The sequence below is a fragment of the Daejeonella lutea genome, assembly GCF_900168015.1.
GTDB classification, from domain to species: domain Bacteria; phylum Bacteroidota; class Bacteroidia; order Sphingobacteriales; family Sphingobacteriaceae; genus Daejeonella; species Daejeonella lutea.
In genome coordinates this window covers 1-57671 of record NZ_FUYR01000004.1, presented here as the reverse complement: position 1 = coordinate 57671, position 57671 = coordinate 1, and the positions used below count along the sequence as shown (strand labels likewise).

46 protein-coding genes, 1 tRNA gene and 1 rRNA gene (1 of these 48 running past the window's edge) are annotated in these 57671 nt (G+C 43.7%); 19 read left to right on the top strand and 29 right to left on the bottom strand.

The features are described from left to right. From B5X60_RS15425 to B5X60_RS15370, 12 genes are all read right to left on the bottom strand, one after another. Positions 1-386 carry the 5' portion of a LysE family transporter gene (locus B5X60_RS15425; RefSeq protein ID WP_079703628.1) on the bottom strand. Its footprint begins 226 nt before the window's first position, so only the first 386 of its 612 coding nucleotides appear in the window; its start codon is at positions 384-386; its stop codon lies off the left edge, out of view. A 118-nt stretch (positions 387-504) separates the two neighbouring features. Next, positions 505-1044 carry a YceI family protein gene (locus B5X60_RS15420; protein ID WP_079703627.1) on the bottom strand — a complete coding sequence of 180 codons (540 nt, stop codon included), beginning with the start codon at positions 1042-1044 and terminating at the stop codon, positions 505-507. Positions 1045-1307: 263 nt separating this feature from the next. Then, entirely contained in the window at positions 1308-1727 is a 420-nt protein-coding gene (locus B5X60_RS15415) for an OsmC family protein (RefSeq protein WP_079703626.1), read from the bottom strand. A gap of 96 nt (positions 1728-1823) precedes the next feature. Next, positions 1824-3074, bottom strand: a complete 1251-nt coding sequence (locus B5X60_RS15410; protein WP_079703625.1) for a sulfate adenylyltransferase subunit 1 — start codon at positions 3072-3074, stop codon at positions 1824-1826. Beyond that, the gene (gene cysD / locus B5X60_RS15405; protein ID WP_079703624.1) at positions 3074-3979 is read right to left on the bottom strand and encodes a sulfate adenylyltransferase subunit CysD; all 906 of its coding nucleotides are present in this window, start codon (positions 3977-3979) and stop codon (positions 3074-3076) included. The genes B5X60_RS15410 and cysD overlap by 1 nt, the downstream gene beginning before the upstream one ends. A 98-nt stretch (positions 3980-4077) precedes the next feature. Continuing rightward, on the bottom strand, positions 4078-4776 hold the full coding sequence (locus B5X60_RS15400; RefSeq protein ID WP_079703623.1) for a phosphoadenylyl-sulfate reductase: 699 nt from the start codon (positions 4774-4776) through the stop codon (positions 4078-4080). An 8-nt stretch (positions 4777-4784) separates the two neighbouring features. After that, complete coding sequence (locus B5X60_RS15395; RefSeq protein WP_079703622.1) at positions 4785-5951, bottom strand: trans-sulfuration enzyme family protein; 1167 nt, start codon at positions 5949-5951, stop codon at positions 4785-4787. Between the two features lie 24 nt (positions 5952-5975). Next, positions 5976-6713 carry a precorrin-2 dehydrogenase/sirohydrochlorin ferrochelatase family protein gene (locus B5X60_RS15390; protein WP_079703621.1) on the bottom strand — a complete coding sequence of 246 codons (738 nt, stop codon included), beginning with the start codon at positions 6711-6713 and terminating at the stop codon, positions 5976-5978. Next, entirely contained in the window at positions 6697-7482 is a 786-nt protein-coding gene (cobA, locus tag B5X60_RS15385; RefSeq protein ID WP_079703620.1) for a uroporphyrinogen-III C-methyltransferase, read from the bottom strand. Before cobA ends, B5X60_RS15390 begins: the two co-directional genes overlap by 17 nt. Continuing rightward, a complete protein-coding gene (locus B5X60_RS15380) occupies positions 7479-9578 on the bottom strand; it encodes a HEPN domain-containing protein (protein WP_079703619.1) in 2100 nt (699 codons plus the stop codon). The genes cobA and B5X60_RS15380 overlap by 4 nt, the downstream gene beginning before the upstream one ends. A gap of 213 nt (positions 9579-9791) precedes the next feature. After that, positions 9792-10235: an RrF2 family transcriptional regulator gene (locus B5X60_RS15375; protein WP_079703618.1), complete on the bottom strand. Its 444-nt coding sequence runs from the start codon at positions 10233-10235 to the stop codon at positions 9792-9794. A gap of 283 nt (positions 10236-10518) precedes the next feature. Continuing rightward, positions 10519-11772, bottom strand: coding sequence for an MFS transporter (locus tag B5X60_RS15370; protein ID WP_079703617.1), 1254 nt, complete (start codon positions 11770-11772; stop codon positions 10519-10521). Between the two features lie 181 nt (positions 11773-11953). Here B5X60_RS15370 and B5X60_RS15365 point away from each other — a divergent pair, with 181 nt between their 5' ends. Beyond that, positions 11954-13051, top strand: coding sequence for an SGNH/GDSL hydrolase family protein (locus B5X60_RS15365; protein WP_079703616.1), 1098 nt, complete (start codon positions 11954-11956; stop codon positions 13049-13051). A 626-nt stretch (positions 13052-13677) separates the two neighbouring features. Here B5X60_RS15365 and uvrA read toward each other — a convergent pair. Next, positions 13678-16476 carry an excinuclease ABC subunit UvrA gene (gene uvrA, locus B5X60_RS15360; protein ID WP_079703615.1) on the bottom strand — a complete coding sequence of 933 codons (2799 nt, stop codon included), beginning with the start codon at positions 16474-16476 and terminating at the stop codon, positions 13678-13680. 243 nt (positions 16477-16719) lie between these two features. Between uvrA and B5X60_RS15355 the strand changes: the two genes are divergently transcribed. The 5 genes from B5X60_RS15355 (at position 16720) to B5X60_RS15335 (ending at position 21368) form a co-directional block, all read left to right on the top strand. Next, the gene (locus tag B5X60_RS15355) at positions 16720-17319 is read left to right on the top strand and encodes an RNA polymerase sigma factor (protein WP_170878475.1); all 600 of its coding nucleotides are present in this window, start codon (positions 16720-16722) and stop codon (positions 17317-17319) included. 198 nt (positions 17320-17517) lie between these two features. Next, positions 17518-17709 carry a hypothetical protein gene (locus B5X60_RS15350; protein WP_079703614.1) on the top strand — a complete coding sequence of 64 codons (192 nt, stop codon included), beginning with the start codon at positions 17518-17520 and terminating at the stop codon, positions 17707-17709. Between the two features lie 90 nt (positions 17710-17799). Continuing rightward, entirely contained in the window at positions 17800-18579 is a 780-nt protein-coding gene (nth, locus tag B5X60_RS15345; protein WP_079703613.1) for an endonuclease III, read from the top strand. A 70-nt stretch (positions 18580-18649) separates the two neighbouring features. Then, the gene (gene recA / locus B5X60_RS15340; RefSeq protein ID WP_079703612.1) at positions 18650-19657 is read left to right on the top strand and encodes a recombinase RecA; all 1008 of its coding nucleotides are present in this window, start codon (positions 18650-18652) and stop codon (positions 19655-19657) included. Positions 19658-20066: 409 nt separating this feature from the next. After that, positions 20067-21368: an acetylxylan esterase gene (locus B5X60_RS15335; protein WP_079703611.1), complete on the top strand. Its 1302-nt coding sequence runs from the start codon at positions 20067-20069 to the stop codon at positions 21366-21368. 451 nt (positions 21369-21819) lie between these two features. On the opposite strand, the gene B5X60_RS15330 is transcribed toward B5X60_RS15335, so the two are convergent. The 3 genes from B5X60_RS15330 to tsaD all read right to left on the bottom strand — a co-directional run bounded on the left by B5X60_RS15330 (position 21820) and on the right by tsaD (position 23488). Further along, positions 21820-22083 carry a hypothetical protein gene (locus tag B5X60_RS15330; protein ID WP_079703610.1) on the bottom strand — a complete coding sequence of 88 codons (264 nt, stop codon included), beginning with the start codon at positions 22081-22083 and terminating at the stop codon, positions 21820-21822. 193 nt (positions 22084-22276) lie between these two features. Continuing rightward, positions 22277-22450 (bottom strand): hypothetical protein, encoded by a 174-nt coding sequence (locus B5X60_RS18330; RefSeq protein WP_170878474.1) that lies wholly within the window; start codon positions 22448-22450, stop codon positions 22277-22279. Positions 22451-22489: 39 nt separating this feature from the next. Beyond that, on the bottom strand, positions 22490-23488 hold the full coding sequence (gene tsaD, locus B5X60_RS15325; protein ID WP_079703609.1) for a tRNA (adenosine(37)-N6)-threonylcarbamoyltransferase complex transferase subunit TsaD: 999 nt from the start codon (positions 23486-23488) through the stop codon (positions 22490-22492). Between the two features lie 98 nt (positions 23489-23586). Here tsaD and B5X60_RS15320 point away from each other — a divergent pair, with 98 nt between their 5' ends. Continuing rightward, positions 23587-28044 carry a translocation/assembly module TamB domain-containing protein gene (locus tag B5X60_RS15320; RefSeq protein ID WP_245803545.1) on the top strand — a complete coding sequence of 1486 codons (4458 nt, stop codon included), beginning with the start codon at positions 23587-23589 and terminating at the stop codon, positions 28042-28044. 221 nt (positions 28045-28265) lie between these two features. On the opposite strand, the gene B5X60_RS15315 is transcribed toward B5X60_RS15320, so the two are convergent. The 3 genes from B5X60_RS15315 to B5X60_RS15300 all read right to left on the bottom strand — a co-directional run bounded on the left by B5X60_RS15315 (position 28266) and on the right by B5X60_RS15300 (position 31894). Next, positions 28266-29471 (bottom strand): bifunctional 3,4-dihydroxy-2-butanone-4-phosphate synthase/GTP cyclohydrolase II, encoded by a 1206-nt coding sequence (locus tag B5X60_RS15315; protein WP_079703607.1) that lies wholly within the window; start codon positions 29469-29471, stop codon positions 28266-28268. A 513-nt stretch (positions 29472-29984) separates the two neighbouring features. Further along, on the bottom strand, positions 29985-31418 hold the full coding sequence (locus B5X60_RS15305) for an LptF/LptG family permease (protein ID WP_079703606.1): 1434 nt from the start codon (positions 31416-31418) through the stop codon (positions 29985-29987). Between the two features lie 95 nt (positions 31419-31513). Beyond that, the gene (locus B5X60_RS15300; RefSeq protein ID WP_079703605.1) at positions 31514-31894 is read right to left on the bottom strand and encodes an START-like domain-containing protein; all 381 of its coding nucleotides are present in this window, start codon (positions 31892-31894) and stop codon (positions 31514-31516) included. Positions 31895-32061: 167 nt separating this feature from the next. On the opposite strand from B5X60_RS15300, the gene B5X60_RS15295 reads away from it, so the two are divergent. Continuing rightward, a tRNA-Met gene (locus tag B5X60_RS15295) sits at positions 32062-32135 on the top strand. Positions 32136-32309: 174 nt separating this feature from the next. Further along, positions 32310-32696 (top strand): GIY-YIG nuclease family protein, encoded by a 387-nt coding sequence (locus B5X60_RS15290; protein WP_317043761.1) that lies wholly within the window; start codon positions 32310-32312, stop codon positions 32694-32696. On the opposite strand, the gene B5X60_RS15285 is transcribed toward B5X60_RS15290, so the two are convergent. Continuing rightward, positions 32630-33499, bottom strand: coding sequence for a hypothetical protein (locus B5X60_RS15285; RefSeq protein ID WP_079703604.1), 870 nt, complete (start codon positions 33497-33499; stop codon positions 32630-32632). The two genes, B5X60_RS15290 and B5X60_RS15285, sit on opposite strands and share 67 nt — an antisense overlap. A 250-nt stretch (positions 33500-33749) precedes the next feature. On the opposite strand from B5X60_RS15285, the gene B5X60_RS15280 reads away from it, so the two are divergent. The 3 genes from B5X60_RS15280 to B5X60_RS15270 all read left to right on the top strand — a co-directional run bounded on the left by B5X60_RS15280 (position 33750) and on the right by B5X60_RS15270 (position 37298). Beyond that, positions 33750-34298, top strand: a complete 549-nt coding sequence (locus tag B5X60_RS15280; RefSeq protein WP_221406268.1) for a hypothetical protein — start codon at positions 33750-33752, stop codon at positions 34296-34298. Between the two features lie 174 nt (positions 34299-34472). Next, entirely contained in the window at positions 34473-34955 is a 483-nt protein-coding gene (locus B5X60_RS15275) for a cupin domain-containing protein (RefSeq protein WP_245803544.1), read from the top strand. Positions 34956-36716: 1761 nt separating this feature from the next. Beyond that, entirely contained in the window at positions 36717-37298 is a 582-nt protein-coding gene (locus B5X60_RS15270; protein ID WP_079703603.1) for a PAS domain-containing protein, read from the top strand. Positions 37299-37402: 104 nt separating this feature from the next. Here B5X60_RS15270 and B5X60_RS15265 read toward each other — a convergent pair whose 3' ends face one another. From B5X60_RS15265 to B5X60_RS15250, 4 genes are all read right to left on the bottom strand, one after another. Next, on the bottom strand, positions 37403-39376 hold the full coding sequence (locus B5X60_RS15265) for a KUP/HAK/KT family potassium transporter (protein ID WP_079703602.1): 1974 nt from the start codon (positions 39374-39376) through the stop codon (positions 37403-37405). A gap of 264 nt (positions 39377-39640) precedes the next feature. Further along, positions 39641-40171 (bottom strand): histidine phosphatase family protein, encoded by a 531-nt coding sequence (locus tag B5X60_RS15260; protein WP_079703601.1) that lies wholly within the window; start codon positions 40169-40171, stop codon positions 39641-39643. 80 nt (positions 40172-40251) lie between these two features. Continuing rightward, positions 40252-41502 (bottom strand): alkaline phosphatase family protein, encoded by a 1251-nt coding sequence (locus B5X60_RS15255; RefSeq protein WP_245803543.1) that lies wholly within the window; start codon positions 41500-41502, stop codon positions 40252-40254. Next, positions 41499-42551, bottom strand: a complete 1053-nt coding sequence (locus B5X60_RS15250; RefSeq protein WP_245803542.1) for an LLM class flavin-dependent oxidoreductase — start codon at positions 42549-42551, stop codon at positions 41499-41501. The genes B5X60_RS15255 and B5X60_RS15250 overlap by 4 nt, the downstream gene beginning before the upstream one ends. Before the next feature lie 114 nt (positions 42552-42665). Between B5X60_RS15250 and B5X60_RS15245 the strand changes: the two genes are divergently transcribed. From B5X60_RS15245 to B5X60_RS15235, 3 genes are all read left to right on the top strand, one after another. Continuing rightward, the gene (locus B5X60_RS15245) at positions 42666-43172 is read left to right on the top strand and encodes a Crp/Fnr family transcriptional regulator (RefSeq protein WP_079703599.1); all 507 of its coding nucleotides are present in this window, start codon (positions 42666-42668) and stop codon (positions 43170-43172) included. 57 nt (positions 43173-43229) lie between these two features. After that, positions 43230-43784 (top strand): DinB family protein, encoded by a 555-nt coding sequence (locus B5X60_RS15240; protein WP_079703598.1) that lies wholly within the window; start codon positions 43230-43232, stop codon positions 43782-43784. A gap of 75 nt (positions 43785-43859) precedes the next feature. After that, the gene (locus tag B5X60_RS15235) at positions 43860-44315 is read left to right on the top strand and encodes a DUF2147 domain-containing protein (RefSeq protein WP_079703597.1); all 456 of its coding nucleotides are present in this window, start codon (positions 43860-43862) and stop codon (positions 44313-44315) included. Positions 44316-44340: 25 nt separating this feature from the next. On the opposite strand, the gene B5X60_RS15230 is transcribed toward B5X60_RS15235, so the two are convergent. Together B5X60_RS15230 and B5X60_RS15225 are read right to left on the bottom strand one after the other, a co-directional pair. Further along, the gene (locus tag B5X60_RS15230) at positions 44341-44703 is read right to left on the bottom strand and encodes a hypothetical protein (RefSeq protein ID WP_079703596.1); all 363 of its coding nucleotides are present in this window, start codon (positions 44701-44703) and stop codon (positions 44341-44343) included. A gap of 153 nt (positions 44704-44856) precedes the next feature. Then, entirely contained in the window at positions 44857-46164 is a 1308-nt protein-coding gene (locus B5X60_RS15225) for a hypothetical protein (protein ID WP_079703595.1), read from the bottom strand. Between the two features lie 235 nt (positions 46165-46399). On the opposite strand from B5X60_RS15225, the gene B5X60_RS15220 reads away from it, so the two are divergent. Both B5X60_RS15220 and B5X60_RS15215 read left to right on the top strand, forming a co-directional pair. Further along, positions 46400-48241 (top strand): outer membrane protein assembly factor BamB family protein, encoded by a 1842-nt coding sequence (locus B5X60_RS15220; RefSeq protein ID WP_079703594.1) that lies wholly within the window; start codon positions 46400-46402, stop codon positions 48239-48241. Between the two features lie 122 nt (positions 48242-48363). Further along, positions 48364-49029: a DUF2652 domain-containing protein gene (locus tag B5X60_RS15215; RefSeq protein ID WP_079703593.1), complete on the top strand. Its 666-nt coding sequence runs from the start codon at positions 48364-48366 to the stop codon at positions 49027-49029. Between the two features lie 193 nt (positions 49030-49222). Here B5X60_RS15215 and B5X60_RS15210 read toward each other — a convergent pair whose 3' ends face one another. Beyond that, a complete protein-coding gene (locus tag B5X60_RS15210; RefSeq protein WP_079703592.1) occupies positions 49223-50401 on the bottom strand; it encodes a Pycsar system effector family protein in 1179 nt (392 codons plus the stop codon). A 123-nt stretch (positions 50402-50524) separates the two neighbouring features. Here B5X60_RS15210 and B5X60_RS15205 point away from each other — a divergent pair, with 123 nt between their 5' ends. Then, positions 50525-51430 (top strand): SdiA-regulated domain-containing protein, encoded by a 906-nt coding sequence (locus B5X60_RS15205; RefSeq protein WP_079703591.1) that lies wholly within the window; start codon positions 50525-50527, stop codon positions 51428-51430. Continuing rightward, entirely contained in the window at positions 51420-55190 is a 3771-nt protein-coding gene (locus tag B5X60_RS15200; RefSeq protein ID WP_170878472.1) for a metallophosphoesterase, read from the top strand. The genes B5X60_RS15205 and B5X60_RS15200 overlap by 11 nt, the downstream gene beginning before the upstream one ends. A 69-nt stretch (positions 55191-55259) precedes the next feature. Here B5X60_RS15200 and B5X60_RS15195 read toward each other — a convergent pair whose 3' ends face one another. After that, a complete protein-coding gene (locus tag B5X60_RS15195; protein WP_079703589.1) occupies positions 55260-56897 on the bottom strand; it encodes a S8 family peptidase in 1638 nt (545 codons plus the stop codon). Positions 56898-57405: 508 nt separating this feature from the next. Further along, positions 57406-57517: ribosomal RNA gene (rrf, locus tag B5X60_RS15185) — 5S ribosomal RNA — on the bottom strand. Positions 57518-57671: the final 154 nt, after the last annotated feature.

Genomic DNA, 57671 nt, shown 5'->3' with positions numbered 1-57671 from the left:
GTTCCGCCTATCATCCAAAAAGGGATCTGCATTGGATTTACAACTCCAAGTATTAAGCCGTATCGGACACTGTCTTTCAGCGAGTAATTCACTTCTCTGGCTTTTTGATGGTTAAACCAGCTTAAAAATCCCAGAATCAAAAAAACAAATATCAGTATCCAGTCAAGCCAGTAAAGAAAGCGCTGCTGGGCGGCAAACCAGTCGGCGAAATACATGATGGTATAGGTGAAAAAGAATTCAACAACGGAAAAGCTAACAATAAAATACATGGCTGCTTTAGCTCCACGGTTGACCGTCAGTTGGACAACCGTCAGGTTCACATTCCCTAAGGGGACATAACCGATAAAATTGACGATTGCACCAATCAGAAAATTCAAAAAAAGCATGCGCAAAAGTAAAAAAAAAGGCCATCCGCCCATCACGAATAGCCTTATCGATTAACCCATGTCTTGAACAGTTTCAGCTATTAACTGAATAGGCTGTCAGACAATGGCATAAGCAAGTTTATTGTTCAGCTTGTTTTGCAAATTGAACGTTGATATTCATTTTGATTTCATCGCCAACTACAATTGCACCAGCTTCAGTTACTGCATCCCAGGTAAGACCAAATTCCTTACGGCTGATTTTTCCTGTAATTTCAAAACCGGCTTTCTCATTGCCATAAAAATCTGTCGCGGTTCCACCATACTCAACATTAAGTTTCACTGGTTTGGTAACATCCTTAATGCTCAAATCTCCTTGTAAAACATAGTCATCTCCATCCTTGGTAAATGCTGTAGATTTGAACGTGATCTTCGGATATTTCTCCGCATCGAAGAAATCTCCTGATTTTAGGTGATTATCACGTTGCTCCTGATTAGTATCAATACTATTGACATCCAGGGAAAAATTAATTTCTGCGTTCGTGAAATCTTCATTTTCTGTTGCGAAGCTACCGTCAAATGTTTTGAAAGTACCCGTAACCGTAGAGATCACCAGGTGTTTTACCTTGAAATGAACCTCTGAGTGAGTTGGGTCTAATGACCATTTAGTTTTTACTGACATATCGTTTTAGTTTGATTAAACAAAAATATTAAATTAGATGTTACAACATGTAAGCTGAATGTCAAGAATGAATAAGGATCAAGAGCCAAGTATCAAGTATCAAGATATTGGGACGGAAATGATAAATGGTTTGTTAAAAACTAAAAATCCCTTGACTGAAAAGGCCTCACTATCTCATAGTCGTCTTCATCCTGACAGGAATCCGAGATGCTTCTTGATACCTGATACTTGATACTTTTCCCTAAAGCGATCCCTGTACCGGATTACTCCCCAATAGTTATCGAATATGTAATCTCCACCCCACCCGCTTCAAGCATATCATGTACAGAGCAATATTTCTTGACTGCAAGCTCTGCAGCACGGTTTGCCTTGTCCCGATCAACGCTGCCCTTGAGGTTGAAGGTCATGTGGATTTTGGTGAATATCGTCGGGATCTGCTCGCGGCGTTGGCCTTCAACGGAAACAGAAAAATCCTGCAGGTCCTGTTTCTGTTTTTTAAGGATGCTCACGAAGTCAAGCGAACTACAGGAAGCCAGGGCCATAAGCACCAATTCCATAGGTCTAACACCCAGCCCCTGTCCACCAATATCAGGTGAGCCATCTATGTGAACCTTTACTGTCGATGAAGGCGCAGATCCTTCAAAATGTACCGCATCGTTAACTCTTTTTAATTCTACTTTCACTTTAGCTTACTTTAAGATACTATCACCCATTGAGCATGCGAATCAGCACATTGCTAATCGCCTAACTTACTCATTTGTTAGTTAATCCTTTGCAAATTATTCAACTGAAGCCCTGAACATCAAAGCTCCCACAGTCAAATTAGTGCGGCTGTCAATGAGTATGGCCCCCCCATTTTGCTTATTCTCATGATATAGGTCAAATGCAAGAGGATCAGCGGTTTTTATGACAATCCGGCCGATATCGTTTAGCTGGAAGCTATCAGCTGGGATTTTATCTAGCGTGTTAATATTTACTTTGTGGAGAATTTCACGGATCTTACATTTCGTTTGTTTGCTGTTATGCTGAATCAGGTACATCATCGAATCGTCCAGCGGTCGAGTGTCCATCCAGCATAAATCAGCTTCTATTAGCTGGGATACTATCGGCTCATGTGAAGAATTCACGAGGATATCGCCCCTGCTTATATCGATATTATCTTTAAGATGAAGCGTTACTGACATACCGCTATGAATCTCAGCCTGGTCCTGCCCAAACGTTTCAATCCTGCTGATCTCCGATCGTACCCCTGATGGCAAAACAGTAACCTTGTCATTCACATGGAAACTTCCACTAGACACTCGGCCAGCATATCCACGATAGTCGTGAAGCTCATCCGTCTGCGGTCTGATGACCCATTGCACCGGCATACGCGCCTGCGGGGATTTTTCATCTTCATTTACTTCGATAGTTTCGAGATGATCCAGCAAACTCTTACCCGTATACCACGGCATATTACCGGAAACATTAACAACATTATCCCCTTTCAGCGCACTAACCGGGATATAGGTAACTTCATTTAAATGTAGCTTGGTGGCGATCTCAGAATATGCTTTATGAATGTCATTAAAGGTCTGCTCACTATAATCGACCATGTCCATTTTGTTGATACAAACAACAACATGCTTCAGCTCCAGCAGCGACACTATAAATGAATGCCTGATTGTTTGTTCAACAACCCCATTCCTCGCATCTACCAAAATGATGGCAAGATTAGAGTTGGATGCACCTGTCACCATATTCCGGGTATACTGAATATGTCCCGGAGTATCAGCAATGATAAATTTGCGTTTATCGGTCTGGAAATATTTATATGCGACATCAATAGTAATTCCCTGCTCGCGCTCCGCTTTTAGTCCGTCCGTTAAAATTGCAAGGTCAATTGTCCCATCGTCATTTTTGCGGTTGGATTGCTGAAGTGCTTCCAGCTGATCTGCCAGTATAGATTCACTATCATAAAGAAGTCTGCCGATTAGGGTACTTTTACCATCATCGACACTTCCTGCTGTAAAAAATTTAAGTAAATCCATTAAAAATATCCTCCCTTTTTGCGGTCTTCCATTGCAGCTTCAGAAACTTTATCATCCATACGGGCTCCTCTTTCGCTGATCTTTGAGGACCTTATTTCTTCAATTATATCATCTATTAAAAATGCGTCTGACTCCACAGCCGCAGTACAGGTCATGTCCCCGACAGTGCGGAAACGAACATTCTTGTGCTCAATACGATCATGTTCATCGATATTAAGGAAATCTGCCGCTGCCATCAATTGACCATTCCTGGTGATCACATCACGCTGGTGGGCAAAATAGATGGTTGGAAGCTCAATTTTTTCCCTGCGTATATAGTTCCAGACATCAAGCTCAGTCCAGTTGCTTATTGGGAATACACGAACGTTTTCGCCTTTGTGGATCTTGCCATTGTACACGTTCCATAACTCAGGCCGCTGGCGTTTCGGATCCCACTGCCCAAACTCATCGCGAACAGAAAAGATTCGTTCTTTGGCACGGGCTTTTTCCTCATCCCTGCGGGCACCTCCTATACATGCATCAAACTTATTGGCAGCTATTGTGTCGAGCAACGTGACCGTCTGCAATGCATTTCTGCTGGCATTCTTACCAGTCTGCTCAATCACTTTACCCTGGTCGATTGAATCCTGCACATACCCTACAATTAGCTTCTCGCCCAGCCTCTCAATCATTTTATCCCTATAGCTTATCGTCTCTGGAAAATTATGCCCGGTATCGATGTGCACTAAAGGAAACGGGAATTTCCCCGGCCTGAATGCCTTTTCTGCAAGCCTGACAAGTGTTATCGAATCCTTCCCTCCGGAAAACAGCAAAGCTGGTTTTTCAAACTGGCCGGCAACCTCGCGCAATATGTGAATTGCTTCGGCTTCCAGCTGGTCTAAATACGTTGTGTCCTGTGTAGTCATATTTTGTTAAAATCACGTGGGCCTTAAACCCCTCAGTCCCGCATGCGCGGGACAGCTCCACTTTAAGGAAGGGGAGCACTTCCCGATGAATAATTATATTATGTAGTAGTGTGTAAGCCACACTCCTTTTTACTCTGATCTTCCCACCACCATCTTCCGGCACGAAAATCTTCGCCTTCCCGTACAGCGCGAGTACATGGGGCGCAGCCGATACTTGGAAAACCTTTGTCATGCAGCGGATTATAAGGGATATTATTTTCCCTGATAAATTGCTTTACCTGATCCAATGTCCAATCAAAAATTGGGTGATATTTTAAGATTTGATTGCCTTCGTCCCACTCCACGTTATCCATGTGCTCACGGTTCATTGACTGGTCAGCACGGATACCTGTTATCCATACCGAATTTCCTGCTAATGCCCGCTTTAAAGGCTCCACTTTTCGAATCCCGCAGCATTCTTTACGGTTCTCCACTGATTCGTAAAAACTGCTTGGTCCTTTCGTGCTGATCATGTTTTCGACAGCAAGTGTATTTGGATAATATGCGTGGATTTGCTTTCCGTACATCTCAAGAGTCCGGTTCCAAACGTAGTACGTTTCCGGAAACAATCTGCCTGTTTCCAGGGTGAACACCTTGATAGGCAAATCATTTTTAAATATGATATGTGATATCACCTGGTCTTCCCATCCAAAACTGGTAGAGAATACTACTTGCCCAGGATATTTATCAGCGATGTACTTCAGTGATTCTACGATCCCTAAACCCTTTATCTCCTGAAGTAAATTCTGAGTACTCATTATGTAATTTATTTTGAATTGTCTAAAGCCCGGGCCAGATCCGCAATAATATCCTCTGCATCCTCAAGTCCTACCGAAATACGAATTGTGCCGGGGAAAATGCCAATCTGGGCTCGTTCCTCGTCTGTAAGCTTGGAATGGGTGGTAGATACCGGGTGGGTTGCAATAGTTCGTGTATCACCAAGATTAGACGATAAGCTGATCATTTCCAGTGCATCGAGGAAACTCATCGCACGCTGCATTCCACCCTTAATTATAAAAGTCACTATCCCGCCGCCCTGCTTCATCTGACGTTTTGCAAGATCATGCTGCGGGTGCGATTGCAGAAAAGGATATCGGACGACTTCTACGTCGCTATGCTTTTCTAAAGCTTGGGCTACCTTCAGTGCATTACTGCAATGGCGGTCCATACGCACAGGCAGGGTTTCCAGGCTTTTCGAAAACACCCAGGCATTGAATGCTGACATTGCTGGCCCGGTATGTCTGATAAAGAACATCATTTCCTTGATCAGGTCTTTACGGCCAACTACAATGCCTCCTAAAACCCGTCCCTGACCGTCCATGTATTTTGTTGATGAATGGCTTACAAGATCAGCACCGTACTGAACAGGCTTTTGCAGATAAGGCGTGGCGAAACAATTATCTACATTAAGAATGAAATTATGTTTCTTTTTCAATGCACCAAGCCATTCCAGATCAACCAGTTCCAGCCCAGGATTCGAAGGAGTTTCTAAAAACACCATCTTAGTTTCCGGACGCAAAGCCTTTTCAAAATCTTCGGGCTTAGATGCATCCACATAGGTCGTAGTGATTCCCCATCTCGGTAATAACTGGGTAAACAACTGGTGTGTGGAGCCAAAAATAGAACGAAAGGCAACAATATGATCTCCGCTTTTCAACAATCCTGCAAAGGATGCAAAAACAGCAGCCATTCCGGATGAAAATGCGAGCCCGGCCTCTGCCCCCTCAGCGTCGCACACCTTCTGTATAAATTCTGAAGTATTTGGATTTGAATAACGTGAATAAATATTACCCTCAACCTCCTCCGTAAACATTGCCCTTCCATGCTCCGCATCATCAAACATAAAACTTGATGTAAGGTACAATGGCACAGAATGTTCCCTTTGAGATGATCTGGGGGTTTGGGTACGGATAAACTTGGATGATTCCTTCATATTATTGACATTTCGGCAAAAATACTATTTATATAAATTAACGAAGATGCTAAAAACAGAATAGAGCACCAGTGATAGGATAATGCCCAATGCAGTACCCCATAATATCCATTTCCTTTTTTCAGGAGCTGATATTTTAGTATCAGCACCCACCAGCGACGCGGTTACTTTATTCAGCTCGGTCACTTTATGAGCAAAATCGCCTTTGAGCGTATTTCTCAGCTGATTCATTTGCTGCAAACTAATATCCAGTTCATCGGGGAGATTCTCCTGAAAAACCTCCTTTAAACGTTTAGCTATCGTAGGCGATTTACCGTTCGTTGAAATACCAATTTTCAGGTCGCCTTTTTTTACGATCGACCCGAGATAGAAGTCGCATAGTTCAGGCTTGTCCGCCACGTTAATAAGCAGGTGCCGTTCACGTGCCAAACTCCTTATCTCTGCATTCAGAACATTATCGCCGGTAGCTATGACTATCAGATCCTGACCATCCAGATCGCTGGGTTGAAATTTCCTGTAGTTTGAATATATTCCAGGGAATTTACCGGCAAGATCGATAACCTCTGGTAAAAACCTTTCAGCAACAATGCTTATCTGTGTCTCCGGACTGTTCGCAAGCAGGGCATTAAGTTTTTCAAGACCAATATTTCCCGCTCCAACAAGCAGCACCTTCAGCTCATTCAGCTTAAGGAACACAGGAAACAACTGATTTCCAATTGTAACTGAGCTGAGATTGGTATGTTCTTTACTCAGAACACTCATAGAATGCACGGATTGGCTGATACAGCGCATGTAAACCAACAACTTCACCAAATACGATTAGAGCCGGTGCACCTATCTTTTGATCAGCGGCAGCTTCAGCAATCGTCGCAACAGTGCCAACAACAACCTTTTCGTTTGCCATTGACCCATTCTGAATAACAGCTACGGGTAATCGTCCTTTTCCTTCTGCTTCGAATATTGCCGCTATCTCTTTCAATTTCCTGACTCCCATCAATACCACCACGGTGGCATCGGTTTTAGCTGCCGCATATAGGTCTTTAGACACCTCTCCGCTGGTAGTTGTACCCGTAATTACCCAAAAGCTTTCGCTGGTACCGCGGTGGGTAACAGGAATCCCCTGCAGGGCAGGTACAGAAATACTTGATGATATACCAGGCACTACCTCCGCAGGAATGCTGTAAGATGCAGCCATCTCCAACTCTTCGAATCCGCGGCCGAAAACAAATGGATCGCCGCCTTTAAGACGAACCACATGCCCGTAGTTTAAAGCATAATCGATCATCAGCTTATTGACCGCTTCCTGTGAATAGGAATGATCACCAGACCGTTTACCCACATATACCTTCATGGCATGCTCAGGGGCGAAATCAAGCAGTTCATTATTAACAAGGGCATCATACAAAACCACATCAGCTGATTTAAGAATACGAACCCCTTTTAAACTTATAAGCTCCGCATCGCCAGGGCCAGCTCCAACCAAAGTAATCCTTGGTTCTTTTACTTCTTGTTTTGTTTTGGAAATTATCATAATTGAACTGCCTCCTTTGCTATCTTAATTCTGTTTACGAAGTCAACTGTTGATGCAAGATAATTCTGTGCAAATTCTGGCGTTGGCTCGTTTTTATTAATCTGTAATGCCAGTTCGGTGAAGCTGTCTATCCCTTCAAGAATCTGGCTATCTCTGTATTGTTCATCGAAATCACGCATGATCCCGGTTTGTGTACTGCTATTGATTCCTTTATCCAGCAAAAGGGCTTTTGCACCGCTTATTAATACGCTATAGGCATGGTAAATAGAATCAGCATATGCCTGGTTTTCGAACGAGGATATCGCCCATTGAAGTTTTTCTTCAGCTTCAAGAACCAGAGTTGAAACCAAGTCGATCACTACTCCCGCACACTCTCCCACACCAATTGCTGTAAAGAAGGTTTCTTCATGTCCCCAGTCTACGAATTCATCAGGAGTAAGTGTAGTGAGGTCGGCAAGCGGCTTTAAAAGCTGATAGAAATGATCTTTACCCAGCCTGTCATAAAAGTCGTTGAAAAGCTCATCGCCAGCTTTATTCTGGCTATAATCGTCAAGTACCAGGCGAACAACATCTTTTGTCCGCTTAGATGGCACCTTAATCACTTTTTCTGCAGCACGCCCCAGTCCATCTCCCAGAGTTCCTCCGCCCAAAAGAACCTGTGCAGCTGGAACTACTTTTCCGGCCGCCTTTAGTGAACTTCCGTGGAATCCTATTTGTGCGAGACCATGCTGCCCGCAGCTGTTCATACAACCACTTATCTTGATCTTTATATCCTGGTTGTCGGTAAGCTCTTCATATTCATCTTCAATTAGATCTTCAAGAACCCGAGCAAGCTCCGTGCTGTTTGATATTCCGAGGTTACAGGTGTCAGTTCCCGGGCATGTTGTAACATCCGCAACACTGTCAAATCCAGGTTTGGCAAAATCTAGCTCTTTTAATCGTTCAAACAGCAGCGGCAAAGCCTCCTTCCTGACAAATTTCAAAAGCAATCCCTGATTAATGGTGATCCTGATCTCGTCAGCAACAATGTCCTTAATTGCCTCTATAAATTTCCGGGCTTTAGCAGTAGGGATATCCCCGGTAGTGACTTTGATGTAAACGCCGTAAAATCCCTGCTGTTTCTGCTCAAAGACATTACTCCTTAACCAGTTGTCGTAATGCTGCTGATCTGATATGATCACCTCGGGATAAGAGGTCTGTTCAGGTATCTGCGGAAGCTGTATTGTCTCACGATCAATAACGAACTTACTCGACTTATTTGCCGTTTTTTCTTCTTCAATTAAACGCAGAACTTCTTCAAGGCCAAGTTTAGCAACCAGGAATTTCATCCTTGCCTTATTCCGATTGTTCCGCTCGCCATGTCTGTCAAACACACGCAGGGTACTTTCGATATAAGGTATAAGATCATCCTCATGCAGAAAGTCGTTGATTGCATGAGCAATGGCAGGCTGAGCTCCGAGACCTCCGCCAAATAACACTTTAAAGCCACGGACTTCCTGGCCATCGATGTTTTTAACTTTGGGTATGAATCCAAGATCGTGGATATAAGTGAAAGCGCTATCAGCCTCGCTGGAAGAGAAAGCTATCTTAAACTTTCTGCCCATCTCCTGGCAAATAGGATTTCTTAGAAAATACTTGAATGTAGCATGAGCATATGGAGCAACATCAAATGGCTCCGCCGGGTCAATTCCCGCTGATGGCGATGCTGTAACATTCCTCACTGTATTTCCGCAAGCTTCGCGCAGGGTTATGTCATCTTCCTCAAGTTTTGCCCATAGCTCGGGTGTGCGGTCCAGACTCACGTAATGGATCTGAATATCCTGACGAGTGGTTAAATGGAGATTACTGCTGGCATACTCATCAGAAATATCTGCAATCTTCAGTATTTGTTTAAACGTTACTTTCCCGAAAGGCAGTTTGATCCGGATCATCTGGACACCCGGCTGCCTTTGTCCATAAATTCCGCGAGCTAAGCGAAGACTACGAAATTTTTCATCGTGTATCTTGCCTTCACGAAATTCTCTGATCTTTCTCTCGAGATCTATGATATCCTTCTGAACGATTGGATTTTCTAATTCTGTTCTGAAACTCTCCATTATTTATTTTGTACAAAAAAACCTCTTCTACCGGAGTTGAAGAGGTTTATGTATATTACTTAATATTATATCTAATCTTCTTCAATTATGAAACCAGGCATCCCATATAACAACAATTCGTCATTACAGCAGTGAACATATAGGTGCTTTTTGATTTCATTGGTCAAATATAATATAAAGTATATAGAAATGGTAGTCTATCCCGCACTTTTTTTACAAACCCATGTCATTTGCTAGTTTACTCTCCCTTTTGATGATATCAGCAATACTTGTTTCGCTCAGAACTTTTAGAGTAGCATTCCTCACATCGAGAAATACATCGCGAACTCCGCACGTACCTTCGTTGATACACTCATCACATTTCTGGTAGAAATTAAGACTTACGCAAGGAAGTAATGAAACAGGGCCGCCGGTAAGTCTTAACACCTGCACGAGGAAGATCTCCGCAGGGTCTTTAACAAGGCCGTAACCCCCTCCAGATCCTTTTTTACTAAAAAGCAGGCCCGCATTTCTTAGGTCGAGCAAGATCTGTTCAAGAAATTTCTTAGGAATATTCTCTTCGGAAGCTATTCTTGAAATCTGTAAGGGTGCCTGACCAAAATTCTTCCCTAATACCACCAGGGCTTTTAAAGCGTAGCGTGTCTTTTTTGATAACATAGTTCAAAATGTGCTTTTACTAATCTGCAAATTACGGAAATAGTTTGGGATAAGGGAAACGAGCATCGTGAAACGAGCACGGGATTAGGAGATGTTGGGTAGCTCGTGACTGGAAGCAAGTATCCGGTGTCGGGTATCAGGGCTCAGGGTATCAGGTTTCAGGTATCAGGTTTCAGGTATCAGGTTTCAGGTGTGTCGTACCATTGCGGCTATGGGCCAGGCCTATTCCTCCAGCACACCCTATAGCTATCGGGTCTCAACTCTCAATTCTCGATTCTCCATTTTAACCTTTCCCATTTTCATTTTTCTGCGCTTTGACAATAACGCTAACTCGGTACAGCAGAAATATCGAAATCGCAGAAAGGACGACAATAACATAACCCAAAGTATCATAGTGTTCCAGCGGACTAAACTTATCCTGCTGCACCACGATCATTCCACCGACGGCAGCTGCTGCACCGCCGGCAATCTGCTGGAGTGAAGCGTTTATACCCATAAATGCCCCTCGATCTTCTTTAGCGGGCAGCGCCGAGGAAAGCGCTATTGCCGGAACCATACGGCTCATTATCCCGATCATAAAACCGATATTCATTATTAGCACCAGCCAAAATGCCGTCGGACCCATATTTGTATAGATGATCACAACGATACTAAGCCATACAGAAGCGATTGTAAAAAGCTTAAACTTATCAAACCGGTCACTCAGCTTACCGGCAACAGGCATTATGATTAATGAGCAGACTCCTGAAAACATGAACAGGATTGGAAGCTGATGAACGGTAACATGAAGGTTGTTTACAGCAAAGGCGCTGCCCCAGGGCATCATCATAAAGCCGCCAAGCGATAAAAAAGCGGTAGCTAAAAACCCTATGCGGTAATTTTTCTTCGATACTGTATGCCACAAGTGACTGAACGCGCTACGATCACTTTGCAGGGCCAGGTGTTTGTTTATTGGCTGAAGTTTGAATACAATAACAAGCCAGATGATCGTCGCCAAACCAACAATCATTAAGAATGGAGATTGCCAACCCCACATATTGGCGATATACAGACTTATTGGAATACCAAGAACCTGGCTGGCACCAAAACCCATCTGCATGAAGCCCATAACACGGCCCCGGCGTTCTATTGGAAAAATGTCGGTTACAATAGCCATCGAAATAGAGCCGATAACACCGCCAAAGAGCCCCGTGAAAATCCTTGCTGCAAGCAGCATCGGGTAAGAAGTCGTCAGCCCGCAGAATAAAGTCCCCAGAATAAATCCGATGTAAAAAAACAGCAGCAGCTTCTTCCGGTCAAATCGATCCGCGAATCCAGCAGTCAATAACCCTGACAATCCCGCACTGAATGCATAGGCAGAAACAGAAAATCCAAATTGCGATGTAGAAAGGTCCATTGATTTCATCAGCATATCTCCCAGGGGCGACATGACCATAAAATCCAGAACCACGGTAAACTGAGTCAGAGCCAGGAGCAGAATTACGAGGATTTCATTTGATGAGAATTTGTCTTTTGCGGACGTGGCTTGTTCAGTCATTGATGTCAGAGGCAGGGATATGAAGTTTGAAGTCGGAGGTCTGATGATTTGCTACATCTGGACTAAATGTAAAGATACAATTATAGAAGTATTTACCACCCACTCCGACGTCTGACATCAGACCTCCGACTTCATTCCTCGCCATAAAACCTCTATATTGCTTCCACAAAAATCAACAACAATGAAAAGATGCTTTTACATTTTCCTATTGTGCTGCTCTTACTCGTTAAGCATTGCCCAGGAAGCCCCTGCGAAAAAAGACAACAGCAAATATTATGGTAAAGAAAGCTTTCTTATTGAAGGAACGGGAATTCCTGAATCAGAAAAAGAAAGCCCTTACGATCGCTTGCCCCTTGCATCAAAAGGCAAAGTACGACAGGCTGTCTGGGACCTTTCCAAGAATTCAGCAGGGCTGACAGCAAGGTTTATCACGAACTCGCCGTCGATAAAAGTTAAATGGGGTGTTCTGAATGATACCAAGCTCAATCACATGGCATCTACAGGAATTAAAGGTGTTGATCTGTACTGTAAAGTGAATGGCAAATGGGTTTATGTCAATACCGGCCGGCCAACTGCAATAGAAAACGAGGCTACCCTGCTCACTTCCCTCGCTCCGGGCGAGCACGAATTTAAGATATATCTCCCCCTTTACGACGGAACAACTCACCTCGAAGTCGGTATTGACAGCACCAGCTATATTAAAAAACCGAATCCAGAAACATTGCTGCCAATTGTTTTTTATGGAACTAGCATATTGCAGGGAGGATGTGCTTCCCGTCCCGGAATGGCATTCACCAACATCATTTCAAGAAAAATGAACGTAGACTGCTATAATTTCGGCTTTAGCGGGAATGGACGAATGGACCCGCCCGTTGTAGACGTTATTTCTAAAATCAAGGCATCCTTTTATGTTATAGACTGCCTTCCGAACATGACACCGAAACAAGTTACAGACAGTGTAATGCCGTTAGCAAAAGCCCTGCGTGCTAAAAACCCGTCCACACCTATTGTTTTTGTTGAAAATATAGAATACGCCCGGATACCATTCGAAGCCAGCATTAAAAAATCTTTTGAGGATAAGAATAATGCCCTGAAAGTTGAATTTGCAAAACTCCAGAAGGAAGGAATGAAAGGGCTCTATTACATAAGTTCGGCCAATGCTATCGGTGATGATAATGAGGGGACGGTTGATGGTACTCACATGACGGACCTTGGGTTTATGAGATATGCGGATTATTTGATCGGAAAGTTTAAAGATAATAAGTTGGTGGTGAGGTGATCAGGATAAGTTTTATTACAGCACAGTAGAATATATCGAGTAATAATCCTGAATTTGAAGAGTAGATTAAACGCCCAATATCATGAGGGCAGTAATATCTGAAAAATTATAGCTTATTAAATTCGGGAAGTCGTGCAAAGGATTAAGAGTTGAGGCTTTTTGGAAAGCAGAGACAGAAGCTTTTGGGATGCCATAGTCCGGTGCTACGCTTTAGTTTTTTGCCAAAAAATGGAGTCTTAACCTGCAACATCTATACTGGCAAAAAAGCTATCGCTTCCGCCCCGGTTTAAACACTTCGGACAGGATCTCTTGGGTCAGGTATTGCACAGCTTTTAGCTATTGCGATGAAATGCTGCTTTTAATAATAAACGCGATGACAGCGTAGAGCCCGCAGCCGACTATGTTCGTTCAAATTGAATAAGGATATCCTTGGCGAGGACTCGCAGCGAACAGCGCGACTATCAGCTCCGAAGAACTATTACAGCACCTTTAAAAAAAATGATTAAAAATTCCGCTCGAAAACTTAACCTTAAAATTAACCCAGACCTCTGACTTCCTACTTCCCACATCTTACTTCCTACCTCCTGCCTCTTACTTCCTTCCTCCTGCCTCTTACTTCCTTCCGCCTAAAACCTCTCCTTCAAAAAGCTTCCTGTATACGAATTCTTCTCCTTGATCAAATCTTCAGGGGTACCTTCAAATACCACATTACCTCCCTTATCACCCCCTTCCGGACCAACATCTATAACCCAATCCGCGCACTTGATGACATCCATATTGTGCTCAATCACAATAATGCTGTTTCCCTGATCGATTAGCGCATCAAAAGATTTAAGGAGCTTTTTAATATCGTGGAAATGGAGACCTGTAGTAGGTTCGTCAAAGATGAAAAGTGTCTTGCTGCTGTTATTCCCTTTTACCAGGAAGGAGGCAAGCTTGATCCGCTGAGCTTCACCGCCGGAAAGCGTGTTTGATGATTGTCCAAGGTGAACATATCCCAGCCCCACATCTACTAGAGGTTTTATTTTGGTCAGGATCTTGGGCTCATTTTCAAAAAATTCAAGGGCCTCGTCGATCGTCATATCAAGCACCTCGAAAACGTTCTTGTGCTTATAGGTAATATCCAGGATGTGCTGTTTAAAACGCTTGCCATCACAGGCTTCACAAGGCAGGAAAATATCCGCCATAAACTGCATTTCAATTTTCACTTCACCTTCACCCTGACAAACATCACAGCGTCCGCCTTCCACGTTGAATGAAAAAGCCGAGGGCTTCAAGCCTGAGGCTTTTGCAAGGCCCTGAGATGCATAGAGGTTCCTGATCTCATCCCATGCCTTCACGTATGTAACCGGGTTGGAACGAGACGACCTGCCGATAGGATTCTGGTCTACAATTTCAACCTGTTCAACTTTGGCATAATCACCACCAATGGAATCATATGAACCCGTTTGTTCACCAGAATAATTACCTATTGCTTTTTGCAGTGCGGGTTGAAGGATACGCTTCACCAGGGAAGTTTTTCCTGAGCCCGACACTCCCGAGACCACACTTAACACATTCAAGGGAAATTTCACATCCACGTGCTTCAGGTTATTCTCCCGCGCACCTTTTATTTCAATGTAATCGTGCCATTTCCGCCTTTGCTTAGGTATTTCAATAGAATTCCTGCCACTCAGGTATTTACCGGTCAGGCTGACATCATCTTTAAGGATCTCTTCGAAAGTTCCCGTAAATACAAGGTTTCCTCCATGGGTTCCTGCCTCCGGACCAATGTCAATAATATGATCCGCAGCCTGCATGATTTCTTCCTCGTGCTCCACAACAAGTACTGTATTCCCCACGTCCCGCAGCGATCTTAACACACCTATCAGTCGATGTGTATCCCGGGGGTGAAGTCCGATGCTCGGCTCATCCAGTACGTAAACAGAACCAACCAGGGAACTGCCTAGTGACGTTGCTAGGTTAATACGCTGCGATTCCCCACCTGAAAGGGTATTTGAAAGTCGGTTTAGGGTTAAATATCCCAGGCCCACATCATTTAGAAAATTTATGCGGTTAGCAATCTCCATCAAAAGCCGCTTGGCTATTTTTTGACTTGCCGGATCCAGATCCAGTGTATCAAAGAACTCAGACGCCTTATCTAATGGCATTAATACGATGTCTGTGATCGACCGGTCATCGATCTTCACATAGGATGCATCTTCACGTAAACGGCTGCCCTTACATTCAGGACAGGTGGTTTTACCCCGGTATCGCGAAAGCATCACCCGGTACTGTATTTTATAGGTCTGTGCTTCTAGTTCCTTGAAAAACTCATCCAGACCGCTGAAAAAGCTGTTACCCGTCCAGAGCAGCTTGCGCTGTTCGTCTGTTAACTGGTTATAAGCCCGGTGAATAGGGAAATCAAACTTTAAAGCATTTTTAACAAGCTTATTCAGCCATTCGCCCATTTTCTCACCTCTCCAGGGGGCTATTGCTCCATCATACACCGATTTGCTTTTATCGGGCACAACCAGGTCTTCATCAATCCCAATTACTTTACCATAACCTTCGCAGCGTTTACAAGCACCGTATGGATTATTAAAGCTGAAGAAATTGGGTGTCGGCTCCTCAAAACGCAGACCATCGAGCTCGAACCTGTCGCAGAAAACATGCACATTACCATTCTCTTCCACAAGGCAGTCGCCCCGACCTTCAAAAAAGGCAGTCTGGACCGAATCGGCAATTCTGCTGAGCGTTTCATCATCTGAAGCAACTGATACCCGGTCAATGACAATTTTCACATCTACATCATCGCCCGACTTCTTATTGCCGGTAGCCTTATCATCTAACAGATCTTCAATTTTGGATAGTTTATCCTCAATTACCACCCGTGTAAAACCTTTTTGCAGGAGAACTGCCAGTTCTTCTTTTAGCGATCTGTGGTTATGCGCGTGCAGCGGACACGAAATTGTTACAGATGTATCAAGTGTTAAATTCGATATAAAGTTCACAACATCGGTAACCGTATCTTTCTTTACCTCCCTGCCGGAAACCGGAGAAATAGTTCTCCCTATCCTGGAAAATAGAAGCTTGAGGTAGTCATATATTTCTGTTGAAGTACCTACCGTAGAGCGCGGATTGCTGGTGATAACTTTTTGTTCTATGGCTATTGCGGGGGCAATTCCCTTGATAAAATCCACGTCAGGCTTATTCATACGCCCCATAAACTGCCTTGCGTAGGAAGAAAGGCTCTCCACGTACCGACGCTGTCCTTCAGCATACAGTGTATCAAAAGCCAGAGATGATTTCCCTGATCCGGACATCCCGGTAATTACAACCAGCTTATTCTTAGGAATGGCAACATCGATATTTTTTAAGTTGTGAACCCTCGCCCCCTTTATGATGATAAACTTCCCCGGGTCTTTTTCCGCTTCTTTGCTCATTCGGTAAACCTATATTCTTTCTTATTTCGTATATATAAACAGATGCCCATTTAGGGTGTGCAAAAATACGGGTATAAGAGCTTAATACAGAAGATTGATTAATTATTCTTTGATATTGGCAAAATAATTGTTTCATTTGGGGTAAGCAACCACATCAATAAAACTAAAACAGGAGAAACGCTATCGGATAAACTCTACTTAATTAACTTTTGAGAATTTTTATATAAAAGGGGATTTTAGAGTATGAGTGCTATAAAACTTCAATCGAAGAGCGATCAGGATCTGGTGCATCAGTATTTACAGGGTCAGGAATCCAGTCTGGAGGAATTAATCCGCAGGCATAAAACCAAAATTTACACTTCCATTTATTTGTTAGTAAAGGATTCTTATCTCGCAGAAGATATTTTTCAGGACACTTTTATTAAGGTAATCAATACACTTAAGGCCGGAAAGTATAACGAAGAAGGTAAATTTCTTCCATGGGTAATAAGAATTGCACATAACCTGGTAATAGACCATTTCCGGAAAGAAAAACGGACACCGGTAGTTACTACGGTTGATGGCTTTGATATTTTCGAAGTACTTAAATTCTATGATGAAAGTACCGAAGATAAAATGATACGCGAACAAACTCACCGCGACCTGCGTGAGCTGATCCACCTTCTGCCTGCTGAACAGAAAGAAGTGCTGATCATGCGCCATTACGGTGAGCTAAGCTTCAAGGAAATTTCTGACATCACCGGTGTGAGCATTAATACTGCACTCGGACGTATGCGTTATGCATTGAATAACCTGCGGAAGATGATGCTGAGCAAGGAGTTGAGTTTGAAGAATGATGTCTGATGACTGAGGTCGGAGGTCGGATGGATTTCCGACCTCCGACCTTTAATCAAATCTGTAGACATCCAGCTTCTCCACCAGCTCAGACTTCAGACCTCTGACTTCCGACTTCAGGTCCCAAATAAAAAATAGTAAAAAATTTGCTGTTCAGTATAACATTCGTAAATTAAGTACGTTTTAAATTAAAACCAAACGGTGCTTATGATAGAAACTTCTACTCCAACAACAAATTCTTTACAAAACGACATGGTACAACATACTGCTATTCCCGAAGAGCTCGGGGAAGAGGAACAATCATTCTATGATTCGATTAAGAAAAATCTGAACCTCATAGTTAAAACCCCCGGCAAAGATGTTATTGCCCGAATTTTGAGCTACTCAAAAACGGTGTAAGAATTCCCCAAAAAGCCAGCTCAGGAGCTGGCTTTTTTATTGTTAGTAATTTCAGAACAGAATTTTCCTGCCGCTTCCTATCTTTAACCTGTGCTAAGAAAGGACCGCTATAAGGCATTTGTCGACTATTTTTCTTCCCATCAGCCGGATGCGGAAACGGAACTGAACTATATTAATTCCTATGAATTGCTTGTTGCCGTAATTTTATCTGCACAGTGTACCGATAAGCGTATTAACCAGATAACGCCCGCGCTTTTCGAACGCTTTCCCGATCCCTTAAGCCTTTCCCAATCAAGCCCTGAAGAAGTATTTCAATACATCCGGAGTGTAAGTTACCCGAACAATAAGTCAAAACACCTTGTCGGGATGGCTCAAAAACTCATCAATGAATTTAATGGCATCGTTCCGGCAGATATTGACGACTTGCAAAAGATGCCTGGTGTAGGCAGGAAAACTGCCAATGTTATCGCTTCTGTGGTATTCAATGCGCCCGCAATGGCTGTAGACACCCATGTTTTCCGGGTTGCTAATCGTATCGGCCTCACCAGAAACGCAACTACCCCACTTGCCGTAGAGAAACAACTTGTAAAATATTTACCGCAGGATAAGATATATGTAGCGCATCATTGGTTGATCCTTCACGGACGCTATGTTTGTGTTGCGCGCAATCCAAAATGCCAGATTTGTCCGCTCACCTGGTTTTGCAAATATTATGAGCAAAGCCAAACCGTAAAAGCGCTGCTCAAGGCAGAAGCTGATCAGAAGCGGAAAAAAGCGACTGCCAAAAAGAGTAGTCGGGCAAAAAAGATTGGAGATAAGATAAAATTATTGTCAGGACCGGTAACTGATGATGGAAATAACTTTAAGTGATAATTTATTTTACTATTTTTTTTAGTATTTAAATAAATAAATATAACTTTGATCATATTAAACTAAAATAATGAGCAACACAGATAAACTAAAGGCTTTACAGCTTACGCTGGACAAACTTGAAAAATCATATGGTAAAGGGACCGTAATGAAACTTGGCGACAATGCTGTAGAACCAATAGAGTCTATTTCAACCGGCTCAATCAGCCTTGATATTGCCTTAGGCATTGGCGGTTTACCAAAAGGACGTGTTATAGAAGTATACGGCCCGGAGTCATCAGGTAAAACAACCCTGGCCATTCACGCCATCGCTGAAGCACAGAAGAAAGGCGGCATCGCAGCTTTCATTGATGCAGAGCATGCTTTTGACAAATTTTATGCGAGCAAACTTGGGGTTGATATCGAAAACTTACTGATCTCTCAACCCGACAATGGCGAGCAGGCGCTTGAAATCGCGGATAACTTAATCCGCTCTGGGGCTATTGATATTATCGTAATTGACTCGGTAGCTGCGCTTGTTCCGAAAGCAGAGATCGAAGGTGAAATGGGAGATTCTAAAATGGGTTTACATGCCCGTTTAATGTCACAGGCCCTGCGTAAGCTGACCGGAACCATTTCCAAGACGGGATGCTGCTGTATTTTCATTAACCAACTGCGCGATAAGATCGGAGTGATGTTCGGGAGCCCGGAAACCACTACAGGGGGTAACGCTTTGAAATTCTACGCATCTGTTCGTTTAGATATCAGACGGATCTCTCAAATTAAGGATACTGATGAAGTTTCCGGAAACCGGGTTAAAGTTAAGGTTGTTAAAAACAAACTTGCTCCACCTTTCCGTATCGCTGAGTTTGATGTAATGTTCGGTGAAGGTATTTCAAAGGCGGGCGAGATCATTGATCTTGGCGTGGACTTCGATATCATTAAAAAAGCAGGATCTTGGTTCAGCTATGGCGACACCAAGTTAGGACAAGGCCGCGACGCGGTTAAAGCCCTGCTTTTGGATAACCCGGATCTGATGGATGAACTGGAAGCTAAGATTAAAGGGACGGTAACGGCAGAGCATCTGGAGGAGAAGTAGCCGTCCATCGGAAGTCTGAGGTCTGAGGTCTGGGGTCTGAGGTCTGATGGATTTCCGACAAGTGGATTTCCGATAAGGTTCAACCGCAGAGAGCGCAGAGTACACGCGGAGCACGCAGAGGCTGGGCGCAAAAGTGATTGTAGGCGACTCGATAACTAGTGAAAAACTCTGCGGTCTCCGCGTAAAACTTTGCGTACTCTGCGGTAAAGTAGGCGGTGGGTGCACTTCAATAAAATTTACAAACTTCAGACTTACCAAATAGTAGATTAGAAATATTTCCAAGATGCTTCCCCTAGGGTAAGCATCTTTTTTTATGACTAAACTTTGCGCACTGAATACCTGACGAACGAAGATCGTTTGGTTATCTGTGAAATTAAATGCAACTTATTGCACTATTAATTTTCAATTCATGAAACATATCAGACCAGCATTATTCGTTCTTTTACTATTTGCCGGGATCCAGGAAATTGTTGCTCAACCGGCTGAGCAGCTTGTAAAAGTTATTGTGGCACCGGATCACACAAACTGGACCTACCACACAGGAGAAAAGGCAAAATTTACGGTCAGCATTATTCAGTATGGCAACTTGCTGCAAAATGCCAAGATCAAATATGATGTCGGACCAGAAAGATTCCCTGCCGTAAAAAGTGATTCACTTGTGGCCAGAGACGGCAAGGTTACAATCGATGGCGGAACCATGACCACTCCGGGTTTCCTGCGATGCATTGTATATGCCGAAGTTGATGGTAAGAGATACCGGGGACTTGCCACAGCAGGCTTCGACCCTGACCAGATTAAACCGGCTGCGGCGGCTCCGTCAGACTTTACCCAATTTTGGGACAAAGCCAAAGCAGATCTTGCTAAGATCCCAATGGATGCGCGCATGACCTTGCTGCCGGAACGATCTACAGAAAGCGTAAACGTTTATCATTTAAACCTCCAGAACTTCCGTCCAGGTGCCAGACTATACGGGATACTATGTGTTCCTAAAAAAGAAGGCAAATATCCAGCCTTGCTCAGAGTCCCTGGTGCGGGAATCAGGCCATATAATGGCGATATAGCAACTGCTGAAAAGGGCGTTATTACCCTTGAAATCGGGATTCATGGCATTCCGGTAAACATGGATCTGAGTCAGTATGCGAATCTGGCAGGCGGAGCATTATCCGGCTATCAATTATTTAACCTCGAAGATCCGGAAAGGTATTACTACAAACGGGTATATATGGGTTGTGTTAGGGCCAACGATTTCCTGACTAGTCTCCCCCAATTTGACGGGGTAAACCTGGGTGTAACCGGCGGAAGCCAGGGCGGCGCCTTATCAATTGTTACCGCAGCGCTGGACCCCCGGGTTAAATTCCTGGGAGCCTACTACCCTGCTTTAAGTGATGTGACTGGCTTTTTGGTTGGTAGAGCTGGTGGCTGGCCACATATGTTCAATAAGGACAATGTGAATACAGCAAGTGCAAAGGATAAAATCAGAACCACAGGATATTATGATGTGGTTAATTTTGCGAGGCTGTTGAAAGTTCCGGGAATGTATAGCTGGGGTTATAATGATGAGACCTGCCCGCCAACGTCAATGCATCCGGCATATAATGTGATCACGGCACCGAAAACGTTAAAGCTTTATCTGGAAACGGGGCATTGGCAGTTTCCGGAGCAGAGGGAAGGGATGGAAGGATGGTTGCAAAGTAAATTAGGAGTGAAATAGGATTAGGATTGTCTCAATTAGGATTTGCAGGATTACAGGATTGTAGGATTACTATTGGACTAGAAGGCATAGGGTACTAGGATTCATAGGATGATAGGATGCATAGGATTAGGAACAATAGAATTCTAGGATGCATAGGATGATAGGATGCATAGGATTAGGAACCATAGAATTCTAGGATGCATAGGATGATAGGATGCATAGGATGTAGAGTATAGTGTATAGGATAGGATGGTGGGAGGAGATTGGACGGAAACTTATAACGTGTTGAAGTTCATGTCATACTAAAACGGAAAAAGGGATTGAATGCGACTATAGCCTCAGTCAATCCCTTTTTGAATTCCTAATAGGGGTTTACTCTGCGAAATAATAGATAGTTAATTAAAACGACTAGGTTAGCCGCCCAGTCTCCCCCGCTGGCGGGGGCCAGGGGGTGGATCTGAATCAGGTATTAAGAATATTTCTTTACATCCTCAAGGATGCCATTCGCCCGGCTTCCAATATATTCTGAAGCTTCGCGGCCTGCAGCGGCTAACATGGAGCCTTTCTCAGAACCGGCAGCCATTAATTTATCGGTAACGTCTTTTACTGTATTCAGTAATGTAGACCAATTTTGTTTTCCGTTTTCAGTACTCATAAAATACCAGGTTGCTGCACCTGCTGCAACTCCTGCTACAATCGCCAGAGCGATCTTCGAATTCTTGTTATTTTCCATCTGATTATAGTTTTGATGTTATTGATTCGTTTAGTTTAATCTTAAATATCCAATATCCTGCCAAATAAAAATCAGGACGAAACGCAACCGAAAGAATGACTTAACAGGAGTGAACTACAAGATAGAAAATGCCCGTAAATGGCTGTTTATCAACGCTAACCGGATTAGAAACAAAACAAATACGCAGGGAATTTTATTTACCGCGGGTCATGATGTACATGAACATGATGCCGGCAATGACCATAAAACCTAACACCATCAGTCCTATTTTACCTTTACGTTTATCTTCTTTCATAAGCCACACTAAAAACCCAATCAGCGGGATCAGGAAAATGAGGAAGAAGATGATACTCGGCGTGCTAAACATAATCGGGTGGGTTTTCTAAACGGTATAAAGGTATCAAATTTAAAAAGGCATACGAGCCATCGGTGCGACGTCCTGCCCAATGAAATCCTGCTTCAGGTACTTATAATAACCGGCAATTGCGATCATTCCCGCATTATCCGTACAATACTGGAACTGCGGGATAAATACTTCCCAGCCCAGGTCTTTGGCCGTTTGGTTAAGACCGTTTCTTAAGCCTGAGTTCGCCGAAACACCTCCAGCGATTGCAATGCGCTTGATGTTATATTGTGCAGCGGCTTTCTTTAGCTTGTTGAGCAAAATAGACACGATTCTGTCCTGAACGGATGCACAGATATCATTCATGTTTTTCTCTAAGAAATCAGGATCGGCTTTAACCTGATCGCGTACAAAGTACATGATAGACGTCTTTAATCCGCTGAAACTAAAATCCAGTCCGGGGATTTGAGGCTCCGGGAATTTATATGCACGTGGATTTCCCTCCTTTGCGTATTTATCTATAAGGGGTCCGCCCGGGTAAGGAAGTCCGAGGATCTTGGCAGTTTTATCAAACGCCTCCCCTGCTGCATCGTCATTGGTCTGGCCGATAATTTCCATGTCGAAGTAATCTTTGACGAGCACGATCTGGGTATGACCACCAGATACCGTCAGGCAGATAAATGGGAAGGCTGGCTTCGCATCAATGAAATGAGCAAGGATATGAGCCTGCATGTGGTTAACCTCGATCAATGGAATACTATTTGCTAATGCGAAAGCCTTGGCAAATGACGTTCCTACTAGTAAGGACCCCAGTAAACCGGGACCGCGTGTAAAAGCTACGGCATCGATCTCATTTTTGTGTATTTTTGCCTTAGATATCGCCTCGTGAATTGCGGGGACGATATTTTGCTGATGGACGCGCGAGGCAAGTTCTGGCACAACGCCGCCAAAATTTTGGTGGACAAGCTGGTTTGCGATGACGTTTGATGATATTACTCCGTCTATACAGATAGATGCAGAAGTATCATCACATGAAGATTCAATACCGAGTATAATTGCCAAAACTAAATAGAGTAAAAAGTGTTATCTGACTAAAGTACAAAAATATCAAAAAAGCGCTAAAAATCACCCTCTGGATACTCGCAAGTCTTCTGCTGCTTGTGGTAGTTTTTATTTTTTCACTTCAGTATCGTAGTGTACAGACCTATATAGCAAAGAAAGCTGCTAAATACCTGTCCAAGGAGCTGGAAACACGCGTGGAAATTGGTGGCCTTTACATCAAGCCTTTTAAATCAGTTGTTCTCGACAGCGTGTACATTGAAGACCGGGAAAAAGACACCCTCATTTTCTCTCCTAAACTTACCGTCGACCTTAACATGCTTTCTATCAAGCAGCGGATTGTTTCCATCAATACGATACAAATGGATAACGGTAAGTTCCATATTAAACAGTACCGTGATTCAGCTACCAACCTCCAATTTATAATCAATTACTTTGATACCGGTGATCCTACTCCTCGGAAGAAACCGCGTAAACCTTATAACGTTACGATGGATAAGATCGTCCTGAATAACATTGCATTCAAGTACCAGAACTTTAACAATACCACGCCGGTCGAGGGCGTCAACTTCAATGACATTGACCTGCGTAACCTGAGTACCACTATTCTAGGTCTGGATACAAAAAACCACCTCGTTAAGGCAGGATTCCGGAATCTCACCCTGCGTGAAAAGAGCGGTTTTTATCTTAAAAACCTGACCACCGATGCGACCATCGATACCAACCAGATGGAGTTCAGCAATCTCCTGCTTGAGACACCTACTTCGCGGCTTTCGGATTACCTGTTAATGAAATACGGTTCTTTCAAAGATTTCGGTAAGTTCATTAGCAAGGTGTACATGAAAGTGCATTTCAATAATTCAAAGATAAACAGCTCCGATGTAACCTATTTTGCTCCCCTGCTTTCCAAATCAAATATCATCATGGATGTGGATGGAGATGCTACCGGATTTGTAAACGACCTTAAAGCCAAGAATTTCTCGATCAGGAGCGGACAGGCAACCTATCTGAAAGGCGATTTTAATATCAAGGGCCTTCCCAACCTCAAAAGCACCCGGCTGGATCTGAGATTTGATCAGCTCTCGACGAACAAGAAGGATCTCGACCTGATCATCGCCAAAGCGACGGGCCGCAGGGCATCTATGATCCCTCCTATCGCCTCGAAATTTGGGACTGTTAACTTTAGAGGCAGATTTACCGGTTTTACCAACGACTTTACGGCATCGGGCGAAATTAAAACCCGGCTTGGCCGCGTCGTGACCGATATGAACATGAAGATCGATGGTACCGGCTATCCACGCTACAGCGGATTGGTCAAAGCTTACGATTTTAATCTCGGCGAGCTTCTTGACCGCGGGGACCTTGGCAGAACGACTCTTACCGCAAACATCACCGGCAGCGGTTTCAATGTAAACAGTTTGCAGGAACGCATTCGTGGCGATATCCGGTATTTCGACTATAACGGTTACCGGTACAGTAACATCAACGTGAACGGCAGCTTTAATAACAAGCTATTTAAGGGCCTGGTTAAAGTCAACGACCGTAACATCAAACTAAATTTTGATGGCAGCGTCGATCTGAAACCTAAACTTCCCATATTCAATTTCACAGCTAGTATACTTGGAGCTAACCTGCACAAGCTGAATTTTACAAAGGATACCGTGCAGATCGATGCCAACCTGAAAACTAATTTTACAGGTTCCAACCTCGATAATATCCAGGGAAATTTCGCGATAAACAGCATCCGTATAACAAATCCGGATAATTCCTTTGTGGTGGATTCGGTTAATCTAAGTGCCATTGGCCTCGGTGCCAACCGGGAGCTGAAGATTGCATCGGATATCCTGGACGCAAGTATCAAGGGCGAGTATGATTTGAACACATTCCCGTCCTATTTCAAATCGGTCGCAGCCCAGTATATCCCATCGCTGAATCTTAAATATGTAAAACCGGGCCCGCAGAATTTTGAATTCACGCTTAAGATCAAATACTTTGAGCCGCTCGCGGCCCTAATCATGCCTGAACTGCAAATACCTGAGGGAGCTAGCTTCAATGGGAAATTTGTTTCGGCTGAGAACATCGCAAACCTGAATGGTTTTGCGGAGCTCATTCAATTCAACAAGATCAAGATCAATAACCTGATCATTGATGAGAGTACTTCAGCAGAGGCGATGAATATCTTTATCACCTCTGATCGTATCGACATAACCGACAGCCTGTACATAAAGAATATCAACATTGCGAACATCCTGCGGAACGACAGCCTTAACCTGAACATTAAGTTATCTGACAAGGACGCCACCAACCAGCTGGATTTAAACTCCCTGGTAGAGTTCACATCGAGCGGGCCTGAGCAGGTGCGCTTAAGTGTGCTGCCATCCGATGTGATCATTAACCGTGAAGTCTGGAAGATCCAGGAGAAGGTTAGTTTCAGTTTTGATGAAGGACGTAAACCAAATGAAAAGTTCAGCCTGTTCCGGAGAACGAAGATTACCGGCTTTGAACTCTTCCGGGATAATCAAATGCTGACCATCGACGGCATTATATCAAAAGACCCTGCAGACGAGCTTCTTATAGGGTTCAATAAGTTTAAGCTGACCACATTTAATCCGCTCACTCTGCCCAGCGGTATTGCCCTCACCGGGGAGTTGAACGGTGATGCGAAATTCGCCGGCATCCTGGCCAAACCTGATGTAGAAGCCGAATTAACGATCGACACCCTGCATTACAATAAAGTGCTTATTGGTGATCTCGCCCTGAAAGCCGGTTTTGACAATGCGACAAAGCTGATCAATGTCGATGTCGATATTGAAAACCAGGGTCTGAAAACACTTGAGATTGATGGAACCTATAATGCCAACAGCGATGAGAACAGCCTTGATCTCAATGTGATGATGAATGAGAATGAGGTGGTGATCTTCCAACCCTTCCTGAAAAACCTGGTGTCCGACATGAATGGCAAGGTCTCGGCAAACCTGGAAGTCACGGGCAAGCTTACGAGCCCGAAAATAAACGGTACGGTTGCGTTTAACGATGCCGGCATGATTGTCAATTACCTGAAAACCCCCTACCGGATAACCGACGAGATCAAGGTTGAAAATAGTAAGATCGTATTGAACAGCCTTAAACTACGGGACATAAATAATACCGAAGCGCTTGTCAATGGCACGGTCGATATGGCAAATCCAATGAACCCGGAGATCCAGATCGATATCGTGGCCAACGAACCATTTATGGCCTTGAATACGACAGCAAAAGATAACCCGCTGTATTATGGTACAGCTTTCGGTACCGGAGTGTTCAGCTTCAGCGGCCCGACCAATGATATGCGCATTAATATAGATGCGAAGACGGAAGAAGGTACAGTATTTACCATCCCGCTTAACTCATCAGCAACTGTCAGCAAGAACGACTTTATCACGTTCGTCGCGAAAGATTCTGCATTTAACAAACCTAAGGAAACCTCTTTCAAAGGACTGGTGATGAACTTGTCGCTGCAGGTCGATGAGGCTTCAGAGGTGAATATCATAACCGATCTCGGAAAACTTTCAGGCCGCGGAAACTCCGAAAACCTCAGGCTCAATATTACCAGTCTCGGCGACTTTGAGATGTTCGGCTCTTACCTGATAACCAGCGGAAAGTTTGAGTTTACCGCTCAGGACTTCATTAACAAGGTCTTTAAGATCAATGAAGGTGGTTCCATCAGGTGGACGGGTAATCCGCAGGAAGCAGCTATTAACCTGAAAGCTATCTATGAAGTCCGGGCTAGTTTACGTCCGCTGTATATTGCTGCGGGTCGTCCGCCATTAGAGCAACGCGTGCCATCAGAGGCAGTCATGAACCTTAGCGGACCGCTTTTAACCCCTACCATTGCATTTGATATAAACTTTCCCTCTGACGCCTACATCAAGGATGAACTACAGTCTTACTTTAACGATGTGAACAACGTTAACCAGCAGGCATTGAGCCTTATTGTAAGACGCTCCTTTGCTGAGGGTTCCGGGGCCAGTATTGATGTGATACAATCCACATTCCTCAACGCGGGAACAGAAATGATTTTCAACCGCTTGAATACGGTCATTTCGCAATATCTTAACCTGAATACCGTCGATTTTAATATACGGTCCTTTAATGATGCGAGTGCTACGCTGCGCTTACTCAATGAACGGCTAGTGCTTACTGGTGGTGTCACTGACCGCAGGGCAAACAATGATCCGTTTGCGGATTTCAATGTCTTCGGCGGCTCAGATGTTGCTCGTGACGTAGAGGCTCAATACCTGATCAAAAAAGATGGCTCACTTGTCTTAAGGGCTTCTAACAAGTTGAACAACAGGAACCCATTCCTGAACATCAATAGTAACAGCGATTATGTCAGTGCAATAGGATTAGTATATAGAAAGGATTTTGACGATCTGAATGAGCTTTTAGGGTTTCTGTTAGGCAAGAGCCGTAGTGAAGAGCGCCGCAAAGCGTCTGAAACACCGAAGACGAATTCGGTTGCTACTAAACCGGAAGATGCTATAAAGCCTGAGGAAACTGCAGTGCCTAAGAATGAGTAAGGTAGTTCGAACTTTGGTTGCTTCGCAAGGAATTTTACCACTGAGACCACAGAGGAAAAACACGGAGAACACCGAAATAATCACTAATACTCGCGGTCCATTATTTCATTTTTACTGGTTCGCAACAATTTCTAACGCTTAAGTGACACATATTAAAATTCATACTCTGTGTCCTCCGTGAAAATTCTCTGTGCCCTCTGTGTTAGCTAACCAATATGCGACTAACTGTTCTTCATGATGGTATGTCCCATTTTATCCCGCTTGGTTTTCAGATAAAGCTCATTGTGCTCATTCGACTGGATCTCGATTGGAACATTAGATACCACTTCAAGACCGTATCCGATTAAGCCGGAACGCTTAGTCGGGTTATTCGACATCAGCTTCATCTTCTTGATTCCAAGGCTGCGCAGGATCTGTGCGCCGATACCGTAATCACGCTGATCCATCGGGAAGCCGAGCTGCAAATTTGCGTCAACTGTATCTACCCCGTTTTCCTGCAAATTATACGCATGTAATTTATTGATCAGCCCGATTCCGCGTCCCTCCTGGTTCATGTAGATCACGACACCTTTGCCTTCCTGTTCAATCATCTCCATGGCTTTATGCAGCTGCGGACCGCAATCACATCGGCATGATCCGAAAATATCCCCAGTAATACAGGAGCTGTGTACTCTCACCAGAACCTCTTCATCCTCCTCCCAGCCACCCTTTACCAAAGCAAGGTGCTGTTCGCCGGAATTGATCTGGGTATAAGCAGCCATTTCAAAATCACCCCATTGCGTTGGCAGCTTGACAGCCACCTCTTTCTTGATGAGTGATTCTGTTTTAAGCCTATACGAGATGAGGTCCTTAATACAAATTATCTTCAGATTAAACTGCTTGGCGATGATGAGGAGGTCGGGCAAACGAGCCATCTCCCCGTCTTCTTTCAATATCTCAACCAGGAGTCCTGCCGGTGGCAGTCCCGCCATTTCGGCCAGATCGACCGCAGCTTCCGTATGTCCCGCACGACGCAATACGCCACCCTTTTTGGCAATCAGGGGAAAAATATGCCCCGGACGACCCAGTTCCTCTGGATTAGTTGTAGGATCAATCAGTGCCTGCACCGTTTTAGAGCGGTCGGAAGCCGAGATCCCCGTAGTACATCCGTGCCCGATGAGATCCACCGATACGGTAAAATTCGTTTCAAATACCGCGGTATTATTGCCCACCATCAGGTTCAGGCGCAATTCCTGGCAGCGCTCCTCGGTAAGGGGTGCACATATCAGTCCGCGGCCATGTGTAGCCATAAAATTAATAACCTCAGGAGTAGCGTTCGAAGCGGCAGTCAGGAAATCCCCCTCATTCTCCCTATCCTCATCATCAACAACAATGATCACTTTACCTGCTTTTATATCGCTTATAGCTTCTTCAATCGTATTAAACATATGCTTGGGTGTAAGGCGGAAAGGTGTGCTCCGCTAAAATTGAGGCGAATTTACGGAAATAGTTTGGGAAGAGTATTGGGGGTAGGGAAAATGAGTGGGGAATGACAGAAGGAAGGAGGAGGTAGGAAGCAAGAGGTATGAGGTATGATGGATTTCCGACAAGTGGATTTCCGACGGTTTAAACGCAAAGAGCGCAAAGATGAGAACTCCGATTCAAGCAAGCTGGAACCCCTGGGTTAAATTATCAAAAAGGACACGAAGGAGGCGGAAAGTAATACCTGCTATCAGCTATGAGCTATCAGCTTCTTACACAGCGTTTAGACCATCCAGCACTGATTACCGATTACTGAATACTGATTACCGATTACCGATTACCTGCTATCGGCCGTCAGCTATCAGCTATCAGCTTCCTGCGCAGCGTTTAGACCATCCAGTACTGATTACTGATTACCCGATTACTGATTACCAATTGCCAGCACCAACTACCAGCCCCAAATTCACAATTACCACCTACTAACCAGTAACCTCAGTCTTCTTAGAAAAAACCCTCTTAAAAAATCTCTTATAAAAATCCGCATCAAAAAGCACGGAATCTACAGTTGCTTTATAGGTAAGGAAAGCACCGAGGGGGGCGAGAACGAAAATGGCAATCCACATCCCCATCGCCGGGGACAAGGAGCCGTCTTTCGCGTACTTTTCACCAATGGTTGATATAATGTGGTAGAGCAGGAAGAACAGAACAGACATCACTACAGGTAAGCCGAGGCCGCCCTTACGAATTATTGCGCCGAGGGGGGCTCCAATAAAGAATAAGACCATGCAGGAAACTGCCAGCGTAAATTTCCGGTTGAGCTCGATCAGAAATCCGCGGATGCGAACCTTGTTGTCAGCAGTAAAAAGTTCCTTACGTCCAAGCACATCTCTTACGGTGCGGATCTGGTCCTTTCCACCCGTTACGGCAGCAAGGCGCTTGTCTTTCGGGACAAGCTCCAGCACATCTTTATACTTCCCCTTCAATACAACCGGAGCTTTGGGGCTTAGGGAATCGGTCCTGTAAGTTTTGGCCAGCAGGGATATATCTTTATACGTTGATCGGAGGTTACTATCCCCTTTTACTTCGAATGAATCGCGGTACATTTTCAGCTGATTCAGACTCATCATTTGGTAATTCGATTTAAAAAGATCTTCGTCTGTGCGTTTCAACGCGAAACTGGAAAGATCGAATTTCTGCTCGGTTTCTTTAAATTCTGTACGCATCAGGCGCTGCCTTGGATTATAGGTCCCGCTTGTTCCGGGGGTTTCCTCATACCGCATCCCGTCCTTCAGCTTTAATATCAGCATCTGGTTGTCGTCGGTCATGTACATATTACCCTCCTTTGCAAGCACCACATTGAGGTTACCATTACTGGTATTGCGGTCATATATCCTGACATCATGAAGGGTCTGATCCTCATCTTTCTTTTTCACCCGAATGGCATAACCGGGGATGCTGTTATTAAATATCCCTTCCTTAATGAGGAAAGCCGCCTTTTGATTCCTAACGTCGTACAATAGTGAACCCATCTTCAGATTCGCCTTGGGCAGCATATAGTCAGAAAACAGGAAAGCGCCGATACTCAATATTCCCACGGATATGATCAGCGGCATCATGGCCTTTTGCAGGGAAATACCTGCCGACTTAATAGCAACCAGCTCGTAGTTTTCGCCGAGGCTGCCGAAGGTCATGATAGAAGATAGCAGGATTGCAAGGGGCAGTGCCATGGCTACATTGGTAGCGGAGGCATACATCAGGAGCTGTAAAATTACGTACCATTCAAAGCCCTTACCGATCAGGTCGTCGATGTATTTGAATAAAAATAACATCAACAGGATGAACATTACGATGAAAAAAGTAACGATAAAAGGCCTGATAAAGGCTTTTAACACTAATACATGTACTTTCTTCATGGATTGGCTATTGTACGTTAAGCAAATGCAAAGATCATGGTGCAGCAAAAGCCGCCCATAATAGTTCAGTCACAAAAATACAGAAAATTTAATCCTTATGCTCCTAAGACGCTTACCAGGTATTGGATTTGATTATCCCAGATGAGCTTCCGGTCCTGCAGGGTATCATCAGTGGCAAAGTCGGTTATGGAAAGAGCAACGTCATTCGTCAGCTCATCCTGGACAATTTCCATCTCGAAATAGCAATGCGGCTCATCATCAAGCCATTTGAATTTAACGTGCTTGTTTTCCTTTATAGAAAGAAGTTTGGCTTTTTGCTGCTCACCATCCCAGGTAAAGGTGTATACCTGATCGCGATAGTTCACATCATCAGCAAACCATTGAGCCAGGCCATTAGGTTCGTTTAGGAAACCAAACAATATTTTAGGAGATGATTTTACTTCATACTCAACATTAAACTTCTTCTTTTCTGACATTCCTATAAATATTTACTCGCTTGAGGCGTTTTTTTTGATGATTAGTTTCTAAAGAAAAGTAATTTCCTCTATATTTGCAACTCTCTTTTAAGAGGGTGTTGGCAAGCAATATAATCGTTGTAAACGACAAACAAATAAAAGTTAGAAGATTGTTTAAAAATAATTTTGGCGGGGTAGCTCAGATGGTTAGAGCGCAGGATTCATAACCCTGAGGTCGGCAGTTCGATCCTGCTCCCCGCTACATGTAAAGCCACCTTGCGGTGGCTTTTTTTATTGTAACCGTTGGCTCATTACAAAGGACCAATACTATCAAAAATCCTGCGTTTCCCCGAACATTGTACCATCACCTGCCGCGGGCTTTAATCAGGATATGGTGTTTAAAGTGTATATTCTATAGTCAGCTCGCCATAATAAAATCTACATCGGATACCCATCTGATCTCAACGAAAGACTCAAATCTCACAATCACCTTGCAACCAAAGGCCGGACAATAAATTTCCGTCCCTTGGATCTCGTATACACAGAAGAATTTCTGACCAAAGCTGAAGCCTTGAAGAGAGAAAAAAAACTAAAGAGTGCAAAAGGCAGGGATGAGGTCTGGACAATCATTAAGGCTGGAATTCCCGGACAAAGCGCAGTTGTTTTATCCGCATCCGGCGGACGGCTTTCGGTGCTACATAAAAAGGCTCTTCTCAGAGCCCTTTCAGCTTCAATCCTTTCTGCGTGGCAATTACCCTATTTTTCAATCTTAACAACTAACTGCGACGTAAAATCACTATTGTATCCATATAACATGATATGATACACTCCTGCGGCCGGATTTTGAAACACCACAACGTCATCTTCCCGGTTAGGATTAACGCTGGCTTTATCGGCAGTCCAGGAATAAGTTGGCAGAAGTTTAACCGTTGGATCAACACCCTTACTCACAAAAAGGTCAGCAAGATTGTAATAATAAGTGCCGGCAACTTCAGTTGTTCTCACTTCCAAAACCTTTACACCGGTTGGGATAGTAACCTTATATATCTTTTGATCTCCCCGCTTACCATCAACTTTCTCATTCAATAAAGTCTGAGCATTAGTACCCGTTCCCCCTCCCGAACTGCCTGTATTTTTAACACCCTTGTTGAGCGTGTAAGGAGCAGCGCCGTCGGGAGTTATCACAAGTTTATTGTTAACTATTTCCGCAGTACCTCTAACTAAAAATCCAAAACCATTTTTATCTCTAATATTTCCCTTCCATTTATTATTGCCTACTAATTCCATTCCGATGGCGAATGAATCGCCCACATTGGTTCCAGTTTTTGAAATACCGGCAGTAACGTATGTTGCCCTGTCGCCGCTTAGCTCAATCTGCCACCCGTCACCGAGGTCGAATACTCCTGCCCAATAGCCTTCCCAAGCTGCTTCAATCGTATCTTTTACCTTTTTACACCCTGAAAATCCGGTCATTAAAAATACTGCAAGGATAACGACTGGAATAGCTTTAATTACTCTAAAATTTCTCATCACATTTTTTCTGGCAAAAATATATAAGCCGACCATAGCTACCAGACCTTTTATTAGGTATTTTAAAAAAATGACACGAATAAGTTGAATTTTCATGTCAGCACCTTACTGTATCTTGCTAGAGATCTGGCCGGGTACAGTGTGAGCAATTAAATTATCTTGTCCGCTTGCTCGCCGACTGGAAACCAACAGGATACCACACTTGTCATCGCCGTTACTTTCAGAAACGTACGATCCTTATAAGCCCTGTTTACCATAATTTACATAATTTACATTTTTATTTACAACCCAAATCATTCGTTGCAGCAGCAGTAAGCCTAAATTTGACTATTCAAACTCAAAGGATATGAAACATATGAAAAAAACCATTTATCTGCTGATCTTACCCATGCTTGTGGTAAGCGGATTCGTATTTGCCAATCGCGATGATAAAAAAGCCACTAAGCCGAAAGCCCCCACTGCTGCCGAAAAGGAAGCTAGTATAGCTGCCCGAAAGAAATGGGAAAATACCCCAGATGGTATACATTATAAATTATGGGAAGCCTCTCCTGCCGGGAAAAAGGTGCATGCCAGTCACGACAAGATTAGAAAGAACATTAAGGATTTCTCCCCGATGAACGCCGTTGTAACTTCAACAACTTTTAAACGCGACGGAAAATCCGCATCAATTAAATGGCTGATCGTCGAAATTGCCGGGGAAAAATACATGATGCAATTTATTCCTAAGGATTTCGAGAAGTTACAAACCCTGAAAGTTAACGACAGAATCGTGGTAAAAAGCCGCAGCGCGGGTTACTCCCCAAATCATCCCTATTTAATATTATCGGGCGATGTGATTGAGCAGCCTAATAAGGTGCTTTTCAAACGGGATTTTAGTAAGAATAGAGGTTGCTGAGGATTGAACGCCGGGGGATCTGGCAGTAGGTAAAACCACTTTCAAAGCTCACAGGAATGTGGGCTTTTCTTATGAAATGAACCTGGCCGAATGCCTTAAAACTGTTGTAAGTCGTTTCACGCAGTACGATCCATTTGTTCCCACTGTCGAAGGCAATTTGTATATTAAGTCAAAATGCTAATCAACAGACATATCATATTTCAACAATACCAGATGCATAACACCAAGACTATTCTAATCATAATTGCGCTCCTTATTGCAGGTGTATCATCATCACAGGCTCAGACGGATCCCACAAAATCTGATCCCGCTAAATATGTTTTTGAACGTGATGAGCAGGTTATGAAAAAGGAACCCGGCCCACATAAAGGAGGCGGCGAGAGCATAGGTTATACTTTCTTTGATAAAGCGCCTGGCTATCATACCGTATTTAAAAAGCGAACCTTAAAGTCGGGTTCAGCGATCGGATATCATCAACAAACTGAAGATGAAGTATACTATATCATTGAAGGTAAGGGTGTGATCACATTAAACGGCGAGAAATTTCCAGTCAAACCAGGTGATGCAATTTTAACGAGGACGGGGAGCTCACATGGGATTGCGCCGGTGGAAGGGAATGATCTGAGTATGATTATTGTTTATGAGAAGAAGCAGTAAATAAAATTTGCGCTAAAACGACACACTCTAAAGCTGGCCAATTCTGATTCTGACTTGCAGCTAAACTTTTACAGGCAAATCCAAATTTCACGCAGAATTTCTACCCATTTTCTTTACAAATCTCGAAATAAAGCGAATTCTTCATTACGAATTTCATAATTCGGTTAGTGCCGGCCTTGCGAATTTCATAATTCGTCAAGTTCCGACGTTGCGGATTTCATAATTGTGAGTTCACCGGCATTGAAAATTTCGTAAAAGTGCATTCTACATGGAAAAGAGGAGGAATTTTAGTAAATTATAGGGAGGGAAAGGTGAAAGAGGAAAGGTGAAAGAGGAAAGGTGAAAGAGGAAAGTGGAAAGTGAAAGTGGAAAACTGAAAGAGATCGGAGAAATGAGGTTCGATCTGGGGATGTGAAGGGTACGAAAAAGAAAGAGAGGTGGGATGATTAGAAACTGAAATACCTTGATAAAACGGTGAAGGGTTAATGAACAATTAGTGAATCCTAATTAAATGGACCGGAGACACGAGGTATGATGCAGGTAGCAGGAAGCATGAGGGAGGAAAATGGAAACTGTGCCGTTCCGCAAATAGGAACGGTATTCCGGAGTGAATGGGGCGATAGTTCCGCAAAGAGGAATGATTTTGTTCTTCAGTTTTGGGGAGCATTGGGAACTTTGCGCTTGCTAGCCCCCAAATCGAAATAGTTTGTCCCGGACATAAAGACAAAATCGTTCTTCGTTTTTCGACGGGAGTGGAAAATTTGGTCTTGCAGGATGCCATGCAAAAACCTGCAGCTTTTAAGTCAAATTGACTCCATTTTGATCTTCACGGCTTCACCCTTCCTAAGCACTGAGATCACACTGTCTAAGCACTGAGATCACCCTTAGATAAGAAGGCTGGAATCAGTGCGTGTATGTGCAGGTTCTGGAATGAAAGGTGGGGAGGTTTGCGGGTTTTCGCAGGGAGATGAAGTCAGAGGTCAGAAGTCAGAAGCCTGAGAGGGATGGTAGCTATGGGGAGAGCTTAAAATGAACTTAGGGAAGGCCGGGATGAACGGGAGATAAACGTAGGATGATGCCTGCTAAGAAAATTGTACCGGTATGAATATTAAATATAAACCATTTAAATGATTGCTTATGGAGAAGTGAAGAAAGAGGAATGAAGTAAGAAGTATGAAGTCAGAGGTCTGAGGTCAGAAGTCGAAGGAGGGCTCCTGGAGTATGTGGCCACGTACTATTAGGAAATCTTCCCGGGCTTGACGCGGTTTTTCGGGAAAGGGTATAAGCGCCTGGCTCTCCGCCCAGACCAGATCACTGATTACCAATTACTGCTTCAAACGGCAAAGAAAGACCTGCCTTACGGTCAATAGCTTACTGTTGCTTTAAACACAAACACTGGTGCATTACAGTTATTGGGTTCTAATCCCGAATGGTGCCGTTAGTATGGTGAGGTCCGACCCGGGTGGACAGTACACCGAACGCGAAATAGGCGGTAAGTATGAAGACTCTGCTAAAAGTTTATTTTAAAGCCAGGCATTAACCTGTCCGCCGGAGGGCAGGGGACTAATAATCAGGATTATTGCATAGCGTGAAGATAAGGTTAATGGGAACTTCGAAATTGGCATCTAAGTTCATACACTACCGCAAAAATCACGGACCGAACGTATAAACGCGGAATTTCAATCCGCAGCAAACAAAATCACCCTGAACCAGCTTAACCATTTGTATTCGCAGCCCGTGCGACATGAATTTTAATACTGTATGGATACTTCAATTAATGCAATAAACACCTTCCTCAACGATTCCCAATACTTTTACACCATTGCGGTCGACCTGAATAGCGTGTATAGCTACGTCAGCCCTAACTACGACCGAAATTTCAGTTTTGGGAGAGGAACACTCCTTGGTCAATCATTTTCAGTAACCCTGCATCCTGAAGATATCGAAGTATGCGCCGCTGCGGGCTACCGATGTTTGCAGCATCCTGAGGAACTTGTACCGGTTACGCTGCGCAAGCACGACGGCCAAGGTGGCTTTGTAACTACCCGCTGGGAAATGCAGGCTACCCTTGGACCTGACGGAAGTCCAAGTGGTGTATATTGCATCGGCACCAATATTTCAGAACTGGTTATTACAAAAGATAAGCTCGGTCATGCCGAGACGCAGCTCGAAGAGATTGGGTTTATCCAATCGCATGTTGTGCGCAAGCCTCTGGCTAACATTCTTGGACTTGCGACTCTTTTGCAGACCACTGAGCCCAACCCCGAATTGTTAGATCTGCTCTTCACCTCAGCTAAAGAACTTGACCAGGTTGTAATTGAGATTTCGGAAAAGACGAATTAATCTCATTTCGAGCATTAACATTACATTATTTCTAAGCCTACACTATCAGGCAAGATTGATTAGTCAGTCATTGAATTCAATTGATATTTCCATAACCCACGACCTCACTTGCTTACCCTTTTCAAATTGATATTATCCACCGGAGCTACGATCAACGGAAATTTCTCAACGACCACATTACTGGTATCTAAGCCAAATGCAGATGCTTCAGATAGGCTGATATGTTTAATGAAAAAGTGAGTTTTCATCAACACCCGGTCGCGGAAGGATAACTCGTTCTCATTGCTCAGGTATTTTTCCATCACGACAAAAGAGAAATCGCCTGTCGCATTACTTTTTTCAAGACTGTCATACCGGCTGGTGATGTCAACTTCCTTATTGTGCACCAGGTTTTCCACCACTTTGCGGAATAGTAAATTGATACGCGGCTGAACCCTAAAGCCGAGGCGGAACTCTATTCGTATGACATCATTTTCGACAATGTGATCGACGATGAATTCACAGGTGTAAGGATCATCAACCGTATCCACATGGATAAACCAATAAATATCGGCACGCTTGGGCTTCTTGTAGAGAATGGAATACATGGTTTTGTGTTCAATCTCTTTGGGATTATCAGCGCTGGTCAGGTACACTAAGTGCGTTGCATATTTCGGGATACTGGTATCATTGCTAAGTTCCTTTAGCTTCTGCACATAATGCCCGAGCTCGACAAACTCAGTGTATCGGTTTTTGATCTTGCGGGTAGTATACCAGTTGTACATGATATAAAAGAGAATGCTGCCAATAATAACCGTTACATAGCCTCCGTGCGGAAACTTGTCCATATTCGCGGCCAGGAAACTCAGTTCAATAGCAAGGTAAACCAGCAGGTAGAGATAAATCAGAAATGGTGATGTTCTTTTGATGACCAGGTAGTTAGCAAAGAGCAGTGAGGTGGAGATCATACACAAGGTGATGGCAAGGCCATATGCTGCTTCCATATTGGATGCTTTTCCAAAGTAGATCACTATCCCTATACAACCGAGAAACAGTATAGAGTTAATTGCGGGGATATATAACTGCCCGCGTTCTTCCGTTGGGTAATTAATTCTGAGCTTCGGCCATAAATTCAGGCGCATCGCCTCACTGATCAGGGTAAAGGATCCTGAAATGAGTGCCTGGCTGGCAATGATGGTTGCAGCTGTGGCAATGATAATCCCGATATACAGGAACCATCCTGGCATAACCGAATAAAAGGGATTGAACCCTGTTTCGATCATTTCGCTGCTAATGTGTTTGCCTGAATAATGACTCAACAACCAGGCTCCCTGACCGAGATAGTTGATAATAAGACAAGTCTTTACAAAGATCCAGGAGTACCGGATATTCCATTTGCCGCAGTGACCCAGGTCAGAATACAGGGCTTCAGCTCCGGTTGTACATAGAAACACGCCGCCAAGGATGTAAAACCCTTTAGGATATTCGATCAATAACTGTATTCCATAATACGGGTTGAACGCCTTAAACACTGAAAGATCGTCTGAAATATGGAGCAAGCCCAGGGAAGCCAGCATAATAAACCAGACCGACATGATTGGTCCGAAAAACCTTCCAATTAGAGCCGTACCGAATTGCTGCAGGAAGAACAGCACGGTAAGGATCCCAATAACGATGTATATTATGGATGTCTGGGAAATATCAGAAAGTATAGGTACATTTTTCAAGCCTTCGACAGCGGAAGTAACTGAAATCGCCGGTGTGATCATCCCATCGGCAAGCAGCGCTGCTCCCCCGATCATTGCGGGTAATACGAGCCATTTCCCGCGCCTTCTCCTGACAAGTGCGAAGAGCGAGAAAATACCACCCTCGCCCTTATTATCAGCCTGCAGGGTTAGTATGACGTATTTTACGGTAGTCTGCAGCGTCAGGGTCCATATGATCAAAGAAAGCGACCCAATGATCAGTTGCTCACTGATCGTCTTTTCTTTTATGATGGCATTTAATACATAAAGCGGAGAGGTTCCGATATCGCCAAAGATGATACCCAGGGCTATGAGCAGTCCTGCAATTGAAACTTTTGAACGGTTTGTTGACATAATACGCTTGTTAATGCTAGCGATTGTGGGCGGGCGTAGCAGCCTTTGTTTTCCATCAATATCTGACAGGAAATTCGAGGCAAAGCAACAAATTATTTTCAAATATTTCTACGGTATTTGGCAGGGGCTTGGGAGGTTGGAGGTCGGAAGTCTGAGGTCGGAAGTCGGATGGCTAAGTCAGAAAAGCCGAACAGCAGACCCTGTCAACCATCAACCGTCAACTGTCAACCCTCAACTGTCAACCGTCAACCCTCAACTGTCAACCTATTTAACCGTTTTCTTCAACTTCCCATACTGGGTAATCATCAACTGTGTGGAGTCACCGTTTACAGTGACCGCGAAGAGATAATTATAATCATCGGCATTTAGGGGAGGCATGGTGCTCTTGATACCAAAGGCTTCCACCATGTTCAGGACGTTATTCAGATCAGCGACAATCAGCACTGCTCCACCGGTATGCTGGCGGAGTACTGTCGAAGCGAACTCTGCAAGATCTGTGGGATCATATACCTGCACCTTAACACCGTGCCCGTATGCCGAAGGTTCTGCAGTTAGTTTACTGCTTTTTGAGTTGGTGGCGTAGGCAGCGAGCAGACGCTTTGGCTGGAGGAGTGTCGCGAGGTCTCTGGCGCGGTCCTGCCCATCAATTGACAAGGCCGGATCGGCAGAGGCAGGGTCCTTCATATTTTTCTCTGCATGACGGACAATATATACTGTAGTCTGGGCCTGGCTGCTGAATGCTGTTGCCAAAACGGTCAACACAAGGATAAAAGTAAAAATGCGATGCTTATTCATAATGGAAGATTACTATTGCAAATTAAGAAAAAAGGGCCAGCGGGCAAATAGTAAATGGAGTGTTCAGTCGTAAAATCTACTTAGTTCTTTGAGCCTGGACTGACTATCCAGCGGTTAAGGGTATTGTATTTGCCTTGCACAGAAATCTTGTAAAAATCCGAAGGAGCCTGATTTCCTACATCGATTACGTAATTACCATCTCCCACAGGCACTTTGCCGACAAGCCGATACGTATCGCCCGCACCGTTCATTTTGTAATTATTACTTGATGTAATCCAAATTTTCACTTTCCCGGTCTTTCGGACAGGCAGCCAGCTCAGGTTGATCTTATTGTCAGCACGAATAGCTTTAAGCTGGGTTAATGATAAATTCCCAATCAGGGGTGTTCCATCCAGTTCCCGCTCGTTCTGCAGCGATAGCTTCACATCCAGAAAGCGGGCAATGGTTGGCAGGACGTCCACAGCACTCACCTGATCGGCTTGTTTAGCCTGATGGTTGAGATCTTTTGCATTGGTGACCATCCATGCGGCCCTTTCACGATCTGATTGCCCGCCATGTCCGCGACCGCTTTGCGCATCCCGGCCATGGTCGGTGGTGACTATGATGAGCCAGTCTTCCCTGTATTTTTCCCTGCGTTCTTTAATGGCTGCCCAGATCTGGCCCACACGCCGGTCTGCAAGCTTTACGGCATCGGTGAACTGATCGCTGTCGCCATACAGATGACCCATATCGTCAGTGAACTCCAAATATACCCAGGACAAATCGGGCCCGGTCTCCCTGATTGAACGCGCAGCATCGTTAGTAACGGCCTGATCTATATCGGACATGTAGTTCCGGCCCTTATCGTGCGGGTATTTCACCGTATCCAGTTCAAGTCCGTCGAAGTGATAATCCAGTTTTATATTTCCTGTTTGAGGCAAGCCTTCACCAACAAGCTTGGTACGATTATCCAGCCAGCTCGAAAATATTGCGGTTTGTCTATCGGGATACTGATCTTCAAAAAGCCGGAAGATGCTTGGGTAATGATAGTTGGGCGCTTTGATGGCATTGTCTGGCACATTATGCTTGTTGAACCACACCCCAGTCAGCACATTATTATATCCAGGTGCCGAAATTGTCGGCGTTTGGTTATACTCCCCGCGCTCACCCCCCTGGTATGAACTGAGAAATCCTCCTTCCGCTGCAATGGCATCCAGGTTAGGTGTGGCAACTTTTTCGATGACATCCTTCGATACACCATCGATAATTATAAAAATTGCTTTCTTTCTCTGCGCCGAAGCTGCAGCCACCAGGAAAATGAATACAGTAATGAGGAGAACCTTCTTCATCATTTTTCAGCACCTGCTTTCACCAGCGGAATCACCTTCGTCCCGATCAGCTCAATCGAGCGCATTAGTTGTTGATGCGTTAATCCGGCATTATCCATCTGGAAGGTAAATCTTGATATGCCACCCAGCGACTCACTATGAGCCAGCAGCTTTTGAGCAACCTTTTCCGGTCCGCCAACCACCAGGACACCCTTCGGCCCCATGAGGGAATCGAAATGCGGACGGGTAACAGGAGGCCAGCCCCGCTCCCGGCCTAATCGTGTCCACAGCTCAGCATACCCTGGATAATATTCATCAACCGCCATAGAATCATCAGCCGCAACATATCCTGGAGAATGAAGGCCTACTTTTAATTGTTCGGGAGTAAATCCTGCCCGTGCCCCGGCATCCCGATATAGATCAACGAGCGGCCGAAAGCGTTCCGTTTCTCCGCCAATAATAGCGACCATAAGCGGCATGCCCAAAGTACCTGCGCGGGCAAAAGATTCTGGTGTTCCGCCAACACCTAGCCATATCGGCAGTTTTTCCTGAACGGGCCTCGGGTAAACCGGCAGATTATTCAGGGCTGGACGAAAGCGGCCCGACCAGGTGATAAACTCCTGATCCCTGATTTGCAGGAGCAGGTCCAGTTTTTCACGGAAGAGTGCATCATAGTCGTTCAGGTTGAATCCAAATAAGGGATAGGCTTCGATGGATGAGCCGCGGCCTACTACCATTTCTGCCCGGCCTTTTGCAATTAAGTCGAGTGTAGCAAAGCTTTGAAACACCCGCACCGGGTCGGCGGCACTTAATACTGTGACGGCACTGGTTAGCCGGATGCGGCTTGTTTGTGCAGCAGCTGCAGCAAGAATGACCGGTGTTGCCGAATCAAGAAATTCTTTTTTATGGTGCTCCCCGATGCCGAAAACATCCAGACCAACTTCGTCGGCCAGCTTAATCCGTTCAAGTAGTTGTTCCATTGCTTCCACGCTGGTGAGCGAATTGGAGCCATACATCGCTGAAGCAAAACTGTCGATACCAATTTCCATTGTATATTTAATATATACCTGCAAGTTAGGATTATCAGGAATTACTTTAGCAGCCCCAAGCTTTTTAGAACCGGAAATTCTTTAACTGGAAATGAATTGTTCGGTGGATTAGTACCTTTATGATCAGAAACACTGCCGATGAAAGCTATCATTGACCTTGCTGCCAAAACGATCGTTCTCGATAGAAACGAATATCTCAAAGTTAAAGGCAGCATCGACACCAATGTGTATTATGTGGAAAGCGGAAGTTTAAGAGCTTTTGTACTGGACGATTATGAGGAACAGGTAATCCGTTTTGGATACCAGGGAAATTTAATTGTTGCCTTGGATTCGTTTCTAACAGGGCGCCCATCCGATCTTTTTATCCAGGCGATTAAAAAGACTGAGCTTAAGGTAATCACCAAACAGCAGATGGATGCGTTCCTGGCCAGTGAAACTAATAAGCTGCTCTGGATACAAATTCTGGAGCAGCTCGTGCTTCAACAGATGGAGCGTGAGGTAGACATCCTGACGAGCTCCCCAAAAGAGAGATACAACCGTGTTTTGAAAAGAAGTCCGCAGCTGTTCCAGGAAATACCTAATCGCCACATTGCCAATTACCTGCGGATGAGCCCGGAAACCCTGTCACGTTTAAAAAAGTCTTGACTTCAATCAATATTTAAATTGTAGCCTTTTAGAATCTTGCATAAAATTTAAGACAATATGCAATCCGAAGATCTAATACAATCTCTGCTTGATCAAACCCGGCTAATGATAAACCGGGCTGAGAAATTTAAAAGTTATGAGCTGCAGGCTTTAAGCTGGAAAGACCACGCGACATCCTGGAGTATGCTCGAGTGTCTGGAACACCTGAATCTGTACGGCGACTACTACCTGCCGGAAATTAAACGACGAATCAGCGAATCTAAAAGCACATCTGATTTGGAATTCAACAGCGGCTTTTTAGGCGGCTATCTTGCCAAAAGCATGCTTCCAAAGGAGAAGCTGAATAAGATGAAAACCTTTAAGGACAAGAATCCTTTGAACTCAAGTCTGGATAAGTCCGCTATCGATAGGTTCATTGATCAGCAGCAGGAACTGATCAATTTACTGAATGCCTCCAGGGCGGTAAGCTTGAATAAAGTAAGGATCGTTACGTCGATTTCCAGCTTGATCAGAATGAAGCTGGGCGACACATTCCAGTTTCTGATAAACCATAATCTCCGGCATCTGGAGCAGGCGGAACGCGCTCATGCAGCGTACACCAGGTTAGCCTGAGTAATTAAAGTGTAATTTTGTTGCCTTGCGGGAGTATCTTATAACATATCCTGTGCTATTCACTACTTTTATAGTATGATGTCAAAGCGAATTCTTTTCTTGCTATTTGCCGTAGCAATTTGGGTAATGCCCGTATTAGCAAATCCTGGTGCAGATGCTATACTTGGTCAGTGGATGTCGACCCGTCGGAATGTTAAAGTGCAGGTGTACAAAGAGGGTAATGAATTTAAAGGCAGGGTGCTGTGGTTCAAAGATAATGATGATCCAAGTAAGCCGATGGCTACACGCCTGGACGAAAACAATCCTGACCCGAAGCTGCGTAAACGCAAGGTATTAGGAATGCAGGTTCTGTCGCGGCTGGAATATAACGCCAAAAATGGCCGCTGGGAGAATGGCAAGATCTATGACGCAAAAACCGGCAGAACATGGAGTTCCGTGGCTTATCTGGATGATGATGGGGTGTTAAACGTGAAGGGTTACTGGCAATTTGAATTTATCGGCAAAACGATGAGGTTCAAAAAGGTCAGTTAAAAGTACTGACCTAAATATCCTCTTATTAGTTCATCGTTTCGACCAGCTGCCCAGCACCGCGCGGACCCGGATATTCGCCATTGGAAAGCACCCGCATATCCTCAATATATTCGCTGTATTCACTTTGTACACACTTCAGGCTGCTTAGCACATCCTCAACACCTTTCCTGGCTTCAGGATTTTCTAAGTGCTCAAGTGCAGAATTAAGCTTGTCTATATTAGCCGATAACTGTCCGTCTTCAAGGAAACAGTGTTTAATGTAATCCAGCAGGTACAGATCTACGGTAAAACGCAGTCCCGGCTGCTTGGCCAAATCTATAATCGCCCTGATCTCATCGGTGGTTAAATGCTTATTTTCACCGACCTCTTTTTTCGTTTCTTCAGCCATAATTTTGTAGTGTTGTCTTTATTTAACGAACAAATTTTGAATTTGTTCTGCGGTCTGCTGAGATGCTAACTAATATTATGCCATTCTTGAAAAAGAAATAATGAATCGCGGAGGAATTATTCTACCTCCACGACTCACCTGGTTTTTTTTAGGCTATTTGAGCCTTGACTGGAATTCCGAGATAACGTCCTTGTATGTGTTCAGGATTCTGTCCCATGGAAGATACGATTCATCCTCCTTCACACTGGTCTTGGCCTCACCACTATACTCACTCACCAGTTTAATAGAATATTTCAAAGGCATTATATCAGCCTGTTTTACTATAATCCGCGTTCTGATTGTGTTGTTAAGGAAATTTTTCAGGTTCCAGCTTGTGCGGATATATCCGGTTTCTTTGTCGGCCAGCTCAATATTGTCAAAATAATTCATGGTGATCTGGCTCAGAACTTTCCATGCATCTGCTTCAGGCTTGCTGGTTTCTATCGTAAAGTTGATGTTTGCCTGGTCGCTTTGAACAGAACTGATGAAGGCTTCATCCTGTGGCAGGATCAGGTGCTCTGCTATAGGAGGGGGCTGCACACCATCTTCATTACAATAGCTCTTTTTGGAAATTACAAATCCCGCTTTCTCAACAATCACTTCCACACATTGATTAAATGGCACGCGCACCTTGTATTCTCCTTTGCCCATTACACGTCCATCAACCTTGATACTGGCATCCTCGGGAGTTGTGCGCAGGGCGACCTGCCTGTCCTTAAGGGAAATGCTTTCCGTTATTGGAGGCCCAGGCTGTCCTTCTTTTGCACAGTACTGCTTTTCTACCGTGACGTAACCATCCTTTACATACTCTATGGTTACACAAGCATCCATTGGGATTACAATTTCTGTGTTTCCTTCGCTGACTTTTTTCCCGTTAATAACCACCTGCACATCTGCCGGGACAGTTTTAACGAACATTGAACGGTCAGTAAGCGCAATCGATTCATTAATCGGAGGAATATCCATCCCCTGACGATTATGATACGTTTTAGCTTTTGTAAAATAACCAGCCTTCTTAACTTCGACAGTAATGGATGCGTCTTTTTTGACCTCAACCCATCCTGAATTCGTTGACTGGTCGACACCATTAATAAAAATCCTGGCATCATGCGGCTGAGCATTTACCCGCACAAGCCGGTCTTCAAGCACCAGCCGGTCTTCTTTCGGCAAGGTAACCGATTTGGAATTTACATAGGTTCGAACTAGCGGCTTATAGCCATCGAGACGAACGACAATTTTAATAGGTTCATCTTTATCGATCTTTAGCACAGCAGTTCCGGTTCCTAAAGCCACCTCAGAGTTATTGGCAAGAACACGGTAAATAGTTGCCTGATTTGGGCTGCAAAAAATCGTAATGGTTTTATCCGCCCACGCATCACTAAAAAACAATAAAAATCCTAACACCAGTAGCAGATTTCTCATACGCAATGAATTAAAGTTTAAAAAAATTATTTGATTAGCTATCGAAATTTCGACTAGTAAATATAATAATATATCGAATATTCAATAGGCAGAAATCATTATTCTAAGTGCCTCAATTGATTTTTTTAGATGATGTGAAGATGTATTCAAAAGGAAAGATTATGTTAATTGAATTAAGGACGAACCAATATAATATCCTTAGTTTCGTTTCGAGTTTAAGAAAAAATATAAACTGATGAAACGACTAATCTTACTGGCACTTTTCACCTGCTATTTCACTGTTACAAACGCCCAGCAGCCTTTCAGATTTGCCTTTTTGAGTGACACGCATATCTCAACTGATCCAGGGGTGCCGGCCGACGATCTAAGACGCACAATTGCTGACTTGAATTCACAGACTGATCTGGATTTCGTAGTGATCACAGGAGACATTACTGAAATGGGAACTGCTGAAGAAATCAAACTGGCGAAGAGCATATTTAACGACCTCAAAATTCCTTATCATATAGTGCCCGGCAACCACGACAGCGGCTGGTCGGAATCAGGAGGTGTGGATTTTATCCGGGAGTTTGGCTATGATAAATTTGTATTTGATCATAAGGGCTATCGTTTTATCGGCTGCGCGTCCGGTCCTTATGTGCGGATGTCTGATGGTCATATCCCACGTGATGCTGTCGTTTGGCTGGATTCCGTATTGGCAAAAACACCTAAGGAGCAGCCCCTGGTATTTTTGAATCATTACCCGCTGACCAATGAGCTCGACAATTGGTATGAGATCACTGATCGGTTGAAGAAATACAATACTCAGTTCGTTCTTGCTGGTCATCACCATAATAATAAGGCGGCAGATTTTGAAGGTTTACCGGCAACTCATGGCCGTTCTAATCTTCGAGCAAAGGCCGAAACCGGTGCCTATAACCTGGTTACCGTGCGCACGGATTCAGTACTTTTCGCTGAGCGTAACCCTTTAACAAAAGCTATACGTCCGTGGAGGAAGATTGCGCTGGGAAAAAGATCCTTTGTACAGGGAAATTATCCGCGGCCCTCTTTTGAAATCAATGAAAAGTATCGTAATGTAAAAGCCGAATGGGTTTATCATTCAAGCGCCAATGTGGTTTCAACGCCAGCATATGCCCATGGCCTGGTAATATTTGGTAATAGTCTCGGCAAGATCGAGGCTGTGTCGGTTAAAAGCGGCAAGCCTGTGTGGTCATATCAAACAGGCGGAGGGATCTATTCGTCTGCAGCGGTAGATGGCAAAACCCTGGTCATTGGATCCGGGGATGGCAGCATTTATTCTTTAAATGTTAAGAACGGTAAGCTGAACTGGGCCTTGAAAACCGGCGCATCGGTCCTGGGCGCTGTAACCATTGAAAATCATATTGCCTATGTGGGCGGCAGTGATCGCCACTTCAGGGCGATTGACGTCAGAACGGGCAAGGAGATCTGGAGTTTCGGAGGGCTGACAGGTTCAGTAGTGAGCAAACCGCTGATTTACGAGGGCAAAGTGATATTTGGATCCTGGGATACACATTTATATTCGTTAGATAAAGCCACCGGTTCACTTTTATGGAAATGGAATAATGGCAGTGCGGTGAGGCATTTATCACCGGCCATGTGCAACCCGGTAGCTTACGATGGTGTAGTATATGTAGTTGCACCCGACAAATTCCTGTCGGCAATAGATGCAGCAACAGGCAAAACCCTGTGGCGAAATAATGAAGCAACAATCCGGGAGTCAATTGGCATCTCCGCTGATAACAAACTGATTTACGGTAAAACCATGAACGACGAGATTGTAGCGTTTAAAACGAATAAGACAAAAGGCGAACTGGCCTGGCGATTGAATTGTGGATTTGGGTATGAGCATGTACCATCTATGCTTATTGAAAATAATGGGAGTATATATTTCGGAACTAAAAGCGGCGTCACTTATTCAATCGACCCGTCGCTTCAGAAAATCAATTGGGCCTATAAGCTGGACAATTCCATGATCAACACGGTGAATGTGATCGGGAAGAATCGGGTTATTGTTGCCTCCATGGATGGAAAAGTGTCCGTTTTGAGATCTTTCTAAAAGATTTAAAGTTAAATCTGTAAATTAATACGACTATTGTTAAAAGTGGTACGCTTATCGCCATATTGATTATCAAAAGGTGGTATATTAGTTGTACAATTTAGCCGAGGTAAATACCTGATATGGAAAACAAAGACGAACTTGAATCAGCATTCTTTTGTGTGCCCGATATAACAGGTTTTACAAAATTTATAGCGACTACAGATATTCAATTCTCAAGGGAAGTGATCCCGGCATTGCTGCGAAAACTCATTGATTGCAATGTGCTCAAGATGAAGATCGGGGAAATTGAAGGTGACGCGATTTTCTTTTATAAGACCGGAAGGTTACCTGCTGTGAGCCGGGTGGCTGCTCAATGTACTGCCCTTTACAAAACCTTCTCTGACTTTATAGCCTCAATTAAGAATAATGACCCTGAAAATTATGAGAAGTATCTTGCCGACAGTCAGCTGGGGCTAAAAATCATCATACACTACGGAGATATCAGCATTGCAAATATTAAAGGAAGGATCAAACTGTTAGGTCAGGATGTGATCATCGCACATAAATTGCTGAAGAACAAAATTCCGGACTTCAACTATATCCTATTAACGGATAAATATCTGTCCAAAATAAAGGACAGAGACAATTTGCAACGCTGGTTCCACTGGGAGGAGTTAAGAACCGGATGCGAAAGCTATGAATTTCTCGGTGACGTGGGCTACCGCTATATCACCCTGGATGAAATGGACTTCCTACTTGATACCGAAGTTTCTGCTATGTTTAAACCTAGTAAGAAAACAGCATAATCACCACCAATCCTACGGAACAGAATACCATACCGAACATAAAGATGAGGTAACTTCCAGCGATGGTTTCATTGGAAGAAACTTCGCACAGGCTGAGAAAGCTACGAATACCCGGGAGATGTTGGCTACCGGTACATTGCGCTTCATTAAATGGACTTCCTCCCTGACACGGAAGTTGCTGCTATTATTAAACCTAATAAGAAAACAGCATAATTATCACAAAACCTACCGCACAAATCACCATCCCGAACATAAAGATATTATAAGACCAGCTTAAAAAGTTATACTTCCTGATCAGCACGCTGCCCAGATAGTAGATATCAATCGACATACTTTCATAAAGTTCGTCTTTCTGCTGTTTAAGCTCTTTTATCTTATCCACAAATTCACGCAGTTGCAATTGCGCAAAATTTCCGAAGAAAAGTATACTGCTATCTTTTTTACTTAGCTCGTACTTTTCTTTTGTAGTTACGTTAGGACGCGCAGAAAGGATTGCAAATACTACTGCCAGTAAACTTGTTAGTAGCAAAAACGCCATTGGAAACACAAATCGGACACTGGCGAATTCGCTTTGGCTGGAGAATGTGAAGCCCGTACCAAATAAGGTAATAACAATTGATATGATGATAGTATTAATACTGATCATCATATTTGCTTTGTTATCAGCGATAGAAGTCAGGCTGATATGGTAATCATAAACCGAACGGTATAGGGTTTCAATTCCCCGGCCATCCTTTACAGGCTTAGCTTTTGACTTATCCTTATCTGATTCTTTGGTGAACTTATCTATTTTAGCGCGTTGCTTCAGAATATTCATTTCCTTTTGCTCGTTGTAATTCAAGACGGCCTCTTCGGTTTTAAACTGAGTGTCCAGTAAAAACTGAAGCTGAATCTGAGCCCATTCTTCTTCGGTATACGTTTTCTGGAGAATACGCTCCCATTCTATCCGTAATAAGTCGGCGCGATGATCAAAGCTTTTGTTGCCCAGATTTATATAGTCGGCATCGTGCAGAATTTCCTGCAGGGAGCCGTCGGGCACTGTCCTGTATTTAGTAGAAAGGATCAGGGATTCAATTTCACTGATATCCTCATCAGAGTAATTTCCCGTCAGGTACTCCTTCATAAATTTCACGCTTTCTTCTTCGTGATTTTCATAGGTAGTAATGTATCCTGTATCGTGAAATATTGCTGCTAGCATCAAAACTTCATAATCACGGCTGGTTAAATTGTATGATTTAGAAAGCTTTTTACATGCCTTGGCTGTTTCAGCAGTGTGATTATAGTTGTGATACACATAATCTCCCGGCAATTTATCCTTGAATAAATTGAAAACATATTCGGCAGCATCTTTAACAATGGTATTACTCTTCATATATAAATTATGTTAATTCTTATGCTTAATAGTAAAAACTATGCCATCATGCGTTAATAATATTATTTATTTCCCGGCTTTGGTATGATTATGGCAAATCATTCAGAATGAATTTAATAAAATATGATAAGAAACGCTACTCTGCTGATTATTATAGCGCTGGCATCGTGCAATAACCCTATTGTTGCAGAAAAAGCCGCAAATGATGATCCTACTTCTAAAGTTATTTTTCCTACTAAAAACTCGGTGCACGAGCTTCCTCCTGAATTAAGCGAGATTTCAGGCATCACTTTTTTGAGCGATACTGTATTGGTTGCCATACAGGATGAAGAAGGAATTTTATACTATTATAATCTCCCGCAAAATAAAATCATAAAAAAACAGACGTTTGCCGGTGCCGGGGATTATGAAGACCTGGCTCGCGTGGGTAAAGACATGTATGTCATTACCAGTGAAGGAAAACTGACACAAATCAAGAATTTTGAATCCACCAACCCCGTGGTAAATACGGTTGCAACCCCCTTTACCAAGAAGAATGATATCGAAGGAATGGCATACGATTCCAAAAATCATCGCCTGCTCATCGCACCAAAAGAACATGGGCTGGACGAGAATAAAACAACTAAGCAGATTTATGGTTTTGATTTGAAAACCATGAAATTTAATCCCGAACCCGCATTTTCGATCAGGCTGGACGACATCTCTGCCCAATTTGAGGGGGATGCTTTGGAGGAAAGTTCCAAAAAATTCCTCAAGGCTATCGGCAACCAAAACATGAATAAAGTATTTCGCTCTTCAGCGATTACTCTTAATGAGAAAACCGGGGAGATATACGTCCTTTCATCGCTCAATGGCTTGATCATAATTTTAACGCCACAAGGAGTGATGAACCAGATTATTCAGTTCTCCGGGGTCGAATACAAACAGCCGGAGGGAATTGCCTTTGCTCCGAATGGCAAACTTTATATTTCTAACGAAGGAAGCAAGTCAGGAATCGGGAACATTATTGAAATTACACATGAGCACTAAATTTAACAGATCTGCCCTTTTTTTAATTGCTGTAAGCGTTTTAGCAATTCAGGCTTGTACTACTTATAAGCCTTTTTACGATAAAACCCAGGCGAACTGGGAAAAGGCTAACAGCCCTGATACCTTAAAACTAAAGTATTCAGTCTGGCTTTTTGGTGATGGCGGTGTTCCGGATGAAGACCGGCAAGAACCTGTTCTCAAGCTTTTACAGTCGCAGGTATTTCATCATGACACTTCGAGGGTTAACGCAAAGCCGGATACGGGTGTGGTTAATAATTCACATGCAGAAGATGTTGTTATTTTCCTGGGAGACAATATTTACGAAACTGGTTTGCCTGAGCCGGATGCCTCCGACCGCAAGGAAAAGGAGCGCCGCATTAATGAACAAATGAATGTCGTTAAGAACTTCAAAGGGAAAAAGATCTTTGTTCCGGGTAATCACGACTGGAATGAGAGTCGGCCAGGTGGACTGGAGGCAATAAACCGTCAGGAACAATACATTGAGGCATATCTGAATTCCGGGGATGTTTTTATGCCCAGCAATGGCTGCGGAGGCCCCGTGGAAGTGCAGATGAATAATGACCTGGTGATCATCGCTATTGATTCGGAATGGTGGTTACAAAAGCATGAAAAATCACTGGCACCGGAAAACGGATGTACGGTGTCGACACGTCTTGAAATGATCCAGCAAGTTCAGGATATCGTTTTAAGGAACAAAGGCAAACATATTATTATCGCTCAGCATCACCCATTATTCAGTAATGGCAGGCATGGCGGCTACTATACCCTTAAAGATTATCTTTTCCCATTAACCCTGGTACGGGATAACTATTATATTCCGCTTCCTATAATCGGTGCAATTTATCCCCTGATGAGACAATATGGTATTTCGCGTCAGGATCTTTCAAATAAGGATTATCAGCAATTGAAAAGAGGTTTGCTTTCTATTCTTGAAGACGAAAAGAACGTAGTTATCGCAGCAGGGCATGAGCACGCGCTGCAGTTCAATAAATACAACGACATCAACCATATCATCAGCGGCGCAGGTGCTAAAACGTCCACGATGATCAAAGGTAATGGTGCCCTGTTCTCTTACGGCGGTGGTTCACAGGGTTTTGCCCGCCTGAATTATTATGACAATGGGCAGGCATGGCTTGAATTCTGGGAGCCGGTAGACGATGGCTCCACCGGAAAAATTGTTTACAGGACACCTTTATATGCTATTCCGGCTAAGGCCGATGCCAAGACCGCTGAAGAAAAAAGCATTAGCTACGTAGACAGCACGAAAGTGATCGTCGCCGGCGATACCTTTGGAGCTGGTCCGTTCAAGCGAAAACTGTTTGGTGAGCACTACCGCGACACCTGGGCGATACCGATTACTGTTAAATACCTTGATCTGAATAATTTTGGCGGTGGCCTCACCCCTATCAAAATGGGCGGTGGTAAACAAACGACCAGCCTCCAGCTTCAAGGAAAAGATAAAAACATCTACCAGTTCCGGACGATCGCTAAAAATCCAACAGCGCTTCTTCCAGAGGGTTTCCTTAAGACATTTGCAGAAGATTTTATCCAGGATCAGATATCCTCGGCGCATCCCTATGGCGCGCTGATCGTTCCTGACATGGCAAAAGCAATTGGTATCTATCATACGAACCCGGAACTGGTTTATATGCCATATTCGACATTGCTTGGTCCGTATATACAACAGGTGGGTGGTAAATTTGGTCTTATTGAAGCCCGCCCAGACGAGGACGTTTCGGATTTCAGCGAATTTGGTAACGCCAACAACGCGGTCAGCACCCCTAAAATGTATGAAGAACTACGGGATGATAATGACAATGAAGTAGATCAGGAAATGTTCCTTAAATCCCGTTTGTTTGATATTTTCATTGGTGACTGGGACAGGCATGAGGATCAGTGGCGATGGGGAGAATTTAAGAAAGAAGGGGGTGTTATTTTCAGGCCGATACCAAGAGACAGAGATCAGGCATTTACAAAATTCGACGGACTAATACCTAAACTGGTAAGCAAGGTATTGCCGGATATTCAATCGTTCCTGCCACAAATAGGAGACCCGGCAGATCTATCTATCGCCGCGCGTAATCTCGACAGAAACCTGCTAAATGAATTGACACGGGAAGACTGGCGCCGGATTGCTACGCAGGTGCAGAGTGATCTTACTGATGAGGTAATTGAACTGTCTGTGAAGAAAATGCCAGCAGAAGTTTATCATGCATCCGGACAGGAGATCATCGACAAATTAAAATCAAGACGCGGACAGTTGGTTTCTGTTGCGGATCAATATTTCGAGGTGCTGGCAAAAGAAGTGACTGTTGCCGGATCTGATAAAAAAGAGTTTGTTCGGATCGAACGTTTTGAAAACACCACTCGACTTACCATGCATAAGATCGACTCTAACGAGAACGTCACTCGTCCGCTTTACAACCGGACTTTCCTAAACTCGGAAACCAAAGAACTCAACATCTATGCTTTAAATGGACGCGACAGTATTCTGATTGACGGGTCAAGTTCAAGCCCGATAAAAGTACGGGTTGTAGGTGGCGACGGTAATGATAATTTCACGGACTTAGGTAAAGGGAGATCATTCTATTACGATCTTGAGACTGAGAAAAACGTGATCAACCGTGGGGAGAATACTGCCCTGAGAATGTCTGCCGAAGGCTATGTTAACGATTACAATGTGAATTCATTTGTGTATGACAAGGGCGGGATAAGACCATCACTTGACTATAATGCCGACGATGGCCTATTCATCGGCGGTGGTTTTGGTAAAACACATTATGGATTCAGAAAATCTCCGGCAAGTTCAATCCAAAGTCTTTTGGGTAATTATGCCCCTCACACAGGTGCATATACTATCGGGTACAAAGGAGACTTCTATTCAGTATTCAAACGCAACTGGGATTTGATCATTCGAGCAACATACAATGGCCCGAAATACACATTTAACTACTACGGTGAAGGAAATTCAACAGAAAATGTCGGAGATAACATTACTTACTTTAGGGTAAGGACTAAAAACTTCAGTACTGCAGCATATCTGCAACACCGGTTTACTAAGGTCTTCAGTGTTGGTATCGGGCCTGGATTTGAGTACTTCCGGGTAGAGAAGCCAGCACTGCGATTCGTGGCCTCACCAAGTTTTCCTGAGAAGGATGATATCGCGTCAGCGTCGCGTTATGGAACCATACGTTCTTTTGCCAATATCGATTTTGTGGATGATCCATTGTTCCCTGGATCGGGAGTCAGGTGGAACAGCCAGATCAATTACTTCAATGAATTTCAGGGCAATAAACATCGTTATGCACAACTAAAGAGTGATATTTCCTTCTATGCCACACCGAATTTCAGCTTCCCGGTTACGGCGGCCATTAGGTTTGGCGCAGCAACAAATTTAGGCGACTATAAGTTCTTCCAGGCAAACTCACTGGGTAGTAATACAAACCTACGGGGCTTCCGAAACAATCGTTTCTCAGGCCGGTCGTACCTGTATCAAAACACCGAAGTCAGGTTTAAGGTAACGCACTTCAGGAACTACATTTTCACAGGCGATTTTGGATTATTTGGATTTTATGATGCTGGCCGTGTTTATTCAGATCTACCAGAAGAGAGCACCTGGCATTCGGGATACGGACCGGGTGTATGGCTGAATCTGTACAATAAGTTATTAGTCTCGAGCGGTTATGGGTTCTCTAAAGAAGGGCGATATCTTACTCTGAAGACAGGAATGTCTTTTTAATAGAATAGCTCAACAACAAAAAAGGGTGCACTTGACGGTGCACCCTTTTTTGTTCTAAGCTTTAAGCTCTTACTTAGATTTCACGGAAGCTGTAGAGTTTGTTTTCTCAGCAAGAAGCAGTGCATTATATGCATTAACTACTCCTCCAGACACAGATATCTGACTAACCGGAACTTTATTAGAACTTCCTTCCTCTCTGATCTTGACTTTTTGCTCCACTTTTGTAACAGAATTCATAATGATTTCCTTAACCTGGACAGCTGTAAATTGAGGATAGTAAGAACGAATTAAGGCAGCCAGGCCAGCGACTACAGGTGACGCCATACTTGTACCATCATTTTCTTTGTACTTAGAATCGGGCATGGTAGAATTGATCTTTACGCCCGGAGCAAACACATCAACAGATTTACCGCCGTAGTTCGAAAAAGAGGCTACAAGATCCTCATCGTTCTTCCAGCCCGATGCGCCAACTTCAATCCATCCTTCAGCAGTACCCATAGTAACCCCTGTGCTATCAGCGAATAAACGATTCGGCACATTATCTTCTTTTTCGGTATTCTTTCCATCATTCCCAGCTGCATGAACTAATAGTACATCTTTCGAAACTGCATATTTTACAGCTTCGTCCACGACTTTCTTATCCCATGAATACGCTTTACCGAAGCTCATGTTGATGATCTTTGCACCATTATCAACCGCATACCTTATAGAATTTGCAACATCCTTATCACGCTCATCTCCATCAGGCACGGTTCTGAGTGCCATGATCTTGACATTATCTGCGACACCTTTAATACCCAGGCTATTACTCCGAACGGCGGCAATAATTCCTGCCACGTGCGTACCGTGTTCAGCATCTGGTCCGGTTATATCATTATTTCCATAAATACGCTCATTACTGTTAGCATAATTATCGCCAACGGAATCTTTCCTCGGATCAAACTCCAGGTTTAAGTGATATTTAACCTGAGTGTCGTAATGCTTCAATCCATCCTCAAGCTCTTGTCTGAATTCCTGGTAAGAGGTTTTCTTAATTTCAGGTTTGAGGAACTTGATTACCTGTGGTTCTATATCCCCTTCAGGCTTATAGGCATTGAAATCGTCAATAGTAGGCTCGGTCTTACCCATCTTAACAAGGATCCCGTCGAGATACTTTAAGATCATCGTGGTATTTTGAAGTCCCATCTGAGCTTGCTGAAGTTTCTCCATGTAGTCCGTAACCAGTTTTTTGTAAAGCTGAAACTCTTTCCTTTCGGCTTCAGTGAATGGCGTGGAGTTAAGTGCAGCTGCATATTTTGGCTGCAGTTTGTTAATCAGTCGAACAACTTCCATATTATCATGGTGAACATTCGTTCCTTTTGCAGAACCGATAAAGTTCCAGCCATGAACATCGTCGATGTAGCCGTTCTTATCGTCATCAATCCCATTCCCGGCAATCTCCTTTGGATTTACCCACATTACCTGTTTAAGGTCTTCATGATTTTCATCAATTCCACCGTCAATTACAGCAACGACCACTGTTTTGGAAGTTTTGCCTTTCAGCAGTTCGCTGTATGCTCGTTCTGTACTAATCCCGAAAGTTCCGTCGGCTTTCAGGTCAAGATTAAACCAGTTCTCTTTTGGCTTTTCATCACTGCTCTGAGCAGAAGACGTTAAAGGCAGTGCGAACACTGCTGCAGTGTATAATAGTTTTTTAATAAAATTCATTTTTTGATTAGTTTTTATACAAAGTATGTTCAAGATAACGAATTATTTGACCCAACGAGTATGCGAAAAATATTCAATCCTAAATATTACAGATATATACGAATATGGAAGATTTCCGGTTCTGTACCAAATACAAAGAGATAGCGTATTTGACATTGAAATGGTATTAAAAGCAAAGAGCAATGATAGGGGTGTTTATGGTGATTGGTTGATTATTTGGATAGTGAAAGGAATGGAGTATTATGCAGGAAGGAACAGCCCTGAGCTTTCTTTAACACTAAACAGAAATTCAGCTGTTAATCCAAGCGGCATCACTCTCAATTTTCCTTGCTTTTTACTGTCAGGAGGAAGCAGGCTGGTTCTTTTCTTTAATATCCTATCTTGAAAAAAGCTCCAATTAACTACCATCCCATCCTCCTGGGTCGGACAGCACCCTTGGCTCTAGCTGAGCGAAAGCACGGTCCACAAAAAAAGCCCAGTACAATGAAGTACTGAGCTTTCGTTTAAAATTGGGCACCGACCTACTCTCCCACCTGTTACGGCAGTACCATTGGCTCTGGCGGGCTTAACTTCTCTGTTCGGAATGGGAAGAGGTGGACACCGCCGATATAGGCACCTGAAGGTTTTGGAAGTTGTACGTGATACGTTGTACGTTCTTGCGAGCGTACCCTATCCGTTTTCCAACGTATAACGTAAAACGTATTACGTTTAACTTCACTAATATCTTAACATACAGGAAAAAGTACTTGAGAAAGAAAACAACAATATATTCTT

Excerpts from the sequence above, each read along its gene's own strand:
- B5X60_RS15420 (WP_079703627.1), bottom strand. The coding sequence starts at position 1,044 with ATGTCAGTAAAAACTAAATGGTCATTAGACCCAACTCACTCAGAGGTT.
- B5X60_RS15260 (WP_079703601.1), bottom strand. The coding sequence starts at position 40,171 with ATGAATAAGCATCGCATTTTTACTTTTATCCTTGTGTTGACCGTTTTG.
- B5X60_RS15255 (WP_245803543.1), bottom strand. The coding sequence starts at position 41,502 with ATGATGAAGAAGGTTCTCCTCATTACTGTATTCATTTTCCTGGTGGCT.
- B5X60_RS18330 (WP_170878474.1), bottom strand. The coding sequence starts at position 22,450 with ATGTTTAGCACGCCGAGTATCATCTTCTTCCTCATTTTCCTGATCCCG.
- B5X60_RS15265 (WP_079703602.1), bottom strand. The coding sequence starts at position 39,376 with ATGTCAACAAACCGTTCAAAAGTTTCAATTGCAGGACTGCTCATAGCC.
- B5X60_RS15365 (WP_079703616.1), top strand. The coding sequence starts at position 11,954 with ATGAAAAGATGCTTTTACATTTTCCTATTGTGCTGCTCTTACTCGTTA.
- B5X60_RS15350 (WP_079703614.1), top strand. The coding sequence starts at position 17,518 with ATGATAGAAACTTCTACTCCAACAACAAATTCTTTACAAAACGACATG.
- B5X60_RS15225 (WP_079703595.1), bottom strand. The coding sequence starts at position 46,164 with ATGAGAAATCTGCTACTGGTGTTAGGATTTTTATTGTTTTTTAGTGAT.
- B5X60_RS15280 (WP_221406268.1), top strand. The coding sequence starts at position 33,750 with ATGAAACATATGAAAAAAACCATTTATCTGCTGATCTTACCCATGCTT.
- cobA (WP_079703620.1), bottom strand. The coding sequence starts at position 7,482 with ATGATAATTTCCAAAACAAAACAAGAAGTAAAAGAACCAAGGATTACT.
- B5X60_RS15210 (WP_079703592.1), bottom strand. The coding sequence starts at position 50,401 with ATGAAGAGTAATACCATTGTTAAAGATGCTGCCGAATATGTTTTCAAT.
- B5X60_RS15370 (WP_079703617.1), bottom strand. The coding sequence starts at position 11,772 with ATGACTGAACAAGCCACGTCCGCAAAAGACAAATTCTCATCAAATGAA.
- B5X60_RS15355 (WP_170878475.1), top strand. The coding sequence starts at position 16,720 with ATGAGTGCTATAAAACTTCAATCGAAGAGCGATCAGGATCTGGTGCAT.
- B5X60_RS15285 (WP_079703604.1), bottom strand. The coding sequence starts at position 33,499 with ATGAAAATTCAACTTATTCGTGTCATTTTTTTAAAATACCTAATAAAA.
- B5X60_RS15245 (WP_079703599.1), top strand. The coding sequence starts at position 42,666 with ATGAAAGCTATCATTGACCTTGCTGCCAAAACGATCGTTCTCGATAGA.
- B5X60_RS15275 (WP_245803544.1), top strand. The coding sequence starts at position 34,473 with ATGCTAATCAACAGACATATCATATTTCAACAATACCAGATGCATAAC.
- B5X60_RS15330 (WP_079703610.1), bottom strand. The coding sequence starts at position 22,083 with ATGGAAAATAACAAGAATTCGAAGATCGCTCTGGCGATTGTAGCAGGA.
- B5X60_RS15205 (WP_079703591.1), top strand. The coding sequence starts at position 50,525 with ATGATAAGAAACGCTACTCTGCTGATTATTATAGCGCTGGCATCGTGC.
- B5X60_RS15270 (WP_079703603.1), top strand. The coding sequence starts at position 36,717 with ATGGATACTTCAATTAATGCAATAAACACCTTCCTCAACGATTCCCAA.
- B5X60_RS15195 (WP_079703589.1), bottom strand. The coding sequence starts at position 56,897 with ATGAATTTTATTAAAAAACTATTATACACTGCAGCAGTGTTCGCACTG.
- B5X60_RS15300 (WP_079703605.1), bottom strand. The coding sequence starts at position 31,894 with ATGTCAGAAAAGAAGAAGTTTAATGTTGAGTATGAAGTAAAATCATCT.
- B5X60_RS15200 (WP_170878472.1), top strand. The coding sequence starts at position 51,420 with ATGAGCACTAAATTTAACAGATCTGCCCTTTTTTTAATTGCTGTAAGC.
- cysD (WP_079703624.1), bottom strand. The coding sequence starts at position 3,979 with ATGACTACACAGGACACAACGTATTTAGACCAGCTGGAAGCCGAAGCA.
- B5X60_RS15215 (WP_079703593.1), top strand. The coding sequence starts at position 48,364 with ATGGAAAACAAAGACGAACTTGAATCAGCATTCTTTTGTGTGCCCGAT.
- B5X60_RS15390 (WP_079703621.1), bottom strand. The coding sequence starts at position 6,713 with ATGAGTGTTCTGAGTAAAGAACATACCAATCTCAGCTCAGTTACAATT.
- B5X60_RS15235 (WP_079703597.1), top strand. The coding sequence starts at position 43,860 with ATGATGTCAAAGCGAATTCTTTTCTTGCTATTTGCCGTAGCAATTTGG.
- B5X60_RS15395 (WP_079703622.1), bottom strand. The coding sequence starts at position 5,951 with ATGAAGGAATCATCCAAGTTTATCCGTACCCAAACCCCCAGATCATCT.
- B5X60_RS15315 (WP_079703607.1), bottom strand. The coding sequence starts at position 29,471 with ATGTTTAATACGATTGAAGAAGCTATAAGCGATATAAAAGCAGGTAAA.
- B5X60_RS15220 (WP_079703594.1), top strand. The coding sequence starts at position 46,400 with ATGAAACGACTAATCTTACTGGCACTTTTCACCTGCTATTTCACTGTT.
- uvrA (WP_079703615.1), bottom strand. The coding sequence starts at position 16,476 with ATGAGCAAAGAAGCGGAAAAAGACCCGGGGAAGTTTATCATCATAAAG.
- B5X60_RS15335 (WP_079703611.1), top strand. The coding sequence starts at position 20,067 with ATGAAACATATCAGACCAGCATTATTCGTTCTTTTACTATTTGCCGGG.
- recA (WP_079703612.1), top strand. The coding sequence starts at position 18,650 with ATGAGCAACACAGATAAACTAAAGGCTTTACAGCTTACGCTGGACAAA.
- B5X60_RS15400 (WP_079703623.1), bottom strand. The coding sequence starts at position 4,776 with ATGAGTACTCAGAATTTACTTCAGGAGATAAAGGGTTTAGGGATCGTA.
- B5X60_RS15305 (WP_079703606.1), bottom strand. The coding sequence starts at position 31,418 with ATGAAGAAAGTACATGTATTAGTGTTAAAAGCCTTTATCAGGCCTTTT.
- B5X60_RS15380 (WP_079703619.1), bottom strand. The coding sequence starts at position 9,578 with ATGGAGAGTTTCAGAACAGAATTAGAAAATCCAATCGTTCAGAAGGAT.
- B5X60_RS15410 (WP_079703625.1), bottom strand. The coding sequence starts at position 3,074 with ATGGATTTACTTAAATTTTTTACAGCAGGAAGTGTCGATGATGGTAAA.
- B5X60_RS15375 (WP_079703618.1), bottom strand. The coding sequence starts at position 10,235 with ATGTTATCAAAAAAGACACGCTACGCTTTAAAAGCCCTGGTGGTATTA.
- B5X60_RS15240 (WP_079703598.1), top strand. The coding sequence starts at position 43,230 with ATGCAATCCGAAGATCTAATACAATCTCTGCTTGATCAAACCCGGCTA.
- B5X60_RS15230 (WP_079703596.1), bottom strand. The coding sequence starts at position 44,703 with ATGGCTGAAGAAACGAAAAAAGAGGTCGGTGAAAATAAGCATTTAACC.